The organism is Streptomyces sp. TRM70350, from assembly GCF_019219825.1.
GTDB lineage: Bacteria > Actinomycetota > Actinomycetes > Streptomycetales > Streptomycetaceae > Streptomyces.
This window is the reverse complement of the sequence record NZ_JAHUXH010000029.1, coordinates 55,188-97,247: the sequence shown is the minus strand read 5'-3', so window position 1 is coordinate 97,247 and position 42,060 is coordinate 55,188. Positions and strand designations below refer to the sequence as shown.

The following is a 42,060-nucleotide window of genomic DNA, read 5'->3' as shown; positions in this document are numbered from 1 at the left end:
GGCGAACGGAGTGGTCGGCGCGTCCCGCAGAGGCCGGACGGGGGCGGCGCCTGCCTGCCGGGTACCGAGCAGGGATGCGCCTCCCACGGTCGCCGCTCCGACCGCGCTCAGCCTCAGGAAGGTACGTCGTTGCACCGGCATGGGGACTCCTTGATGTAGGGGGTGTGGGGGGTGGCGTGGTGAGGCGGGCCGGCCGGCCCGTCCCACCGGGGTTCAGCGGACGTAGATGTCGGGTTGCAGCGGGTGCTCATGCTGTTGCCGAGGAAGAGCCCGCCGTGGCTGCGGAAATCTGGGAAATCCACTCATCGTTGTTCTTACGGCTGGCGGGTCCAGACCTGGTTGGAGCCACCGTGGCAGGTCCACACGATGACGGCGGCTTGGTTGGCGGTGCTGCCGCCGTTCACATACAGGCACAGACCGGATTGGGCATGCGTGATCGTGCCGTTGGCGTTGAACGTCCACTTCTGGCCGTTGCCACCGGTACACGAGGTGATCACTGCCCGGCTCCCTGCGCTGGTACCCGCCTCCATGCACTTGGAGTTGTCGTAGATCCGCAACTCGTTGGCCGCCGTCTGGGTCCAACGCTGATTGGAGGCGCCGTTGCAGGTGTAGGTGATCAGCCCGGTGCCGTTGGTCCGGGAGGCGCCCGGCACGTCGACGCACTTGCCGGAGTCGGCACCAACCAGGCTGAACGTCGAACCGGTCGGTCCGCCCGGCGGGTTGAGCGGGCAGCTGCTGCGGTACGCCGTGATACCGGTCCAGTCCAGCAACGGGCACAGAAACTGGTGATAGCGGGTGTCGTGGTCGACGAAGATCTTCAGCCAGGGGATGACCTTCCGCGTCATCACGGAGTTCGCCGAGGTCGGGAAGCCGTGACCGGCGCCGGTGAGTTCGAGATACGCCTTTTCCGTCGTAGCCGGAATGCCGTTGTAGAGGTTGAGGATGCTCGTCGGGGTGGTCGTCGTGTCGTTCTGCCCGGCCACCAGCAGGGTGGGGACCCGCATATTCGTCAGGTTCTGCGACGGGCTGAACGGAGCCAGCCCGATTGCGGCCTTCAACGACGGCCGCTGCAGAGCCGCATGCATCGCCCCGCCACCGCCCATCGAATGGCCCATCACCGCCAGACGGTTGGCGTCCACCCGGTTCCGCACCGAGCTGCGCTGAGTCAGGTAGTCGAGCGCAGCCAGCAGCTGGGTGCCCCGGGCGGTGTCCCAGTCGTTGCGGTTGATCGTGTCGATCCCGATCACGACGAACCCGAACGACGCCAGCCAGTGCCCCATCCACGCGCCTTCAGCCGCCCACGTAGCGGTGTAACCGGGCACGATCGCGACTCCGCCGAACGTGCCTTGGCTGGTGTCCGTCGGGTAGTAGATCACGCCGCCGCCGAAGCCGTTGCCCGCCGGCACGCTCACCTCCGCTGTCGCAAAGGTGCCGCGCGAGGCGGCGACACTTTCCCGGGTCGGATCCGGGCCCCGCTGATACGGACTCTCCGCGGCCGGCGCCGAGCCGGGCGCGACCACGGCCAGGATCACGAGACCGATCGCGGCCGCGAACCCGATCCGCTTCACCATCTGACGTAACCGGCCGGGCTGGGCCCGGCCGGCCTGCGCTTGGCTCCGGCGCACGTTCTACCTCCCGATACTCGACTTCTGCCGTCGACGCGTCATCGCGCCGGATTGATGAACTCGTGTGTGAGGTGCGGCTGGTTCGTGCTCGGCGGTCCCCGGCTTGTCCGCGGACCTGACCGTGGCCGGCGGACCGGCTCACGTTGCCGGCCCCGCCCTGTCGGGGTTCAGCGGACGTGGACGTCGGGTTGCGGCAGTGTGCTCATGCCGTCGCCGAGGAGCAAGCCCGGGTTCGGCGGTTGGCTGAAGGCGGTGTTCTGCCGGGCGGTCACGACTCGGCACCGCGGGTCGTGCACCAGCGTGTACAGCCGCCTGGTGGTCTGGATCGGTGTGCTGTGGAATGCGCAGCGCGAAGTTGTCATCGCGCGGCCGGATGACCTCCTCGCACCAGTCGCCGAACAGGTCGCCCGACAGTGAGGGCGTGGCCTTGGTGCCGTTGACGGAGCGGGCACCGGTCGCGGTGAGCAGGCGGGTGCCGCCGCCGGTTGGCGCCTGCGCGACCACGAAGTGGACCGTGGCGGTAGCCGGCGTGGCAGGCGCCCACCGGGCGCGGCTCCGCCGGTCAGGTGAACGGCGAGGCCGACCGAAAGGCGATCCGCGTGGTCGTGACCGAGGTCGTCGGCGCACCGGATGGCAACCAGCGGAGCTGCTGCCACCGGAGAGGCAGCGTGTTGTGCAGGCTGTCACGCCCGGCGCGGCGGAGCGGAGTGTCGTTCTTCCGGGCGAGGGCACAAGGGTTTGCTTTCGCATGGGTCATTACCTTCCGTCACTCGTTACGCGGCGCTCGACCGGCCGAGTGGATCCCGGAACCAGGTCGGCATCCCAAGCGCCCGGAGCGAGGGAGGCCCAGGGGGTCAGCGCACTATGCGGTCGTTGTGCGGGAGATCACATATGACAGATAGGCTGCCGCACGGACGTGTACCTGTCAATCGATGGTTTCGGTCGCGTCAACTCGCCTGTCGGCGGCGGGCAACGCCGCACGTCGGCACGTGTGGCCCCACCTATTGATCCGAAACTCAATCGGTTCTAGTCGAGGATGTAGCGGGCGTGTGGTCCGCCGAAGTGGCCGCGGACGATGTGTGGCCGGCGTTGGCGGTGGTGGAAGAACCTGCGGGTCTCGGCGGCGACTTGGGCCTGGTCGCGGGTGATGGGGTGATGAGGATCAGCCGACCGTCGGTGGCCACGCGCCATTCGGAGTCAGGGCGGCCCGTGACCGGGTCGAGGACGCGACCGCCCGGGGCGTGCCACGCGGAGGGGATCTCGTCGGAGGCGGGGTGCCGGGATCAGTACCTGACGGACCGTCACGGACGATCACCACCGCATTGCTGCGGTGCTCTGACAGCCGCTCCACTGCATCCCGGTATGCCGACCGCTCGGCAGCGTGCAGTGCCTTGCGCCGGGCCGCGACACCCACCGCCCAGCGGCTCCGTCATCAGTGCGCAGACCAGCAGGTGGCTCTCACCGTCACCGCGGACACGCCCGCCACCGCTTACTGCGACGCCGACCGAATGACCCAGATCCTGGTGAACCTCCTCGGCAACGCGCTGACCGCGTCTCGTCGGGGACTTGGTGGTCGGTGAAGTGGCCGACGATGCCGCTGGCCACCCGGCGCACCAGCCCGGGCGGCTGCCCGTCGGCCCCGGTGACCGCGCCGACCCGGAAGGGCGCCGCAGCGGCGAACCGGTAGATCGGGCTGCGCCCCTGCAGCAGCGGGGAGCCGTCGGCTCCGAGCAGGCGTACCGCGTCGTCGAGGTACCGGGCGAGGTCGGCGGCCCACAGGTCGCGCAGAGCGCGTGGACACAGGGTGCCGGTGACGTCGAACAGGTGGGTCCACAGCAGCGGGTACAGGTGCAGTGCCCAGCCGGTGGAGTGGTCGTAGGCCCGCTCCTGCCCGTCGCTGAGCCAGCCGCCGGGCCGGCGCAGCGAGGCGTGGACGGCGAGGTCCTCCTCGATGTCCCCGGCCGACCACGGTCCGCCGACCTCACGCAGGAACGACTCGACGACGATCCTGAACCAGACCGAGTTGATCGGCGGATAGGGCTGCCCCACGACCGTCCCGAGCGAGGCGTGATCCGCTCACGTACCGAGTCGTCGAGCCGGTCCCACAGTCAGGGCCTTGTCAGTTGGAGCGCCAGGGCCACACTGGTGGCCTGGACCTTGGCCTGATCGAGTGCGTCCGGGCGGGGCCATGCCTCCGGCGAGTGCGGGTCGGTGCCCGCGGTCAGGCCCTCGGCGTAGCGCTCCAGCAAGCCCGCGGGATCCGCGCCGCGCCGGCCGCGACGCGGAAGCCGGCGAGCAGGAAGCTGCGGGCGAAGCCCTCCAGGCCGTCGGAGGCCGGACCGTAGCGGCCGGCCGGACCGGGCAGGTCGACCCGGGCTCCGGCGGGGGGAGCGGTACGGGTCGACGGTCTTGAGCATCCGGTCGGCGAGATCGGTCCAGTCCCGCCTGGTCCATCCGGTGTACGGGGACAGGTCCCGGTCCGCGCTGGGGCGCATCGTCTCCTCCGTGACATGGTGGAATCGCCACCCCAGCCGTGACTCAGATCGCAGTCAACGACTCAGATCCCACTTGATCGCAAACGAACTCCAATCGATCGCATTCGAACGGCTGAAGTGCGGCTCCGGTCGCCGGTCGGTGCATCGACGCGGGCCACCACATGCCGTGGTCCGTAAGGCGTCAACCGTCTGCCGCTGTGCGGCCACGCCCTGCGGCGAAGCGCTGCGGTGCAAAGGGGTGAGCCGTGTGGGCCGTGTCGGCCTGCTGGCGGCCTCCGACGACCTCCGCGGAGATGATCTCCGCCGTCACGGGCGCCAGGGTCACCCCGAGCATGCTGTGTCCGCTCGCGACGAGCACGTTGTCCTTGCCCGGCAGCGGTCCGATGACCGGCAGTCCGTCGGGCGTCATCGGACGCAGCCCGGTCCAGCCCTGGGGTCGTGACTCCAGTGGGAAGTCCGGCAGGTACGTGTGGGCGGACCGGGCGATGCCCCGCAGCCGATGCCGGTCGATGGTCGCGTCGGCGCTGCCGAACTCCATCGTTCCGGCGAACCGGACCCGGTTCGCGAGTGGTGTGACGGCCACCTTCGCCTCGCCCAGGTACACCGAGTGCCGCAGTGTCACCGCACCGCTGGTGTCGTCGAAGCCGTAGCCCTTGCCGGGCCGGATGGGCAGGGCGTGTCCGGCCAGCCGCGAGAGCGGGCCGGTGTGCACTCCGGCCGCGAGGACGAACAGGTCGCCGGGGACCTCGTCGCCTCCGGCGAGCAGCGAGGTCACGGTGCGGCCCCGGGTCCGGATGCCGGTGACCGGGCTGTCGTGCAGGAACCGGACGCCGAGTTCGCGGCAGCGGTCTTCCAGGCCCTTGACCAGACTCGCGGGGTCGACGTGCCGTTCCTGCGGGCAGTGCAGGCCGGTCAGCACCTGCTTGCCGAGGGCTGGTTCGAGGTCGCGGAGTTCGTCGCCGGTCAGGGGGACGGCGGTGTGGCCGATGCGCTCCATGGGTGCCGTCGCCGCCCGGTACTCGTCCATGGTGTGCCGGGTGGTGAAGACCAGGAGCTGGCCCGTGCGGTGGTGCTCGAAACGTATGCCGTCCTTCTCGTACTCGTCGAAGAGCTGGAGCGTGCGTTCGTTGAGGGAGGTGAGCGCCTCGACGCCGTGTGCGAAGGCCTCGGGATTGCAGTGGCGCAGCATGTTGATCATGAAGCGCACGTGCTCGGGACGCGGGGAGGGGCGGACGTACAGGGGGCTGTCCCTGCGGGCCATCCACCGCAGGGCCTTGCCGAGCATCCCGGGCGCGGGCACGGGAGTCGACATGATCGGAACGATCCATCCGGCGTTGTGCACGGAGGCTCCGGCGGCCCCGGCGCGCGCCGCGTCCACCACGGTGACGGCCAGGCCGTCCTGGGCGAGCCGGTGGGCGGTGGCCAGCCCGATCACGCCCGCGCCGACGATCACTGCGCTGTCTGTCATGGTTGTCCTTCCCGCGGATCGCGGACCGGCCCTGCCGGATCAGGCGAGGAACTTGTCGGCCAGGAGGCGGGCGAGGGCCCAGTCCTGTACGGCGACACCGACGGACTTGAACACGGTTCGCTTGCCGTACTCGGCGGTGGGGGCGGCCAGCGCGGTACCGAGTTCGGTGAGGGCGTCCCGGGTGATGGCCCCGGCTTCGAGGGCGTGGATGATCTCGCCGGACTCCTCCAGGATCGCATCCAGTTCGTCGACGACGACGGTGGCGGCGGCGAGCAGTTCGTCGGGCAGTTCCCGCATGGTGGGGCGGTACGCGCCGATGGCGTTGACGTGCACCTGCTCGGGGAGCGCCGACTCCGGGAAGAGCGGGCTGGTCGCGTTGGTCGCGCAGCAGACGATCTCGGCCTCCCGGACCGCCGACACCGCGTCGGTCGCCGTGAGGAGTTCCACCCCCGGCAGTTCGGGTGCCAGTTTCTCGACGAGGGCCTGTGCGCGGCCCAGGTCGGCGTCGACCACGGTCAGCCGACGCAGGGGCCGGACCGTATGGACGGCGCGGACCTGGTCCGGGGCCTGTCCGCCGGCGCCGATCAGGGTGAGGCGCCCGGCCCCGGGCGGGGCGAGGAGATCGGTGGCGACGCCGACGACCGCACCGGTGCGCAGGGCCGTCACCGCCCCGGCGTCGGCGACCAGATGGTCCAGGCGGCCGGTCTCGCTCCAGACCACGGTGCCCGTGATGGCGGGCTTGCGTTCGAAGTTCAGGCTCAGCGTCTTGAACATGGCGGAGGCGGTCGACCGGTGATGAGCCGACATCACCAGGAACTGCCCGTCCCGCAGCGCGGTGCGGGTGGGCATCTCGAACTCCCCGCCGGCGAGATCGACGAAGCCGCGCCGTACGGCCTCGATCACCTCGCTCATCGTGACGGCCTCGCGAATCTCGCGCTCGCCGACGGTGATGGTCTTCATGGCACCCCACTTCTTGTCGCGTGCGCTTTCCCGCATCGCTGCGTGCAAGGGAAAGCGTGAGTAAGGTATTACACCTTACGCCTCGCGACAAGGGCACGCGTCGTACGGCTCGGGTGTTCCGTGTTATGTATAGGGCATGACTCCTTCTCGCCCGGCGGCAGCGCCCGCGCGCGGTGCGCAGCTCCAGTCGGTCAGCCTCCGCCAGCAGGCGCGGGAGGCGCTCCGCACCCGGATCGTGCTGGGGCAGATCGAACCCGGGCAGGTCGAGAGTGTCATCAACGTGGCCTCCGAGCTGGGGGTCTCCGTCACGCCGGTCCGTGAGGCCGTCATGGACCTGGCCAACCTCGGCATGGTGGAGATCATTCGCAACCGGGGCTTCAGGGTTCCGGTGCTCACCGACCACGATCTCGAAGAGATCTTCCGGCTGCGGACCATGTTGGAGGTCCCGGCCATGGCCGAACTCGCCGGGCTTGCGGACCGGGCGCCCGTGGCAGGGTTCCGACAGCTCGCCGAGCAGCTCACCGAGGCCGCACGCGAGGGAGATCTCGTTCCCTTCCTGGACCTGGACCGGCAGTTCCACCTCGGCCTGCTGGAGCTGCTGGGCAACCACCGCCTCGTGGCGATGGTCGGCCAGCTGCGCGACCAGGCGCGGATGGAGGGCTTGCAGAAGCTGGCGGACCAGGGCGAGCTGACCCAGTCCGGCGAGGAGCACATCGCCATCGTGGAAGCCATCGTGGCGGGCGACGAGGAACTGACCGCCGAACTCATGCGCAAGCACCTCACCCACAGCCGGGGCATCTGGGCCGGCCGGACGGAAGGCGACGCCTGACACGCCCGGGAGCCGGTCGGGGAGTGCCGCTCGGCGGCGAGGCGGACGCTTTGCCTCGGTGGCCTGAGGGCCGGAAGCCGACGACGTGCACGGTGCGTCGGCCTGGACGCCGCTGTTCAGTGATGCGGACGCGCGGCCTTCTGCCGTACCGCCCCTGCGGTCGGCCTCCCGGCCGGGGAGCGTCGTGGTGTGCGTTTTCGGCGTGAAGGTGACGAACCCCGGCGGATGGAGAAGTTCGGCGCCGCTCTTGCGGAGGGCTGGCTGAGGTGTAATACATTACTGGCCACGCGTCGAGAAACACGAGCTGTGCCAACGTCGCGGGGGAGGGCGACCATAAGCGCGGCGCTGCCTGTCAGGCGCGGTAGTCCCCAAACCGGCTGAACGGAGTGAACCGGATCATGGCGCGTCAGACATCCGGCGCGAAGCGAGAGGTGTTCTCCAGTCGCTTCGCGTTCGTGGCCGCCGCCATCGGGATGGCGGTCGGTACGGGCAATATTTGGCGATTCCCCCGCGACGTCGGAGCAGGCGGTGGCGGTGTCTTCATCATCGCCCTCGTGCTCGCCAACCTGGTCTGGGCGGTCCCGCTGCTGATGGCGGAGTCGCTGCTAGGGTCCCGCAGCCGCCTCGGCACCATCGGGGCGTTCCGTGAGTTCATGGGCCGCAGGTTCGCCTGGATGGGCGGCTTCATGGCCGTGGTCACGGTCGGCATCCTCTTCTACTACACGGTGATCTGCGGCTGGGCGATCCGCTACTTCGTCTACGCGGTGAGCGGCAAGTTCTCCTCGGGCGTGGGCAGGGAGCAGACCCAGGGTCTCTGGGACGGCTTCGTCGCCAGTCCGGCGCAGACGATCCTGTTCCACGTGATCGCCGCTTTCCTCGTCGGCTTCGTGGTGATCCGCGGCCTGAAGGGCGGCCTGGAGGCCGTTCTGAAGGTCACCGTGCCCGTGCTGTTCGTCGTACTGGTACTGCTCGCGGTCCGTGCGATGACCCTGTCGGGCGCCGGCGAGGGGCTGCGCTACCTGTTCGTGCCCGACTGGAGCCGGATGCTCGACGGTGAGATGTGGCTCGGTGCGTTCGTGCAGATGGCCTTCTCCACCGGTGCGGGCTGGGGTCTGTACCTGACCTACTCGGTGTACATGCGCAAGAAGGAGGACTTCGCGCTCAACGCGGGCATCGTGGTCGCCGGCAACCACCTCGCCTCGCTGCTCGCCGGGATCGCGGTCATCTGCACGGTCTTCGCGGTGCAGTCGCCGCAGTACGCGCAGGAGGCGGTCTCCGCCGGCGACCAGGGCCTGATGTTCGTCTACCTCGCCGCGCTGTTCGGTCAGATGCCGGGCGGCACCTGGATCTTCGCGCCGCTGTTCTTCCTCGTGCTCGTGCTCGCCGGTCTGTCCAGCCTGATCGCCATGATGGAACTCGCGGTGCGCAACGTGATGGACTTCGGCGTCCAGCGCAGGACGGCCGTCCTCGCGATCGTCCTCGTCACACTCGTCGGGGGCATCCCCTCCGCCCTCGACCTGGATGTGCTGACCAACCAGGACAACGTCTGGGGTGTCGGGCTGTTGATCAGCGGCCTGTTCGCGGCCATCGCCATGATGCGCTACGGCCTGGAACGTGCGCGCCGCGCGCTCGACCTGTCGAGCGATTTCAAGGTCGGCTCGTGGTGGAAGGTGCTGATCGGACTGTTCCCGCTGATGTTCGCCGTGGTGTTCGGCTGGTTCATGTACCTGTCCGTCACCGATGAATCGCAGACCTGGTACGACCCGCTCCAGACGTTCAGCATCGGCACGATGGTGCTGCAGTGGACGCTCGTCCTCGTCGTGATGCTGCTGCTCAACGACCTGTTCTCACGGAAGATACGCCGCAGCCCGCTGACCGCCGTCGACGGCGAACAGCCGCCCGCCCACAAGGAAGAGGAGGTCTGACCCGTGGATGCGGAGACCTTGATCTGGACGCTGATTCTCTTCGGCGGGACCGTGCTGGCCGTGGTCTGGCTGGGCTACGCCGCCTGGCGCAAGGACAAGGAGAAGACCGGCGCCGCCGAGCAGAACGCCGAGTGAGCCGATCCGGACCTCCAGGGGCACGAACTCGGCCCGGAGGCCCGTGAATTCGGAGATCAGCGCGGCGCTCCCCTCCTGCCTCCCCCGCAGGAGGGGAGCGCCGCGCTTGCCTTGCGGAGCGCCCTGACCGCAGCGCACAGCAGGGCCCCGAGCAGGGGCGATGCCCTGCGGTCACAGGCTCATGTCTATCCGGGCCCGGACCCTTGACAGTGCCCGATGCACCCCCGATGCTCAGTGAGGTATTACACCTCAGGCCCGAGTGGTTCGGCCTGTCCGCCAAGCCCGCACTCAGTGCCGGCCCGGCCACCGGTCACCGGATGGCCCACATCGGAGACAAGAACCTTGGCAAGCAAGAAGCGGGCCATCGAGCTCGAAAACGTCGTGAAGAGATTCGGTGAGCACACCGTCATCGACAACGTGTCGCTGTCCGTGGCCCAGGGCGAGGTCGCCGCCATCATCGGCCCGAGCGGCGCGGGCAAGAGCACGCTGCTGCGCTGCGTCAACCTGCTCGAACGGCCCGACAGCGGCACCATCGTGGTCGCCGGCACGAGCATCGACGCGGGCAGTCGGATCAAGTCCAAGGACCTGGCGAAGCTGCGCAGCGTCGTGGGCATGGTCTTCCAGTCGTTCAACCTCTTCCCGCACCTGACCGTGCTGCGCAACATCACACTCCCTCAGGAGCAGGTGCTCGGCCGCAGCGCGGCGCAGGCCCGTGAGCGCGGCCTCGCGCTGCTGGAGCGGGTGGGCCTCGCGGACAAGGCCGACCAGTACCCGAACCGCTGCTCAGGGGGTCAGCAGCAGCGCATCGCCATCGCGCGCGCCCTGGCCCTCGACCCCGAGGTGATGCTCTTCGACGAGCCCACCTCCGCCCTCGACCCCGAGCTGGGCCTCGAGGTACTGAGCGTGATGCGGGAACTCGCCGACGACGGCATGACCATGGTGGTGGTCACCCATGAGATGGAGTTCGCCCGGGACGTCTCCGACCACCTCGTCGTCATGGCCGACGGAGCCGTCATCGAAGAGGGCAGGCCCACCGACGTCTTCTCGGCACCGACGCACGCGCGGACCCGGCAGTTCCTCAGGGCGGTGGACCGCGATGGGGTCTGACCTGGTTCTCACGGTGCTCAAGGGCGTGCCGACGACCCTGCTGCTGACGGGCGCGAGTCTCGGGATCGGGATCGTGGGCGGTCTTCCGTTCGTCGCGGCACGTGTTTCGAACCGGCGGCTGCTCCGCTTCCTGTCCCGCTCCCTGATCGAGGTCTTCCGGGGCATCCCGCCGCTGGTGTGGCTGTTCATCATCTACTTCGGCCTGGGCACCTCGCTGCCCGGCATCGAACCGCTTCAGGCGTCGATCATCGGCATGGGGCTGATCTCCTGCGCCTACATGGCCGAGATCTACCGTGGCGGGCTCGCCGCGGTGCACCACGGCCAGTGGGAGGCCGCCAGGGCCCTGGGCATGAGCGGCCTGGCGATCGTCCGCAAGATCATCGCCCCGCAGGTGTTCCGGATCTCCGTACCCGCGACGGCCACCTACGGCATCGGCCTGTTCAAGGACTCGTCGGTGGCCTTCACCCTCGGGGTCGGCGAGATCCTCTTCTTCGCCAACCAGCAGTCCCGTACGACCGGTGACGCCATCAAGCCGTTCCTGGTGGCGGCCGTCCTCTACATCGTCCTGTCGGCGGCGTGCGCGGCGCTGTCCCGCTCCCTCGACCGGCGCCTGCAGCGAAGGGTGGCCCGATGAGCTTCCTCACCGACTGGACGGACGCCTTCCCCCAGCTCTGGGACGGCCTCAAGGTCAGCGCCCAGCTGGTCGCCGGGAGTCTCGCCCTCGGCATGCCGCTGGGCCTGCTGCTGGCACTGGGGTCGGCATCACGCCTCGTGCCGGTCCGCTACACGGTCATCGCGCTCGTGGAGATCGGACGGGGCACCCCGGCCCTGGTGATGCTGCAGATCGTCTACTTCGGCCTGCCCGAACAGGGGCTTTCCCTGAGCTCCTTCCTCTCCGCGACCCTCGCCCTGGCCCTGACCACCGGCGCCTACGCGAGCGAGATCATCCGCGGCGGCCTGCAGTCCGTTCCGCGGGGCCAGCTGGAAGCGGCGGACGCCCTCGGCATGAGCCGGTTCTCCGTCCTGCGCTTCATCGTGGTGCCCCAAGGGCTGCGCGTCGCCATCCCCGCCCTGATGGGCCTGTCCATCCTGATCTTCCAGGCCACCTCGCTCGCCTACTCGATCGCCGTGCCCGAACTGCTGGGTGCCGCGTACTCGTACGGCTCCTCCACCTTCAAGTACCTGAGCGTCCTCTCCCTCGCGGGCCTGATGTACCTCTCCATCACCGTCCCCGCCAGCTGGCTGTCCGAGCGCGTCGAGCGCCGTCTGGCCCGGCATGTCTGAGCGCCCGGAAGCAGCGGTGGGCGTGGACCCGGCCAGTGCCACGGCAGACGGCTGCCGTTGGCGAGTGGGGCATCCGCGATTACCCGCGGCACGGCGCCTTCGAGCGCGCTGAACGCGAACGCCGGGCAGGCCACCGGCGGATACGGCGCACAGGACGCCGGAACGTCACCAGGCTCCACGCACTGATCACCAAGAGCGGCGCCTCATCGACCCCGGGACAGGGACGCGAGCCCGTACGCCCGGACACAGAACACCAAGGAGAACCATGAACAGCAAGTTCCCCGCAGCCATGGCCGCCGTCACGCTCCTGGCCGTGGCCGCCCTCTCGGGCTGCGGAGGCGAGTCGTCCACGACCACTGTCAGCGACGGCTGCACGCCCAAGCACCAGTTCAAGACCATGACAGAAGGCACCCTCTCCGTGGTGAGCTTCGACATCCCGCCCTTCAGCAAGGTCGAGGGCAACGACCTCACCGGCGTCGACGGGGACATCCTCAAGGCGATCGCGAAGATGGAATGCCTCACCCTGTCCGTCAAGGCCGCGGGCGCCGCCGCCGTCATCCCGACCGCGCAGGCCGGGCGGGCCGATCTGGCGGCCGGAGACTGGTACCGCACCGCGGAGCGGGCGAAGATCCTTGACCTGTCCGACCCGATCTACCTGGACGACATGGCGCTCGTGTCGGAGCAGGGCGTGACCACCATCCCGGACCTGAAGTCCAAGGGACTCACCGTCGGGACCGTGGAGGGCTACCTGTGGGTCGCGGACCTGAAGGACTACCTCGGCAGCAAGCTGAAGACCTACGCCTCGGGCGTCAACTGCTACCAGGATCTCCAGGCCGGCCGCCTCGACGTGTGCGTCGACAGCTATGGCTCCGCCGTGTACACGACCAAGGGAAAGAAGCTGAAGGTCGAGAAGGCCGAGCCCTTCGACAAGGTCGCCGCCTCCGTCGAGGCCGCCCAGTCCACCTTCCCGATGCCCAAGGGGCACGAGGACCTGCTGAAGGCCGTCAACGAGGACATCGCGGCCCTGCGGAGCAGCGGCGAACTCGCGAAGATCCTCACCAGGCACGGTCTGGAAGCCAGTGCCGCCGAGGTCGGAGAGCCGCGCCTGATCGGCTGACCAGGACGCGCGGGCAAAGCTCGGTCCGACAGCCGGAGAGACGACGTACTCTCCGGCTGTCGCCGACAGGCGAAGAGAGAGGATGACGGTATGAAGGTGGTCGGCGTCGACTGCTTCGGCTACAACCTGCGCTACGCCCATGGCGAGTACGTCATGTCGGGCGGCCGCGCGGCAACCTCCGAGATCGGCACGCTGGTACGCCTGCGCACCGACGAGGGTCCGGAAGGCTGGGGTGAGATCACCCCCCTCGGCAACCGGTATCTGCCCACCCACTGGGCCGAGGTACGCGCGGCCCTGCACACGATGGCCCCGTCGCTCCTGGGCCAGGACCCGACCAACCTGTCCGCGATCCGCCGCACCCTGGACGGCGTCCTCCTCGGCGGCGGTTACGCCAAGGCCGCCGTCGACGTCGCGTGCTGGGACCTGCTCGGCAAGGCCTGCGGAAAGCCGGTCGCCGCACTGCTCGGCGGTGTGCTGCGGGAGGACTTCCCGCTCTACGAGGCGGTTCCCCTTACCTCCGCGGAGGAGATGGCCGCCTTCGTGGTCCGCCGCGAGGAGGCCGGTATCCAGCGCTTCCAGCTCAAGGTCGGCAACGATCCCCGGGAGGACGCCGACCGCACGCGCGCCGTCGTCGCCGCGGCCGCGCCCGACACCCTGGTGGTGGCCGACGCGAACGGCGGCTGGAACCTGCGAGCGGCCCAGATCGCCGTGTCGGCCATGGCCGACCTTCCGGTGCTCGTCGAGCAGCCGTGCCGCGAGACCGACGACTGCGTCTTCGCGATGCGTCACTCCAGCCTTCCGCTGGTGCTCGACGAGTCCATCCTCACCGTGACCGACGTCTTCCGCGCGAAGTCCGAGGCGGGCGCGGTGTCCATCAACATCAAGATCAGCCGGGTGGGTGGGCTGACCCAGGCGGCACGCATGCGTGACCTCATGCAGGACCTCGACCTGATGGTCTCGGTCGAGGACACCTGGGGCGGCGACGTCGTCAGCGCGGCGGTGAGCCACCTGGCGGCGAGCACCAGGCCGGAGAACTTCCAGAACGCCTCGTTCATGAACGACTGGACCGACGGACACGTCGCCGGACACCAGCCGCGCTCCCGGCACGGGCGCGGTGCGGCGCCGACCGGCCCGGGTCTGGGCATCACCGTGCAGACCGACGGACTTGAGTCCGTGTTCCACGTTGGCTGACCCGTCCGGTGCGGGGCGAGCCGGTGGGGGGCGGACGGCGTGATCTGGACGGCGGGCGAGGAGGTGCGGTGTCCGGGGCCAAGGAGGCGGGTGCGACGCCGCGGTTGCGGGCGGACGCGGCCCGCCCGACGCGAGTTCCATGCCTCGGTACTGGCCCGCGCCTCGGTCGCCGCCATCCGCAGCGCCCTGATCGCCGCACGAGACACCGTTCCGGGGCCGGTGCTGATCTCCTTGCACGCTCCCGTTTCGGGCGTGGCGTTGCCGTGGCGGTCGACCGCTGCGTCTGGGTGCAGCGGAGCGTCATCGCAGACCCACCACCGGTGAACTGGCCGCTCACCTGGATGGTGGCCCTACGCGCCGTGGTACCGCCGTTGGCGTAGGTGATGTCCACCAGTTTCGTGCCCGCGGCGGAGGCGGTGACGTTGCTGAACGTCGGGGTGGTGGCGGTGGTGTTCTCGTACGTCGAGCCGGACGCCTCGGCGCCGGAGACGGTCAGCAGGATCGCGTCGTTCGCCCGGACGGAGGTGGTGCAGCCGGTGGCGAACGATCCGGCGTCGGCGCGGGTCCAGGCGTTGCGTACGGCGGCGGAGGCGGTCGTCAGACCGAGGTCGGCCCAGCGGACGGTGATGTTCGCGGCGGAGCCGGTGCGGTTGAACAGCATCACCGCGCGCTTGCCGGTGCCGGAGAGCACCTTGCCGTACACCTGAAGCCCCCGGGTGTCCTCGGCGACCTTGACGCCCTGCAGACCGCGCGGGTCCTGGTTGATGGCGAGGACCTCCGGGTTGGTGAGGATGTCACGGGTCTCGGTGGTCATCGTGGCCACGTTGTTGCCCGCGAGCAGCGGGGTACCGGCGATCGACCACAGGCTCATGTGCAGCCGGTTGCGCGCGGCGGAAGTTGCGGTACATCCTCGTCAGGCCCGGCGTCTCCTTGTAGAACAGCACGTCGTGGCTGGTGCGCCACAGGTCGCCGTAACCGGTGGCCCAGTTCCACGGCAGCCCGGTGCCCCACTCGCAGAACGACAGCACCAGCTTGCGGCCGGTGACCGCCGACGCCGCCTTGTTCGCGGCGGCCATCTGCTGGTACGTCGTCTCCTGGTCCAGACCCTCGGCCCGCCCGCCGCACCAGTCGAGCCGCCGGGCCACAGGTTCTCGTCCACGACGATGTTGCCGTTCGCTCGCGCCGCCCCTGCCACCAGCCGTCGTCGAGGTTGACGTACATGTAGCCCGCGTCGGCCGTCCCGGAGGACACCAGACGTCGGCCTGCCGCTTGATGACGTTGCGGTCGATGCTGCTGACGAAGCTGTTCCAGGACGCCCAGTCCATCGGCGGCGGTACGACGCCGATGGACTGGTGCTCACGGCGGCCGGTTCGGCGGCCAGGGGCGAGGGCGGCTCCTGCCGGTCGAGGCCCGCCAGACCCGCGACGACGAGTCCGACGGCGAGGACCCGGGCGGTGATGCCTCTGGCCCAACTTCTGGCAACGATGTGCGATATGCGGCATCTCCGATGCAGGGGGTGAGAAAGCTGACCCTCCGTGGCGCGTCAGTGGACGACGGAGAAGGAGGCGTCGGCCCGGTCCGTGGCGGTGGAGATCGGGTCGATCCGCAGGGCGTAGTCGCTGTGCCTGATGTAGCGGGCCGGGAAGTTGTGGGACCGGAAGGACGTCCAGGTGGCGTCGGCCAGGCCCGCCGTCCTGTGGAAGGTGGCGTCCTCGGCGAACGTGCTGGTGCCGTCGTTGCCGTCCAGCCTGAGTACGTAGGCGGAGTGCCGCAGGTAGCGGTCGGGGTAGTTGACCGACTGGAAGGAAACCCCGGAGCTGTCGGCGAGCCCCGGCACGAGCTTCCACTGCGCATCCGCGAACGGGTCGAACGGGTACGGGGCGATCCGGGCGGTGAAGTCGGCGTGCCGCACGTAGCGGTTGGGGAAGTTGTAGGACTTCAGCCGGTTCCAGGCGGGCTTGCCCCAGCGGGCGACGAGGTTGTCGTACTCGGCCGAGGTGATCGTCTCGATGGTGTTGTGCTTGGAGTTGAGCGGCTGCGTGTAGTCGCGCTGGTTGAGTTCGGTCCAGGTACCGGCGGCGAGGTCGGTGGTCTGCCAGGCGTAGAAGATGCCGTTGGGGGTGTACGTGTCGCCCCACATGTACCAGGTGTTCGAGGCCAGGGACTTCACGATCGTCGGGGCTTCGGTGCCGCCGTGGGAGACCGGTGTGCCGAAGACGGTGAAGCTTCCGGGATTGAGCGAGGTGGACCTCGTACCGACCAGCTGCTGGCGTCCGTTGTTCTTGAAGTACATGTAGTTGACGCCGCCCACGCCGACGACCATGTGCGCGTCGATGACGTCGTAGCCGGGGTCGAAGAAGACCTGAGGTGCGGACGCGGTGCGGAAGTCGGTGGTGTAGTTCACCATGATCACGTTGTGGCCGCTGGAGTTCACCGACGAGTAGAGGATCGCGTACTTCCCGCGGCCCGCGTCCCAGTACGCTTCCGGCGCCCAGCTGTGGGTGACCATGTCATGGAGCTTCAGCCGCCGGTAACCGGTGAAGGAGCGCAGGTCGGCGGAGTCCCAGACGTGGATGTACTGGCTGTTGTAGCTCCAGTCGGTGCCCTTGAGGTCGGTGGCGAGCACGACGAAGGTGCCGTCCTGCTTGCGCATGATGAACGGGTCACGCAGTCCCCCGGCCCCCTCGGTAGGGGTGACCACGGGGTTGTTCTGGTTCAGCGGCATCCACTGCAGGCCGTCCGTGCTGACGGCCAGGTGCAGGCCGTAGTCGGTGCCGAGCCCGCCCGGGGACTCGGTGAAGTAGCCCATCACGTATGCGGAGTCCGCCGCGTGGGCGGTGCCGGACCCGATGGTCAGGTGGGCGGTCATGGCCGCCAGCGGAACTCCGGCGGCCATGCCGAGGAAACGTCGACGCGACGGCTGGGAGTCGTGCCGGGGATTTGTGGTCATCGGCTCTCCAAAGGAGACATGCGGCAGGGAAACGGGCGATCGGTGAGAGAGGGCCCGGCGGGGACAGGCCATGGACGGCCAGTACCTGTGTCCGAGATGTCGGACAGAGTTCGGTGAGTCGGTCAGAAGGTAGAGCTGTGGCAATCGCAGGTCAATGGTTCTGTCGTTTCGCGTTGGATCCTATGCCGCTCACCGGTTGCGGCGCCCGCGCGCCGAGGTGGCGGACCGGCGATCAGGGCTGCCGGTGTCGGGTCGCGGGCTGCCGACGTCGGCCGCCGGAGGCGTCGCGGAACTGCGGGGAACTCGACGCGAACTCAAGGTGTTCAAGGAGCGGCCGCCACCGGGCAGCGCAAGTTCCTCGACCGATGGTTCGGCGCGAGGATGCATCGACCCGTGGCTGGTCGGTCGCTGTACCAGCTCCATGGCGAATCGTCGCCCACGCAACTCGGCCTGGTTCCCTGCCTCTTTGATTTCCTCCCCCTCACCGAACGCATGCGTGATGCGAGGCTGGGTGTTCTTGGCCCCGCGCCGGCGAGGAAGTGGATCTCCGAGCGGCTGTCGGCTCGGCCACCGGGTCAGGGTCAGGGAGCCATGGCCCCAGACGGTAGTCGTGAGCCTGCCCAGAAAAGGGGGTTGAGTTTATGCCCCCCATAAACACGACCTTCTCCATACACGACCGAGGCGGTTGCGTAAGACCCGCAGCTCGATCACGTCCGTACTGCACGACTTCCCGCTTGAGCTGCCGCAGTGCCCTGTGCGCGGCTGATCCGTCCGTGATGTGAAGGCGTACGTATGTCCACTGGAACTCGCAGAGTCCTCCGTTCCTCCCCCCACCGGAGTCGACGAGCCCTCCTCGGCGGCCACCCGGCGCACCTTCATCGCCGCCACGACCGCGGTCGGTGGTGCCGTCGTCGCGGGCGGTGTGATCGGAGGCACTCTGCTCGTCGACGACGAGGTGGCCGCCGCCGAGGCCCCGCCTGAGAGCCGCGTCTCCCTGACGGTCAACGGCACCCGGCGGACGGTGACGGTGGACAACCGCACCTCGCTGCTGGATCTGCTGCGCTAGCACTTGGGCCTGACGGCTCGAAGAAGGCGTGCAACGCCGGTGACTGCGGGGCATGCACGGTGCTGGTCGACGGGCGTCGGGTCAACTCCTGCTTGACGCTGGCGGTGCGTCTGGAGGGCGCCGAGGTCACCACGATCGAGGGCCTGGCCGAGGGCGACGAACTGCACCCGCTGCAGCAGGCGTTCATCGACGAGGACGCGTTCCAGTGCGGCTACTGCACGCCCGGACAGATCATGTCCGGGGTCGGCTGCATCCAGGAGGGCCACACCGGCTCGGCGGAGGAGATCCGGAGTGGATGAGCAGCGACCTCTGCCGCTGCGGCTGTTACGTGAAGATCGTGCGTGCGGTCGAGCAGACCGCCGGCCGGAAGTGAGGACCGATGCATCCCTTCTCCTTCACCAAGGCCACGAGCACCCGTGAGGCCCTCAACGCCGGTCGCCGTGGCGGCCGTTACATCGCCGGTGGCACCACCCTCGTCGACCCGATGCGCGCGACCGTTGAGCGCCCCGAGACCCTGGTCGACATCAGCGACCTGCCGCTGCGCGAGGTCACCGTCACCGAGCGCGGGGGCCTGCGCATCGGCGCGCTGGTGTCCATGTCCCAGACCGCCGCCCACCCCAAGGTGCGCTCCTTGTTCCCGGTCATCTCCGAGGCGCTGGAGCTGAGCGCCTCGGCCCAGTTGCGGAACATGGCGACCATCGGCGGCAACATCATGCAGCGCACCCGGTGCAGTACTTCCGTGACGTGACCGCCGACTGCAACAAGCGCGAGCCCGGCTCGGGCTGTGCCGCGCTGCACGGCTTCAACCGTATGCACGCCATCCTCGGCACCTCCGACTCCTGCGTGGCCACCCACGCCTCCGACGTGGCCGTGGCCTTCGCCGCACTGGAGGCGACCGTGCATCTGCTGGGCCCGGACGGGGAACGTCGTGTCCCGTTCGCCGACTTCCTGCTGCGGCCCGGGAGCACTCCCCACCGTGAACAGGCGATCCGCCGGGGCGAGTTGATCACGGCGGTGGAGATCCCCGCTCTTCCGCGTCCGCTGAAGTCCGGCTATCTGAAGGTGCGCGACCGCCAGTCGTACGAGTTCGCGCTGACCTCGGCGGCCGTCGCGCTGCATGTACGCGGCGGGGTGATCCGCGAGGCCAAGGTCGCCGCCGGGGGAGTGGGCACCGTGCCGTGGAAGCTGCCCGCCGTCGAGCGAGCCCCCGTCGGTGAACGCCCCTCGGACGCCCTGTGGACGGCCGCCGCCGAGCAGGCGGCGCAGGGGGCCCGCCCGCTGGAGGGCAACCGGTTCAAGGTCGAGGTGCTCAAGCGGACCGTCGAACGTCAGCTGCGCGTCGTAGGAGGTACCAAGTGAGTCCGCAGCCGCAGGCAGCCGTGGGTGCGCCGCTGTCCCGGGTGGACGGGCGGCTGAAGGTCACGGGCGAGGCGCAGTACGCCGCCGAGTTCGACGTCGACGGGGTGCTGCACGCCGTGATCGTCGACGCGAGCATCGGCCGGGGCCGTATCACCGGCGTCGACACCCGTGAGGCCGCGCAGCACGGCGTGAGCCTGGTCGAGGTCCGCCACGACGCACAGCAGCCCTCGACCGACCTGGCCGACGCCAAGGACGCCAAGGCGGATGAGCCGACCACGTGCGCGCGCGGTGACGCCGAAGCCGGTCTGCGCGACTCGGCGGTGCGGATGGACCTGACGTACCGCATGGCGCGCAACCACCACAACCCGATGGAGACGCACGCCACGATCGCCCGCTGGGACGGCGACAAGCTGACCGTGTGGGACAAGACGCAGTGGGTGGTGGGCACCCAGACCGAACTCTCCACGGTGTTCGACCTGCCCATGGAGTCCGTGCGGGTCATCAACCCCTTCGTCGGGGCGGTTTCGGCAGCGGGCTGCGCTGCTGGCCGCACACGGTCGTCGCCGCGCTGGCCGCCCGTGAGACGAAACGTCCCGTCAAGGTGGCCCTGAGCCGTAAGCAGATGTACTTCGGTACCGGGTTCCGGCCCTCGTACGAGTACCGGCTGCGGCTGGGCAGCGACCGGCGGGGCCGCCTGAGGGCCACGGTCCACGAGATCGACGCGGAGACCTCGTCGTACGAGACGTTCGACGAGGCCATCATGCTCGCCGGCCAGATGTTCTCCAGCACGCCCAACGTCAGCCAGGCGTACCGGAAGGTGCCCCTGGACGTGAACACCCCGATCTGGATGCGCGGTCCGGGCTTCGCGAACGCGTCCTTCGCCATCGAGTCGGCCATGGACGAACTCGCGCACCGGCTCCGTATCGACCCGATCGAGCTGCGCCTGCGCAACGAGCCGGCCGAGGACGAGTCGAACGGGCTGCCCTGGTCCACCCGTCGGCTGCGCGAGTGCTACGCCGTGGGCGCCCGCGAGTTCGGCTGGAACCGGCTGCAACCAGCAGCCCCGCTCGACGCGCGACGGCGACTGGCTGATCGGTCTGGGCATGGCGGCGGCCGTGTACGACCCCGGGCGCATGCCGGCGCAGGCCCGGGTCCGCCTGGACGCCGACGGCACCGCGGTGGTCGAGGCCGCCTCCAGCGACCTGGGTCCGGGCGCCTACACCTCCCAGACCCAGGTCGCCGCCGACGCGCTCGGGCTCGTCACGCGCGAGGTCGACTTCCGGCTCGGCGACTCCCGCTACCCGCAGACCCCGCCGCACGGCGGCTCGATGACCCTGGCGAGCGTGGGCACCGCCACCCTCGACGCCTGCGACAAGGTCCGTCGGCAGGCGATGGAACTGGCCGTCGAGGACGAGGAGTCACCGCTGTACGGCGTCAAGGCCGAGGACGTCGTCGTGCGCAGCGGGCGGCTGCACGTGCAGGGCAACCCCGCCTGTGGCGAGACCTATCAGCGGCTGCTGGCCCGCAACAACCTCACCCACCTCCAGGCGGACGGCTCGTACGCAGGGCCGCCGGACCCCGAGCGACACTCGTATTACTCCTACTTACTCCTACGGCGCGGTCTTCACCGAGGTCGGGGTGGATACGACGCTGGGTCTGGTGCGGGTGCGGCGGATGCTTGGTCTCTACGACTGTGGCCGCATCGTCAGCCCCAAGCTCGCCGACAGCCAGGCGCTGGGCGGCATGGTCGGCGGCATCGGTCAGGCGCTGCTGGAGCACACGGTCACCGACCACCGTGACGGCCGGATCGTCAACGCCGACCTCGCCGGCTACCTGGTCCCGGTCAACGCCGACATCCCCGAACTCGAGGCGATCTACCTGGAGGGCGAGGACATGCAGGCCGACCCGCTCGGCGTCAAGGGGGTAGGAGAGATCGTCCAGGTCGGGGTGGCGTCCGCCATCGCCAACGTGGTCTTCAACGCCACCGGCCGCCGCATCCGCGAACTGCCCATCACCGCCGAGACGTTGCTCTGAACCGGGGCGCCCGGGCCACCAGGAGCGGCCCGGCCGCCCGGGGTGCTCCATGCTCGTCCGGCAGTCGGTCCCCCCGTCCGGCTGCCGGACCGCCGTCTGCGTCCTCACCCACGACGCCAAGTTCGACATCCCGCTGCTACGCCTGGCGCTCGACCTCCCGGTCGGCTACGTCGGCGCGATGGGCTCCCGGCGCACCCACGACGAACGCCTGCGCCTCCTGCGCGAGGCCGGTGTGCCCGAGGAACAGCTCGCCCGGCTGCGCTCACCGATCGGTCTCGACCTCGGTGCCCGCACCCCCGAGGAGACCGCTGCCTCCATCACCGCGGAGGTCGTCGCCGACACCAACCACGCAACCGGTCTGCCTCTGTCCCAGGGCACGGGGCCGATTCATCGACCGCTGGTCCGGAGCCGGGACGGCGGTCGGACCACCCTCGACGAGGTGGCCGCACGCGCGGGCGTGGGCCGGTGGGGTCAGCCGGTCGGCCTGCGCACAGGGGGGACCGGCCGGCCAAGCCCGACCTGCTCACGGACGACGAGGACGAGATGGTCCGCCTGATCCACATCGCAGTGACGTCGCTGGGCATCACGGAGGTCCGCTTCACCGGCGGTGAGCCCCTGCTGCGCCCCGGCCTGGTCGGCATCGCCGAGCGGGTCGCGGCCCTTCAGCGGCGCCCTCAGATGTCGCCGACGACGAACGTCATCGGCCTCAAGCGCACGGCACCCGCCCTGAAGGTGGCGGGCCTGGACCGGGTGAAGGACGAGGCCCAGGAGCTGCTGGCCTGGGCGGTGGAGCACTCCGATCGCCTCTGCACCCCGTCCTAGCAGGTCGCAGCCTCATCGCCCCCACACAAGCGCAAGCCATAAAGGTCGCTGGCTGTACCAGCCGTTTGCGGTGGACAGGGTCTGGTTGTGCCGGACGGTTGGGGCTGACGCCGGTCTGGCCGGTTGTCCGGACTGCGGGGTGGTCGCGGTTGGCTACGGCCGACACGTCTGGCTCCTGAACGGCGCCCCGTCCTTCGGCACGCCGACGCGGCACGGTGGCGGGTCCAGCGCTGGGCCGAACCCTGATCGGCCATCAACAAGCGCGCGTCGGGGTCGGTGTCCGTGTGGGCGCTCGATACCGAAGGGGTCCCTGGGGCGCCGAAACCGCCCCTTGCAGCTTTCGCCGCTGCCAGGCGGGACTTCCAACACCATGTGAGCGAAGGGGAGAAGCAGGGCCATCAGGGTGGTCGCAGGCCGTGTCAGGTGGTTGGGCGCGGGCCCGGTTGGTCATGCTGGGCCAGGAGCGGCGGCACCCTTTCAGCGACGAGGAGCACGGTATGCCGGCAGATTCGGTCGGGCGATTCCTGGCGGCTCTGGACCCGGATCAGCGCAAGGTCGTCAGTGCCAAGCCACGCGACGAACAGGAGCGTCTGGCTGCGGCTTGGGAGCGGGAGCTGGAGTCGGATGCCGAGCTCGACACGCTCGACGAATTGTCCCCTCCGGCTGCGGAGGCGGAGGCCGCCCGCCGCGTCATGGACCGTGGCACCGACTGAGGACCCCTGAAGCAAGTCGCGGCCACCGTCCCCCGTCGCCCCGTCGCCCCGTCGGTGCCGATGGTCCCGGCCACGGCCCTGGCTCGTGCGCGGGTCTGGGGTGTCAGGGCCGTTGTGAGCGCGGCGGACAGGAAGCCGAAGGTCGGCGTCGGGCCGCCGCGAGCCGAGCCGATGCCCAGCCTGCCTGCTGGTTGACCTCGCCGCCGACGAAGCAGTCGTCGGCGTCGTCGATCGGGGCCAGGTCGGCCGAGCCGCGGGCGAGGAGTACGCGACGGCCGTGCGCGCGGCTCGCTCCAGTGGCTACCTGGGCGATGTCCTTCGGTGGGTGTGTGGCCATGCTGCCGAAGCCCACGTACACAGGCGGTTCGCCGGTGTCCATGAGTGCCTCCAGCCCTTGTGATGGCGGAGCCGCGGACGTCGTCCACCGACGGCCGACCGATCGCCGCCCGATGGCTGTTGAGCGCTTCGCCGTGGATCCCAGCCCGTCTTTGCGCGGAACGCCTCCGCCGCCGCGTCCGGCACCTCCGCGGCCGAGAAGGCTTCGACATCGCCGTCGACGAGGACGACATCCCGCGTGTCCCCGAACGCCAGCCGGGTGCGGCGGACCGCAAGCAGATTGCGGCCGGTGGGGTTGGCCGGGCGCGTAACCGGCCACACGCACTCGCCGTCCCGCACGAACCGCGGCGGGACCAGACACGGCACCCGGTCGGCGTCCGCCGAGGCCACCCATATGTCCCTCTCCCGTTCCAGCCGGGCCGGTACATCCTGCTGACGGCGGGCGGGACCGCGCGGGGGCTCGGTGATCGTCATGCCCGGGACGCCAGCCGCTCGACCGCCGGAGCACCTCCGGCCCGAGGCGCAGGACTCCGGTCCCGATGACGACTGGCGCCCGTCAGGTTTTACGTATAACCTCTCCCGTCAATCAGCCCTCCCGGAAGGTCCCGATGAGACGCATCGCCCTGGTCACCCTCGTCGTCGACGACTACGACGAGGCGATCCGCTTCTACACCGGGGCCCTCGGCTTCCGGCTCGCCGAGGACACGCCCCGCGAGGACGGCTCCCGCTGGGTCGTGGTGGAGCCCGGGACGGAGGGCGCCGGGACCTCGCTGCTGCTCGCCCGTGCCAAGGGTGAGGGCCAGCGTGCCCGGGTGGGTGACCAGACCGGCGGTCGTGTCGGCTTCTTCCTGCACACCGACGACTTCGCTCGCGACCACGCCCGGATGCTCGCCGCGGGCGTGACCTTCCTGGAGGAGCCGCGACACGAGCCGTACGGCACGGTCGCCGTCTTCCAGGACCTGCACGGCAACCGCTGGGACCTGCTCCAGCCCGCCTGACCCGCACCCCCGCTCCATATCAACGCCCCGCCCGAGGAAAGACGCACCATGACCGCTACGCGCGTAGACATCGCCTCCCTTCGCCGCCTCCCCAAGGCCGTCCTGCACGACCACCTCGACGGCGGCCTGCGCCCCGCCACCGTCGTCGAGCTCGCGGAGACGGTCGGCCACACCCTGCCCACCACCGACCCCGACGCGCTCGCCGCCTGGTACTACGACGCCGCGAACTCCGGCGACCTGGTCCGCTACATCGCCACCTTCGAGCACACCCTCGCCGTGATGCAGACCCGCGAGGGCCTGCTGCGCACGGCCGAGGAGTACGTCCTCGATCTCGCGGCGGACGGTGTCGTGTACGGCGAGGTGCGCTATGCGCCGGAGCTGATGGTCAAGGGCGGGCTGACGCTGCCCGAGGTCGTCGAGACCGTGCAGGAGGGGCTCGCGGCGGGCATGGCCAAGGCTGCCGCCGCCGGCACGCCGGTCCGGGTCGGGACGCTGCTGTGCGGGATGCGGATGTTCGACCGCAGCCGGGAGATCGCCGACCTCGCCGTCGCGTTCCGGGATGCCGGTGTCGTCGGCTTCGACATCGCCGGCGCCGAGGACGGCTTCCCGCCCGCCGACCACCTGGCCGCCTTCGAGCACCTGCGCCACGAGAACGTGCCGTTCACCATCCACGCCGGTGAGGCGCACGGCCTGCCCAGCATCCACCAGGCGCTCCAGGCGTGCGGCGCCCAGCGCATCGGGCACGGCGTGCGGATCATGGACGACATCGTGGACGGCAAGCTCGGGCGTCTCGCCGGGTGGGTGCGCGACCGCCGGATCGCGCTGGAGATGTGCCCGACCTCCAACCTCCAGACCGGCGCCGCCACCTCCATCGCCGAGCACCCCATCACGGCGCTCAAGGACCTCGGCTTCCGCGTCACGCTCAACACCGACAACCGCCTGGTCTCCGGCACCACGATGACCCGCGAGATGTCCCTGCTGGTCGAGGAGGCCGGCTGGACGGTCGAGGATCTGCGCACGGTGACCGTGAACGCCGTCAAGAGCGCGTTCATCCCGTTCGACGAGCGGAACGCGCTCATCCGGGACGTGATCCTGCCGGGCTACGAGGCCTGAAGCAGACCGCGTACGTAGGCGGCCTGTCCGACGTGCTGAAGGTCGTCGGACAGCACGCTCACCAGCCGCACGCCCAGGCTGACCGGCGGATCCCAGCGGTCGTCGACGATCTCCTCGAGATCCTTGGCGGTCAGCCCGCGTACGAAGTCGAGCGTCTGCTCGTGCACGGCGTCGTAGTAGCCGGTGAGCAGGTCGGGGGAGTCGACCCGCACCTTGGCGACCTTCGCCGAGCTGTGTCCGTACCCGGTGTCGTGGCGTGGCAGCCCGAGCCCGAAGCGCTTCTCCCAGTCCTGCGTCAGCCAGACCTGGTCGAGCCCGGAGGCGTCGGCGACGTGGTCGTCCTGGACGCGCGTCAGGTGCCATATCAGCCAGGCGATGGAGTTGGCGGCGGGGCCGGGGCGGGCGTTGAGGTCGTCGGCCGTGAGGCCTTCGACGGCGGCGTGGACTTCTTCCTGGATGCGGCTGTAGCCGTCGGTGAGGATGTCCTTGGCATGCATACGTCCCACGATGGCGCATCGCCCGGAATCCCACATGACGGCGCATCGCCAGGACGCACACACGACGGCGCCTCGCCGGGACCCACACGACGGCGCGGCGCCGGGCTTCAGGAGTCGAGGAGCGCCATCAGGGCCCGCGCCGCCGGGCTCGTCGCCTCCCGGGGCGGCAGCAGGGCGACCGTCTCGTACTCCGCCTCGCCGGTGCCCTTGAGGGGCAGGGCGGTGAGGGAGGGGCGCTTGTGGCGGAAGTGGTGCGGTACGACGGCGATGCCCAGGTTCTCGTCCAGCAGGTCGAGCAGACTGTGCACGTCGTTCACCTCAAGGGCCACCGTGCGCCGTACGCCCGCCCTGGCGAACGCGGCGTCGGTGGCGCGGCGCGGCCCCCAGTCGGGGTGGAAGTCGACGAACACCTCGCCGCCCAGCTCCTGAGGCGTCACGGCCGCGCCGGCGGCGGCGAGGCGGTGCGTCGGATGGCACAGCACCGTCATCGGCTCGCTGGTCAGCGGTACGGAGCGCAGCTGGTCGGTGTCCTCCTGCGTGCGCACCGCGAAAGCCAGGTCCAGCCGTCCGGCGGCGACCTCCTCCGCCAGCGCGCCGGAGCCCGCCTGCCGCAGACAGATCTCCACATCCGGGTGCCGGTGCCGGAACGCCGCGAGCAGCCGCGCCACGTTCACCCCCGCGATGCACTGCTCCGTGCCGAGCGCGAGCATGCCGCGCAGCACGCCCTGCACCGCGGCCACCGCCTCATGCGCCGCCCGCACCTGCGCCAGAATCCGCTCGGCCTCGCCCAGCAGCGCCCGTCCGGCCGGGGTGAGCGTCACCCGGCGGGTGGTCCGGACGAACAGCGGCGTCTGCAACTCCCGCTCCAGCGCCCGGATCGAGGCCGACAGGCCCGACTGGGACACCATCAGCCGTTCGGCCGCCCGGGTGAAGTGCTGGTCCTCGGCGACCGCGACGAAGTGCTGGAGATGGCGCAGTTCCATGACTGAGAAGCGTAATCGCTGAATTCCATCGGATTCTTCTGTTGGACCACTGCCCGCAGGTCACGAAAGAGTGAGGGCACACTGTTCCCTCCGTGCCAACCCCTCTGGAGTCGCGTTGTACACGGCACACCCCGACCGCTACGCGGACATGCCCTACCGGCGCACCGGACGCAGCGGCCTCAAGCTCCCCGCGCTGTCGCTCGGCCTGTGGCACAACTTCGGCCCCGATCGGCCGGTCGAGACCCAGCGGGCCATCCTGCGCCGCGCCTTCGACCTCGGCGTCACGCACTTCGACCTGGCCAACAACTACGGCCCGCCGCCCGGCGCCGCCGAGTCCGCGTTCGGCGAGGCGCTCAAGGCCGACTTCGCGCCGTACCGTGACGAGCTGGTGATCTCCACCAAGGCCGGTTATCTGATGTGGCCCGGCCCGTACGGCGAGTGGGGCTCGCGCAAGTACCTGCTGTCCTCACTGGACCAGAGCCTGAAGCGGATGGGCCTGGACTACGTCGACATCTTCTACTCGCACCGCCCGGACCCCCAGACTCCGCTGGAGGAGACGATGGGCGCGTTGCACTCGGCGGTCCAGCAGGGCAAGGCGCTGTACGTCGGTGTCTCGAACTACTCCCCGGAGCAGACCCGCGAGGCCGCCCGCATCCTGGGCGAGCTGGGCACCCCGCTCCTGATCCACCAGCCGCGCTACTCCATGCTCGACCGGCGCCCCGAGGAGGGCCTGCTGGACGCGTTGGACGAGCTGGAGGTCGGCTCCATCGCCTACTCGCCGCTGGAGCAGGGCCTGCTCACCGGCCGCTATCTCGATGGCATCCCGGAGGACTCGCGGGCCGCGAGCGACAGCCCGTTCCTGAACTCCGAGGCGCTCACCGAGGAGTTGGTCGGGCGGCTGCGCGCCCTCGACGACATCGCCAAGTCCCGTGGCCAGTCACTGGCCCAGATGGCCCTCGCCTGGGTCCTGCGCGGCGGCCGCGTGACCTCCGCCCTGGTCGGCGCGAGCAGCCCGCGGCAGCTGGAGGACAGCGTGTCCGCGATCGGCAACCTCGACTTCGACGCGGAGGAACTGTCCCGCATCGACGCCATCGCCCTGCCCTGACCCACACGCACGGTGGCGCATGGCGCTCCTTGCAGTCGGCGTAGTCGGGCTTGTCGACCTTCGGTGGCCGGACCACCGTCGGAACCGCGCTTCTTGCGGTTGGTGCACGGTCCGGCCGGGGCATCCGGATACGGCCAGGTCGTGCGGCATGGCAGGGGGCAGCGACCGTGCACCAGGAACACGCGGCCCGGTGCTTGGTCAGCTGCTCGACGCATGCGCTCGTGGGACTGACCCTGGCACAGCGTCTCGGCGGCGTGAGGGCTGCCGCGGGAACGACCGGGCCACGTCCGGGCAACGCCCTGCCTCTCGCGCGGCCCCGCGTTACGGCAGGGCGCGGAGCGGCCCGTAAGGGGGACGGGCCGGGGTCAGCCGTCGGCCGGAACGGCGAAGGGGCGGAAGAGCGGGCCGACCAGAGTGCGCCAGAGTGGGCAGGCGGCGGGTGGCTCGTGTCCGTCGGCGACGGTGTTGACGAGGCGCCGGAACTCGGCGGAGTAAGGCAGGTTCGGGTGGATGACCGGGACCGGGCAGGCGTTGGTGGCCGACGGGATGCGGGGGCCGTGCGGCATCAGGGGCAGGTCGAAGACGCTCGGGACGGCCAGGGCGCGCAGGCCGGGCGGCAGTGGGTGGGACAGGGTGCGTTCGATCGCTGTGGGGTCCGCCAGCCACTCCCGGCCGAGGGGCGAGTCGGGGCGGAACACCGAGGTGCCGCCGGGGCGGGGCAGGCCGGTCAGGAGACGCGCGACGTCCGCGGCCAAGCGGGACCGGCCCGGTTCGCCCTGCGGGGGGTAGGGCACCGGGTTCTCCGGGAAGGGCCCGGCCAGCACGAGCGTCTCCACCCGGGGCAGGCGCCCCTGCGTGGCGGCTTCCCAGACCACCCACACCCCCTGGGAGTGGGTGGAGAGCAGGACCGGCGGCGGCAGGCCGCCGAGCTGGGCATCCAGGAAGGAGATCAGCTCGGCGGTGGGGCGCAGGGTGTCCTCCGGCCGGTAGGGCGCTCCGGTGGTGATGGGGCAGAGAGCCTGGCGGCGTGGCTGTCCGGGGCCGGGGCCGGCGTACGAGTAGTAGAAGGTGTGCGCGCAGCGGTAGCCGAGGGTGTGCGGGTCGATTTCGAGCATGGCGCCGGTGCCGGAGGCCGAGTCGACGCCCGACATGAGCATCAAGGAGCCGCGGCGCGGCTCCTGCGGTGGCGCCGCCCGTGGTGGTCCGGCGGGGCCGGTCGCGACGACGAGCGCCAGCGCGGCCAGCCCCGCGGCCGGTACGAGGGCCACGGCACGCCGCGTCCACCGGAAACCGGGGTCCTCGCGCAACGCCTGGGCTGCCGCCAGCGTGAGCAGGACGGAGAGGGGGACGAGCAGCACGGGACCCACGGGCCGCGTGGCGTCGGCCACCGCGCCGATGACGGCCAGCGCGGTCAGGTAGGCGCCGACGGTGCCGAGCCGCAGTCCGCGCCGTAGCGTGACCGCGAGGCCGTGCGCCAGCCGGGGTGGCGCCGCCCATGGCACGGCGGCCCCCAGGGCGAAGACCAGCAGGGCGAGGGCGGTACCGATCCAGAACAGCGCGTAGAACAGCACGGCTCCGGCACCCAGCAGCAGCGCCGAGGCCAGGAGCGCCCCCGGCAGTACGAGGACGTAGTAGCGGGCGGCGTACCGCAGTGTCTGTCCGCGAGGGCCGCCCAGCAGGAAGGCCAGCACGGTGACGCGCACGGCGAGGCAGGCGGCGAGACCGGCGAGGAACTGCGGGTACCCGGAGGTGAAGCGCATGAGCAGCCGCAGGTCGGCGATCAGGTCCAAGGGCGGCAGCGCCACGAGGTGCACCAGGCCGGGCCACCGCGGCAGCACACCCACCGCGGCGAGCACCGTGACGGCGCCGGCGAGCACGAGGAGCGCCGCGGGCCGTACGACTGTGTCACGTACGGGTCTTCGCGGACGGTGCCGTCCGGGTAAGGTCGGCCCCCGCATGCTCAGTCGGTCCCCGACAGGTGCTCCCAGCGCACCCGGTAGCGGTCCCCGTGGTCGGCGAGGAAGGAGTCCAGCCGGGACAGCGTGAGGGGCGCGGGCAGTGGACAGCGGGTGGGGATGCTGCGCAGGGCCCGCTGGTAGCGGGCGTAGTGGGCGAAGTCGAGCGGGAACCTGTCGGGCCGCGCACCGAGCCAGCCGCCTCCCGTACGGGTGCGGGCGAAAAGGGTCTCCCACTGCTCGGCCGGGACGAGGCCGACCGACTCGACGCCGTGGTTGAACAGGGTGAGCCGGATGTCGTCGAAGGGATCCGCCCGGTCCAGGTACGCGCTCACCGCCTCGAACGCAGACTCGGTGTTGAACTCCATCCAGAAGGGAACCGACCCGGTGCGCAGCGCCCACCACGGCTCCATGACGATGAAGGACTCGACGAGCAGCCGGTTCGCGGCAATGCCGCGGTGCTCGTACCACCACCGGTACAGGTCGGCCACCAGCGGACTCAGGGCCTGCGGCTCGGGAAAGCTGATCCGTACGATCCGGTGGCCGCACTCCCGGGCGACCCGCCGGATGTCGTCGAGCAGAGCCGGTTCGAAACCCCACTCCGCCTCGGGGCTGCGACCGTCGGGCTCCGGTGCCTCCCACCGTTCACGCGGGGAGCCGTATCGCCGGAGGTAGTCGGCGACGCGCGGGCCGCCGTGGCGGTACTCCTCCTCCGTGGCCCCGCCGACCGCGCCGTGCTGGAACAGGTGGCGATCGGCGATCTTGCGCGTGGGCCAGGTCTGCTGACAGTCGATCACGAAGACGGTACCGCCGGGGGGCAGTCGTTCCCTCAGGAACCGCTCGTACGCCGCGCCGAGCCGCAGCCGTTTGACGCGGAAGTACGTCATCGTCCGGATCATCAGCCGGTCCTGGACCGCGTCGTGCATGTGGTGCAGCTGGATGTCCGGGTTGCGGTCGAGCACGGTGCGGGCCGGTCCCAGGCCGGCGCGCAGGGCTTCGGCGGGGTCGTCCGGGTCGACGCGCCGGCGGACCGGCACCAGGAACGTCTGCGGGAGCCAGGGGATGCCCAGCGCCGTGTACAAGTGAACCGCGGCGCCGTTGGAGGAGCCGATGGCGACCGCCGGGAAGCGCCTCGCGGGATACTGCGCGGCCGCCCACGCGGACAGTTCCCCGGCGTCGAACCGGCCGAGACGGCGCGGCGGTACGGTCTCCGCCCAGCCGCTCATGATGTACACCAGCTCGCGGGCCCTGCGCGGCAGTGCGTTCACCAGCACGGCGGGGGGCTGCAGGAGGCGGTTGAGGCCGAGGGCGGGGAAGTCGCGGCCCGACAGATACCGGGCGGTGGCGCGCACCATCGCCGCCGTGGAGTCGAAGCTCGCGAGGAAGGCGGATGCGGGCATCGGTCAGCTCCTCCGTCCGGTGTCGCCGGTGCAGCCGGTGCCTTCGTTGCCGAGGTGTCCCGTCAGGAACGGCAGCACTGCCTCCGCGACAGCATCCGGAGACTCGTGGACCATCGCGTGGAGCCCGCCGTCCAGCTCCACCAGCCGACCCCCGGCGAGGTCGGCCACCCGCGCCGCCCACTGCGGGGAGACGAAGGGATCGGCCGTCCCCCGCACGACCAGCGTGGGCACCGTGACGCGGGGCAAACGGTCCTCGATGGAGTCGGCGAGCGCGTGCCGGAACAACCGCATGGAGCGCCGCGGCCCGGCCCGCAGGAAGTCCCGGGCCAGGATGCGGCGCAGCGGCCAGGACTGGGTCCTCGCCTCACTCAGCCACGGACGCAGCAGACCCGCCGCCGACCGCATCGCGGGGTCCACCGTCGGCGACGTCAGCACCAGGGCGCGGACAGCTCCGGGATACCGTGCCGCCAGATCGGCGGCGACCTGACAGCCGAAGGAGTTGGCGAGCAGGCCGCCGCCCTCCGCACCGGCCGCCCGCAGCCACGCCCGCAGGCAGTCGGCCAGTTCGGTGACGGGAAGCGCCCGCCTCGGCAGTCGGCTGCGGCCGAAACCGGGGAGGTCGGGCACGTACACCCGGAAGGTGTCCGCCAGCCGCACGGCCGTCGGTACGGCGTACGCACCGGACACCACGAAACCGGGAACCAGCACGACAGGCGGCGCCGTACGCGAACGGCACCACACGCGCGCGGCGATGGCCCACCCTGACCCCGTGAGCCTCAGGTCTCGGGGCGAGGTACCCGTGGCTCCTGACATATAGCCGACATTAAGGGCGATCGGGGTGCGGTGCGGAGAGCGGCCCGTGGGAATCCGGCGAGGTTCCGCCATCAGAGGCGCCGGTCCGGATGACTGTTCCATCGAGGTCCGGGTCGTTCCTGGGTGGGCCGTCCGGGGCGGCGTCATCGGGGACGTCGACGAGCTCCGTCAGCCGATCGGCGACTGTGCCGCCGTTCGGCCAGCCATGACGCAACGAAGTAGACGGGCAGCGCGATGCCCACGAGTGTCGCGCTGCCGGTGGACGCGCTGGCCAGGAACCCGCCGCCCAGGCCTGCCACGCCGTGGTAGTAGCCGACCACGACGGCCATGAGCAGCGCGTATCCGCCGATCGCGGTGGAGATCACCTGGCGGACAAGGCCGGGCCAGCCACGTCTCGTGCGTCGGCCGCGGGTTCCGGTGATGTGTGCGGATTTCGTCGGGTGTCGGCGCAGGGTGCGCAGGCCGATGGCCAGGTATCCCATGACCAGGAGATAGCCCGACAGCATGACCCCGACGTTCAGGTGGGTGGGGAGCACGGTTCGAACCCTGCGATCCATCGACCGGCCATCAAGGGGAATCCCGCAGCAAGAAGTGCCAGCCGCGGACGAAGGCGTGCCACCCGAACCACAGCCACAGAGCGAACAGCGCCCACCGGCCCATGGGGTACCGCATGACGGCGCGCAGGGTGTCACTCAGGGTGGGGAAGGCATCACCGGCCCGGATGAGGGCGATGCCCTCCCAGGCGAACAGGGCGCCGAAGAGAACCGCCCAGACGAGATATCCGATCACCGGATGCTCCGACACCGCGACCTCCACTCACGCGTGCTGCCTCGCCGCACCAGGGCAGTGAGCCCTATTGGGGCCGACCGGACAGACGATCGTCCGCATCGGCAGCGGCAGTCACCAGCTTCCCCGTCAACTCCTCGACCGGCACACCGACCGCCGCGGCGACCACCTTGGCCCGCCGATCGACACAGGCGCGCCCGCGCCGACCGGGAGCCGTCCCGCCTGCGCCGGGCTGAGGGCCTGTGCCGGGGTCCGTGTCGGCCGGGGGTGGTTGCCCGTGCCGGGCGGAGTCGCCTGCGCCGGGGCCCGCGCCGACCGGGGGGTGGCTGCCCGTGCTGGGCTGAGGGTCCGCGCTGGCGCCCGTGTCGGCCGGGGGTGGTTGCCCGCGCGGGGCGGAGTCGCCTGTGCCGGGGCCCGCGCCGACCGGGGGGTGGCTGCCCGTGCTGGGCTGAGGGTCCGCGCTGGCGCCCGTGTCGGCCGGGGGTGGTTGCCCGCGCGGGGCGGAGTCGCCTGTGCCGGGGTCCGCGCCGACCGGGGGGTGGCTGCCCGTGCTGGGCTGAGGGTCCGCGCTGGCGCCCGTGTCGCCCGGGGGTGGTTGCCCGCGCGGGGCGGAGCCGCCTGCGCCGGGGCCCGCGCCGACCGGGAGGCGTCCCGCCTGCGCCGGGCTGAGGGCCCTCACCGGCGCCCGTGTCGGCCGGGGGGTGGCTGCCCGTGCCGGGCAGAGCGCCCGCACCGGCGCCGCGCTGATCGCCGCGGTCGCCTTGCGCTCCACCGGCTTCAGCATCAACGCCCTGCTCCGCCTCGCCCACGCCCGCCGCCAAGCCCGCCAGGCCGACGCCGTCCTCGCCGCCCACACCGGCGCCCTCACCGCAGCCGGGCCCTACCAGAGCGTCACCGTCCTGCTGCCCGCCCGCACCAACCCCCACCTGAAACGCTTTGCCGCCCGCACGGGTGCCACCACCGTTGTCACCTCCGCGCCGATCCACCCACCCGGCGAGCACGTCACCCCCGCCACGAATCCACGCCACAGCCCCCCGCACACCGGATAGCCGATGCGCAGCACTCCGGCGACCGGGCGTCCCCCGGCGGGCCACGCCAGGGGTGCATCCGCTCTCTCCGGTTGAACCAGCCGGTGGAACGCGGGACCGGGTCGTCATGGCCTTGCAAGCCCAGGGGACCCTGCGGCTGTTGTGCTGTTGGCCTGATCCGGGCGTCACGACCTGACGGAGCCGAGCTGCCAGGCGGTGTGTTCACCGAGCCCGACGATCACGGGCTCGGACGTTCCCGGGGCACCGGATACGGCCGGACAGGGTCCGTTCCGACAAGGCGTACGGCTCCCGCGCGAACCGCACCTGCCTGCGCAAGCGCGGTATCCGCTGCGCGATCCCGGAGAAACGAGACCAGAACTTTCGAAAGGCACCAGGGAAATGCTTGGCTCATCGGACCCCGTAAGCGGGAAGAAACTCATCGCGGAGGCTCTCGCTCCGGTCGAGGGCGAAGATCCGTACCCTCCGGCCTGCACTCCTCACCCATGGCATTCCGGCCAATACGCGCGGTGAATATGCCAGGAGACTGGCTGGAAAGACATGGTGACAGTGGTTCAAGAGTGAAGATACTCGAACGTCAAGGACTGTTTTGCCGCACAGGAGCCGCACCAAAAGCGAGGCATCACCGCAAGCGGGCAACGCGACGGGGGAGGCGTACGTGCACGACGAATTCCTGTGCCATGTCACGGCGTACGGCATCTGCGGCGGCCGGCGCATCGGCGTACCGCTCGGCACCTACCGGGCACCCACTCTGGCCCTCGCGCTGTGGTGGCTGCGCGACCGCGCCACCTGGATCGCGGAGCGCCTCGACCCGCAGCCCGGTGACGCGCCGTTCCCGCCGAACGCGCTGATCCCGGTCGGTGACGGGGTGACCGATGTGTCGTCGGTGCTGCGCGCCTGGTGTGCGGACATGGACCAGCAGGAGCTGATCGCCGACCAGTTGGCGGCCGGCCGGCTGGTCAGGATCGCCACCAGCGACGACACCACCGAGTACGAGCTGCTCGCCGAGTCCGTCGACGCCCTGCGGATGCAGCGCACCATCCCCGCGCTCGTCGTTCCCGTCGCCTGACACGCGCCATCGGGAGCCGCCGGGACGTCATCGGTCAGCGCACATGTGGAGCGAATCGGTAGAATTCTGGCCATGACGGAGCGGCCGGTCGCATCGACGGCGCCCGAACTCGTCGTGGAGACCGAGACGGGCTCCACCGTGATGAGGCCCGTCCGCGACTACCACGTGGGACGCGACCCGCTCAGCGACATCGTCATTGACGACCCCCGGGTCTCCTGGCACCACGCGGTGCTGCGTCCCGTGGACGGCCACTGGATGCTGGAGGACGAGCACAGCGCCAACGGCACCTACGCCGACGGCCAACGGGTCCAGGAGCGGGACGTCGGCCCCGGCTGCGTCATCCGCTTCGGCAATCCCACCGACGGCCCTCGCGCCGTCCTGGTGAGCCTTGCCGCCCCCACCCCGGAGCGCCCCTCGGCGGTCTCCCGGCCCGCCCTCACCCACACCTTCCGGCACCCCGCCTCGGTACGGCCGCTGCCCACCCGTACGGTCCGCATCGGCCGCGCCCCGGACAACGACCTGGTCGTCGACGACCTGATCGTCTCCCGCCGCCACGCCGAGCTGCGCACGCACGTCGACGGGACGTACGAGATCGTCGACCTCGGCAGCGACACCGGCACCTACCTCAACGGGCAGCTCGTCACGAGCGCCCTGATCGGCCCCGGTGACATCGTAGGCATCGGCCACTCGGCGTTCTGCCTGGTCGGCGACCAGCTGCAGGAGTACGTCGACACCGGCGAGGTCTCCCTCGACGTGCAGGACCTCACCGTGGCCGTCGACCGCGACCGCAGGACGCTGCTGGACGGCGTGTCGTTCCCGGTGGGGGAGAAGTGCCTGCTCGCGGTCGTCGGGCCGAGCGGCGCCGGAAAGTCCACGCTGCTCAACGCCCTGACCGGACTGCGCCCCGCGGACCACGGCACCGTCCTGTACGACGGCCGCGACCTCTACCACGACTACGCCGAGCTGCGGCACCGCATCGGCCTGGTCCCGCAGGACGACATCCTGCACACCCAGCTCACCGTCCGCGCCGCCCTGTCCTACGCCGCCGAACTGCGCTTTCCGCACGACACCGCCCAGGCGGAGCGGCGCGCCCGGGTCGAGGAGGTGATCCGCGAACTCGGTCTGGAACAGCGCGCCGACCAGCCCGTGCACAGCCTTTCGGGTGGCCAGCGCAAGCGGGTCAGCGTGGCCCTGGAGCTGCTGACCAAGCCGTCGCTGCTGTTCCTCGACGAGCCCACCTCCGGCCTCGACCCCGGCATGGACCGCTCGGTGATGCACATGCTGCGCGGCCTGGCCGACGACGGCCGGACCGTCATCGTCGTCACGCACAGCGTCCTCAGTCTCGACGTCTGCGACCGGCTCCTCGTCCTCGCCCCGGGCGGCAGGGTCGCCTACTACGGCCCGCCCGGCGACGCCCTCGCCTTCTTCGGCTTCACCCAGTGGCCGGAGGCCTTCGAGGCCTTCGAACGCGACCAGCACCGGGACTGGGCGGGGGAGTACCGTGACTCGCCCTTCCACCGGCAGTACATCGCCGACGCCACCGCCCAGCCCGAGCAGCCCGACGAGGGCCCGGTCGCCGTGGGCCCGCCGCCCCGGCCGCGCGGCTGGGCCGCCCAGCTCGGCACGCTGGTCCGCCGCTACACGGCCGTGCTCGGCGCCGACCGCACCTTCCTGGTCGTCATGATCGCGCTGCCCTTCGTCATGGGCGGCATGGCCCGTGCCCTCGCGGGCGGCGAGCTGGACCGCAGATCGGCCTTGAACACGCTGCTCATCCTCTGCGTGGGCGGCGTGCTCACCGGCGCCGCCAACGCGGTGCGCGAACTCGTCAAGGAACGTGTGATCTACCAGCGGGAACGGGCCGTGGGCCTGTCCAGATCGGCGTACCTCGCGTCCAAGGTCGTCGTGCTGGGCACGGTCACCATGCTGCAGGCCGTCGTGCTGACCCTGGTTGCCCTGTTCGGCGTCGACCTCAACGCGCCCGGCGGGCAGGGGGTGCTGATGCCGCCGCTGATCGAGATCGCGGTGGCCGTCGCCCTGCTCGCGCTCACCTCGATGATGCTCGGCCTGCTGATCTCCGCGCTGGTGCGCAAGGAAGAGGTGACGATGCCGCTGCTGGTGCTGCTCGCCCTCGTCCAGGTCGTCTTCTGCGGCGCCCTGTTGCAACTGGACGGCGTGCCCGGGCTCGAACAGCTGGCCTGGCTGGTGCCCGCGCGGTGGGCGTTCGCCGCGATGGCCGCCACCGTCGACCTGGGCCGGCTGTCGCCCGGCGAGCTGAGCGGCGACCCGCTGTTCGACCACACGGCCGGGGTGTGGCTGCTCGACATCGGCATGCTCGGCGCCCTCTCGGTGGCGTTCGGCTACGTCGTCCACCACCTGCTGCGCCGCCGCGAGCCCGCCGTGATGCGGAAGTAGGCACCCGACCCGGCGACCCCGGCTTCCGGCCCACCCACCCTGCCCCTCGTCCCGCCGCTGCCGGTCCGGCCCGTGGAGCGGCACGGCGACTCGGGCCACGTCTGGTACGCCAATGGCTGGCCGCCTGGCTCGACGGCCACCGCTGACCGCCGTACCGCAGGACCCGCCCACCGAGGACGAGCGGCTCACCGCGACCACCCCCGCCGCTGCTCGCCTGGCCCACGAGCATGCCCTGGCCCGCCAGCGGGCCGCCGTCGACGCGCCGATGCCGGGCGCGGCCTCGACAGCGAGTCCTTCCGGACCGCACGCGCGGTCAGCGGATCGGCGTGGTGGACGGGGAGCCCGTCTGGCTGGACGACGCCGAGACCGATCGCTGGGCGTACCCGCGACGGAACGCGGCTGAGCACCTGCGCGGCGGACGAGGCACCGCACGCCACGCCGCCACCCGGCCACGCCCGCATGCGCTGCCACCTGAGAGGAACTCGGCCACGGCGCCATGACGTCGTCCACCACGCCCGCGACCTGCGCCGGACTGGACCAATGACACACCTCCCGCATGACAACCCCGTCCGGGATGGTGACCGTGCGCGCGGCGCCAGGCAGCGGGCCTGGTTCGAGAACTTCGTCGACCATCTGATCCGCACCGACGCCGACTTCGCGTACTGGCCGCTCGTCGGCTGGCACGAGGACCGCGAGGGCACCGGCACCACCGGGCCGGTGCGCCCGCCCGGCCGCACCGGCCCGGTGGTGCCGGTGACGGCCTGGTCCATGCTCAGCCCCGACCACGGCGACTTCGCCCGTCGCGGCGGATGCGCGCCCTGCCCGACTGGGACCCGGCGCCCGCAAGTCCGTCTGCCCCGACGGCCGCGGCTGCTCGGCCTCAGCCACACCGGCAACCGGGGGGCCTGTGCTCGGACGTGTCCGCCCGTGGGCCCCGACCGCCGCACACGAGGCGGTCGTCGACGAGCGGCACGTCACGGCGGGCAACGACTGGGCCACCGGTTACACCGAACTCCAGTGCGCCACCGGCCACTGTCTGACCGGCTACAGCGTCCGCGGCTCCGCCGTCTCCGCCGCCCTGTGCACGGCCGCCCCGCAGGGCGAGCTCGGCACCAGTGGCCGTACCGTCTGGTTCGGCCGCGGCGACAACCGGGGAGCGGCGCCCAAGGGCGGTGACTTCGCGGTCGGTCACTACAAGGGGCAGTGCGCGCACGACGAGTACGCGGCCGGGACCGCGTACACGGGACGGGTGGGCTCGGCGCGGACGCCGGACGCGTCGTACTGCCGGAAACCGGGTCAGGGCGCCGGGCCTCGACGCCGTACCCGCTTGGCCAGCAGCCCGCCGAGAAAGCCGGTCACCAGCCCCCACAGCACGGCGAGCCCCAGCGCGACCCAGATGCGCGGCCGCAGGAACAACTCACCGGCGAGGTCGCCGCCCAGGTCGCCGATGCCGAGGACGGACAGGCCGTAGGACGCGGAGGTGCGGCCGACCAGGCAGATCATGAGCACGGTGAGCGCCAGCGCGACGGCCATGTGCACGGCGTGCCGCCAGAGCCGCACCCGCGCCGGTGAACGTACCGCCATCACGAACGCGGCCCCGAGCACCAGCACCACCGCCACGACCACCAGCCACCACCACCGGCCGTCGTGCTCGGAGAGCGTACCGACGTTGAGGGCCTGGACCTCCGAGGAACGCAGCACCTGGTCCAGCACGTGCGGCATCGGCAGCTCGAACGGGCCCTCCACCCGGCCGTCCCAGGTGGCGCCCAGGCCGAGGGTGAGCCCGAGCCACGCCAGGTTCGGCAGCCCGAGCAGCAGCACGGCGAAGGTCTCAGCCGCATGCCCATGGGTCGCGGCGACGACCAGGCCGATGACGCACCCCAGTACCACGTGGGCGAGCAGCAGGGCGACCATCGCGTACGCGGCCGGACGCACCGACTGCTGAAAACCCAGGAGCCGTCCCGTCAGCGGGGTGCCGCGCGAGACCAGCAGGGCCAGCGCCAGCACACCCGCCAGCCACAGCAGACCGAACAACAGGGACAGCGGCACGTCCGTGGTGAAGCCGATCTCCGGCGTGAGACCGAACAGGTCGCCGATGTCACTGATCACGCCCTCGCCGAGCGAGATCCGGAAGGTCTGCCGGGCCACGAGGGCCAGCCCCAGCAGCCCCAGCAGCCACAGGACGACCACCTTGCCGGCCCACGCGCCCAGCTCCCCGGCAGCCGCCACCGCCCGGTGCCGCAGCGGACGCAGGAAACCCGCGGCGATCGCCAGCGCGCCGACCAGCGTCACGGACAGCGGGGTCACGGTCAGCCCCGCCGCTGGCTCGGCGAGGCCTCCGACATCTCCCGACAGCTCGACGACACCGCCCACCGAGGTGACGACCGTCGCCGCGACCACCCGAGGAAACGCCCCGTCCGGCAGATCCGCCGCCCCGGCCGCCCACAGGCCCAGCGCGGCGGTGCCCCCCATGGCGACCAGCCCGGCCAGCACCACGACCACGGCCTGCACCCAGCCGGGGCGGGACAGTGCCTGGTCGGAGGAGGCCCGCGCACTCACGCTGCCACGCTAAGCAGAACCGGCACCGCTCGCGCGCCGGGAGGTCCGTCCGCGTCCGCTTGCGGGCCCTACGGGCCGAGCCCGGGCGGATTCGCGCCGCCACGGACCCGAAACCGTTCGTTCTCCGCGTACACCGCCCCCGGATCGTCCGCAAACACCCCGGCAATGTGACGACTCCGGCACTATGGACTGCGGCGCGCGGCTCGGGGTACGAGCACTGGTGCAGCAGCGTCCGGCATGGCCGGCTTCGGAGAGAGACACGCATGATCGAGCACGGGGACGGGGCCGTCGTACCGACTGGTTTCGACGTGCCCGTGGAGCCACTGCGGCGGGCGGCGCACTACACGGGCGAGCCGGGATGCATCGCCGAGGCGCGCTCCCTCGCCGCCTTGTTCCTCGAACAGCTCAGGACCGAGTGGTGCGCCGAGATCGACGCCCGCGCCGAGGGAGCGGTGCTCCTCGTGGTGAGCGAGCTGGTCACCAACGCGGACCGGCACAGCAACGGGCCGTACATCCTGGAGCTGGAGGGAACGGACAGCGCCGTGGCGGTGTCCGTCTACGACAGCAGCGCCGCCCTGCCCAGACGGTTCCCGCGCGACCCGGCCCGCATCGGCCGGCACGGTCTGGAGATCGTGCACGCGCTGGCGACCGAGGTGACCGTCGAGCGGGTTCCGGTGGGCAAGCGGGTGCGTGCGGTGGTGCGGCTGGACGGGGAGTGAGCCCCGGCGCGTGGCCGGGGACTCACCGTCAGGTTCGTCCTCGGTGGGGTACGAGGCTGGAGTACGAGGGTGGGGTACGCCGTCAGGCGCAGCCCAGTTCGCCGAGCATGCCCCGGCGGAGCCGTCCGATGATCCGCTTGAGCAGTCGGGACACATGCATCTGCGAGCAGCCGAGCCGTTCGCCGATCTCGGCCTGGGTGGCCTCCTCCACGAACCTCAGATGCAGAATCTGCCGGTCGCGTTCGTCGAGTTCGGCCATGAGCGGGGCGAGCGACTGGAAGTCCTCGACGAGCCGCAGTCCTTGTTCCTCGACGCCGATGAAGTCGGCGAGGACCGCCTCGCCGTTCTCCGGGCCGTCGCCGGTGAGGGCGGCGTCCAGGGAGGCGGAGTTGTAGCCGTTGGCGGCTATCTGGGCCTCGATCACCTCGTCCTCGGAGATGTTCATCAGCGTGGCGAGTTCCGTGACCGTGGGCTCGCGGTCCAGGCGGCTGGCCAGTTCCTCGCGGGCCTTGGCCAGTTCGACGCGGAGTTCCTGGAGGCGGCGGGGGACGTGCACGGCCCACGTGGTGTCGCGGAAGAAGCGCTTGATCTCACCGACGATGTAGGGCAGCGCGAACGACGTGAACTCGACCTCGCGGGAGAGTTCGAACCGGTCGATGGCCTTGATGAGGCCGATCATCCCGGTCTGGACGATGTCCTCCATGTCGTCCCCGCGGTTGCGGAACCGGCCCGCGGCGAACCGCACCAACGACATGTTCATCTCGATGAGGGTGTTGCGTGCGTACTGGTACTCGTGCGTGCCTTCCTCGAGTTCGGCCAGACGCGCGAAGAACTGGCGGGACAACGCGCGAGCGTCGCGCGGAGCCACGCCCCGGGGGTCCACGACGTCCGGCGCCGGCCCCTCACCCGTCCTGGCCACAGGGCTGTCCTTGACCTCCGACCCGGTCACGGCGGTGTCCATTACCTCTCCCACGAAAGTCATGGTGCGACGTCTGCCTCTTCGGCTTCTGTTGTCCTCGGTCCTGTCGGCGTCACGCCCCGATGAGTAACCGGAACCCGACGACGTACACGTGCGTGTACCCGGCCTATCCCCTCACATGCCCGCCGATCGTGGGGTGGCCCGAATTGGGTGGTGTCGGGCTACGAGTTGGCCAGTCCCCCTCTCTCCAGGGCGTTTTGTCCGATTCCC

General features: G+C 70.8%; 35 protein-coding genes and 7 pseudogenes. 22 read left to right on the top strand and 20 right to left on the bottom strand.

Annotated features, from left to right (window positions below):
• Positions 1-314: 314 nt before the first annotated feature.
• From KWI83_RS30820 to KWI83_RS30800, 7 genes and pseudogenes are all read right to left on the bottom strand, one after another.
• On the bottom strand, positions 315-1,571 hold the full coding sequence (locus KWI83_RS30820) for a ricin-type beta-trefoil lectin domain protein (protein ID WP_218517662.1): 1,257 nt from the start codon (positions 1,569-1,571) through the stop codon (positions 315-317).
• Positions 1,572-1,792: 221 nt separating this feature from the next.
• Entirely contained in the window at positions 1,793-1,987 is a 195-nt protein-coding gene (locus tag KWI83_RS40460; RefSeq protein ID WP_374106410.1) for a hypothetical protein, read from the bottom strand.
• Positions 1,988-1,991: 4 nt separating this feature from the next.
• Positions 1,992-2,375, bottom strand: a pseudogene (locus KWI83_RS40455) (hypothetical protein); the annotation flags it as partial.
• Positions 2,376-3,089: 714 nt separating this feature from the next.
• Positions 3,090-3,674, bottom strand: a complete 585-nt coding sequence (locus tag KWI83_RS39205; RefSeq protein WP_308122269.1) for a DUF2264 domain-containing protein — start codon at positions 3,672-3,674, stop codon at positions 3,090-3,092.
• Positions 3,675-3,733: 59 nt separating this feature from the next.
• Positions 3,734-4,042, bottom strand: coding sequence for a DUF2264 domain-containing protein (locus KWI83_RS39200; RefSeq protein ID WP_256363038.1), 309 nt, complete (start codon positions 4,040-4,042; stop codon positions 3,734-3,736).
• Positions 4,043-4,301: 259 nt separating this feature from the next.
• Entirely contained in the window at positions 4,302-5,588 is a 1,287-nt protein-coding gene (locus tag KWI83_RS30805; RefSeq protein WP_218517660.1) for an FAD-binding oxidoreductase, read from the bottom strand.
• Positions 5,589-5,627: 39 nt separating this feature from the next.
• Positions 5,628-6,548: an ornithine cyclodeaminase family protein gene (locus KWI83_RS30800; RefSeq protein ID WP_218517659.1), complete on the bottom strand. Its 921-nt coding sequence runs from the start codon at positions 6,546-6,548 to the stop codon at positions 5,628-5,630.
• A 136-nt stretch (positions 6,549-6,684) separates the two neighbouring features.
• Between KWI83_RS30800 and KWI83_RS30795 the strand changes: the two genes are divergently transcribed.
• The 8 genes from KWI83_RS30795 (at position 6,685) to KWI83_RS30765 (ending at position 14,136) form a co-directional block, all read left to right on the top strand.
• Positions 6,685-7,377: a GntR family transcriptional regulator gene (locus KWI83_RS30795; RefSeq protein WP_218517658.1), complete on the top strand. Its 693-nt coding sequence runs from the start codon at positions 6,685-6,687 to the stop codon at positions 7,375-7,377.
• Positions 7,378-7,775: 398 nt separating this feature from the next.
• Positions 7,776-9,302 (top strand): sodium-dependent transporter, encoded by a 1,527-nt coding sequence (locus KWI83_RS30790; protein ID WP_218517657.1) that lies wholly within the window; start codon positions 7,776-7,778, stop codon positions 9,300-9,302.
• A 3-nt stretch (positions 9,303-9,305) separates the two neighbouring features.
• Positions 9,306-9,437: a hypothetical protein gene (locus tag KWI83_RS39195; RefSeq protein WP_256363026.1), complete on the top strand. Its 132-nt coding sequence runs from the start codon at positions 9,306-9,308 to the stop codon at positions 9,435-9,437.
• Positions 9,438-9,779: 342 nt separating this feature from the next.
• Entirely contained in the window at positions 9,780-10,544 is a 765-nt protein-coding gene (locus tag KWI83_RS30785) for an amino acid ABC transporter ATP-binding protein (protein ID WP_256363025.1), read from the top strand.
• Complete coding sequence (locus KWI83_RS30780) at positions 10,534-11,178, top strand: amino acid ABC transporter permease (RefSeq protein WP_218517655.1); 645 nt, start codon at positions 10,534-10,536, stop codon at positions 11,176-11,178. Before KWI83_RS30785 ends, KWI83_RS30780 begins: the two co-directional genes overlap by 11 nt.
• The gene (locus KWI83_RS30775; protein ID WP_218517654.1) at positions 11,175-11,828 is read left to right on the top strand and encodes an amino acid ABC transporter permease; all 654 of its coding nucleotides are present in this window, start codon (positions 11,175-11,177) and stop codon (positions 11,826-11,828) included. Before KWI83_RS30780 ends, KWI83_RS30775 begins: the two co-directional genes overlap by 4 nt.
• Positions 11,829-12,093: 265 nt before the next feature.
• Entirely contained in the window at positions 12,094-12,945 is an 852-nt protein-coding gene (locus tag KWI83_RS30770; protein WP_218517653.1) for an ABC transporter substrate-binding protein, read from the top strand.
• Positions 12,946-13,035: 90 nt separating this feature from the next.
• The gene (locus KWI83_RS30765) at positions 13,036-14,136 is read left to right on the top strand and encodes a mandelate racemase/muconate lactonizing enzyme family protein (RefSeq protein ID WP_218517652.1); all 1,101 of its coding nucleotides are present in this window, start codon (positions 13,036-13,038) and stop codon (positions 14,134-14,136) included.
• On the opposite strand, the gene KWI83_RS39190 is transcribed toward KWI83_RS30765, so the two are convergent.
• The 3 genes from KWI83_RS39190 to KWI83_RS30755 all read right to left on the bottom strand — a co-directional run bounded on the left by KWI83_RS39190 (position 14,090) and on the right by KWI83_RS30755 (position 17,086).
• A complete protein-coding gene (locus tag KWI83_RS39190) occupies positions 14,090-15,007 on the bottom strand; it encodes a hypothetical protein (RefSeq protein ID WP_256363024.1) in 918 nt (305 codons plus the stop codon). The two genes, KWI83_RS30765 and KWI83_RS39190, sit on opposite strands and share 47 nt — an antisense overlap.
• Positions 14,931-15,281 carry a hypothetical protein gene (locus KWI83_RS39185; protein WP_256363023.1) on the bottom strand — a complete coding sequence of 117 codons (351 nt, stop codon included), beginning with the start codon at positions 15,279-15,281 and terminating at the stop codon, positions 14,931-14,933. Before KWI83_RS39185 ends, KWI83_RS39190 begins: the two co-directional genes overlap by 77 nt.
• A gap of 398 nt (positions 15,282-15,679) precedes the next feature.
• A complete protein-coding gene (locus KWI83_RS30755; RefSeq protein WP_218517651.1) occupies positions 15,680-17,086 on the bottom strand; it encodes a glycoside hydrolase family 43 protein in 1,407 nt (468 codons plus the stop codon).
• 799 nt (positions 17,087-17,885) lie between these two features.
• Here KWI83_RS30755 and KWI83_RS30750 point away from each other — a divergent pair.
• From KWI83_RS30750 to KWI83_RS30725, 6 genes and pseudogenes are all read left to right on the top strand, one after another.
• Positions 17,886-18,525 (top strand): annotated as a pseudogene (locus KWI83_RS30750) ((2Fe-2S)-binding protein).
• A 6-nt stretch (positions 18,526-18,531) separates the two neighbouring features.
• Positions 18,532-19,511 (top strand): annotated as a pseudogene (locus KWI83_RS30745) (xanthine dehydrogenase family protein subunit M).
• Positions 19,508-21,545 (top strand): annotated as a pseudogene (locus tag KWI83_RS30740) (xanthine dehydrogenase family protein molybdopterin-binding subunit). The pseudogenes KWI83_RS30745 and KWI83_RS30740 overlap by 4 nt, the downstream one beginning before the upstream one ends.
• Before the next feature lie 49 nt (positions 21,546-21,594).
• Positions 21,595-21,939 (top strand): annotated as a pseudogene (locus tag KWI83_RS30735) (XdhC family protein); the annotation flags it as partial.
• A 113-nt stretch (positions 21,940-22,052) separates the two neighbouring features.
• A pseudogene (locus KWI83_RS30730) lies at positions 22,053-22,298 on the top strand (radical SAM protein); the annotation flags it as partial.
• 566 nt (positions 22,299-22,864) lie between these two features.
• Positions 22,865-23,080 carry a hypothetical protein gene (locus tag KWI83_RS30725; protein WP_218517650.1) on the top strand — a complete coding sequence of 72 codons (216 nt, stop codon included), beginning with the start codon at positions 22,865-22,867 and terminating at the stop codon, positions 23,078-23,080.
• Between the two features lie 103 nt (positions 23,081-23,183).
• On the opposite strand, the gene KWI83_RS40450 is transcribed toward KWI83_RS30725, so the two are convergent.
• The gene (locus KWI83_RS40450; RefSeq protein ID WP_218517649.1) at positions 23,184-23,459 is read right to left on the bottom strand and encodes a hypothetical protein; all 276 of its coding nucleotides are present in this window, start codon (positions 23,457-23,459) and stop codon (positions 23,184-23,186) included.
• A 565-nt stretch (positions 23,460-24,024) separates the two neighbouring features.
• On the opposite strand from KWI83_RS40450, the gene KWI83_RS30715 reads away from it, so the two are divergent.
• Both KWI83_RS30715 and KWI83_RS30710 read left to right on the top strand, forming a co-directional pair.
• A complete protein-coding gene (locus KWI83_RS30715) occupies positions 24,025-24,414 on the top strand; it encodes a VOC family protein (RefSeq protein ID WP_218517648.1) in 390 nt (129 codons plus the stop codon).
• A gap of 48 nt (positions 24,415-24,462) precedes the next feature.
• Positions 24,463-25,527: an adenosine deaminase gene (locus KWI83_RS30710; RefSeq protein WP_218517647.1), complete on the top strand. Its 1,065-nt coding sequence runs from the start codon at positions 24,463-24,465 to the stop codon at positions 25,525-25,527.
• On the opposite strand, the gene KWI83_RS30705 is transcribed toward KWI83_RS30710, so the two are convergent.
• Entirely contained in the window at positions 25,515-26,024 is a 510-nt protein-coding gene (locus KWI83_RS30705) for a DinB family protein (RefSeq protein ID WP_218517646.1), read from the bottom strand. The two genes, KWI83_RS30710 and KWI83_RS30705, sit on opposite strands and share 13 nt — an antisense overlap.
• 107 nt (positions 26,025-26,131) lie before the next feature.
• Positions 26,132-27,007 (bottom strand): LysR substrate-binding domain-containing protein, encoded by an 876-nt coding sequence (locus KWI83_RS30700; RefSeq protein ID WP_218517645.1) that lies wholly within the window; start codon positions 27,005-27,007, stop codon positions 26,132-26,134.
• Positions 27,008-27,122: 115 nt separating this feature from the next.
• Here KWI83_RS30700 and mgrA point away from each other — a divergent pair, with 115 nt between their 5' ends.
• Positions 27,123-28,112: an L-glyceraldehyde 3-phosphate reductase gene (gene mgrA, locus KWI83_RS30695; RefSeq protein ID WP_218517644.1), complete on the top strand. Its 990-nt coding sequence runs from the start codon at positions 27,123-27,125 to the stop codon at positions 28,110-28,112.
• Positions 28,113-28,477: 365 nt separating this feature from the next.
• Here the strand turns inward: mgrA and KWI83_RS30690 are convergent, their stop codons facing one another.
• The 5 genes from KWI83_RS30690 to KWI83_RS40115 form a co-directional block, all read right to left on the bottom strand.
• Complete coding sequence (locus KWI83_RS30690; RefSeq protein ID WP_218517643.1) at positions 28,478-29,989, bottom strand: hypothetical protein; 1,512 nt, start codon at positions 29,987-29,989, stop codon at positions 28,478-28,480.
• Between the two features lie 83 nt (positions 29,990-30,072).
• Positions 30,073-31,467 carry a hypothetical protein gene (locus KWI83_RS30685; RefSeq protein WP_218517642.1) on the bottom strand — a complete coding sequence of 465 codons (1,395 nt, stop codon included), beginning with the start codon at positions 31,465-31,467 and terminating at the stop codon, positions 30,073-30,075.
• A 3-nt stretch (positions 31,468-31,470) separates the two neighbouring features.
• Positions 31,471-32,175, bottom strand: a complete 705-nt coding sequence (locus KWI83_RS30680) for an alpha/beta fold hydrolase (protein ID WP_218517641.1) — start codon at positions 32,173-32,175, stop codon at positions 31,471-31,473.
• 248 nt (positions 32,176-32,423) lie between these two features.
• Entirely contained in the window at positions 32,424-32,816 is a 393-nt protein-coding gene (locus KWI83_RS30675) for a DUF6256 family protein (protein WP_218517640.1), read from the bottom strand.
• A gap of 31 nt (positions 32,817-32,847) precedes the next feature.
• Complete coding sequence (locus KWI83_RS40115; protein ID WP_218517639.1) at positions 32,848-33,084, bottom strand: DUF6186 family protein; 237 nt, start codon at positions 33,082-33,084, stop codon at positions 32,848-32,850.
• A gap of 683 nt (positions 33,085-33,767) precedes the next feature.
• On the opposite strand from KWI83_RS40115, the gene KWI83_RS30665 reads away from it, so the two are divergent.
• The 4 genes and pseudogenes from KWI83_RS30665 to KWI83_RS39160 all read left to right on the top strand — a co-directional run.
• The gene (locus tag KWI83_RS30665) at positions 33,768-34,115 is read left to right on the top strand and encodes a hypothetical protein (protein ID WP_218517638.1); all 348 of its coding nucleotides are present in this window, start codon (positions 33,768-33,770) and stop codon (positions 34,113-34,115) included.
• A 655-nt stretch (positions 34,116-34,770) separates the two neighbouring features.
• Positions 34,771-35,181, top strand: a complete 411-nt coding sequence (locus tag KWI83_RS30660) for a hypothetical protein (RefSeq protein ID WP_218517637.1) — start codon at positions 34,771-34,773, stop codon at positions 35,179-35,181.
• Positions 35,182-35,253: 72 nt separating this feature from the next.
• Positions 35,254-37,593 (top strand): FHA domain-containing protein, encoded by a 2,340-nt coding sequence (locus KWI83_RS30655; RefSeq protein WP_218517636.1) that lies wholly within the window; start codon positions 35,254-35,256, stop codon positions 37,591-37,593.
• Between the two features lie 576 nt (positions 37,594-38,169).
• Positions 38,170-38,881, top strand: a pseudogene (locus KWI83_RS39160) (glycoside hydrolase); the annotation flags it as partial.
• A gap of 8 nt (positions 38,882-38,889) precedes the next feature.
• Here the strand turns inward: KWI83_RS39160 and KWI83_RS30650 are convergent.
• Positions 38,890-40,152 carry a streptophobe family protein gene (locus KWI83_RS30650; protein ID WP_218517635.1) on the bottom strand — a complete coding sequence of 421 codons (1,263 nt, stop codon included), beginning with the start codon at positions 40,150-40,152 and terminating at the stop codon, positions 38,890-38,892.
• A 263-nt stretch (positions 40,153-40,415) separates the two neighbouring features.
• Between KWI83_RS30650 and KWI83_RS30645 the strand changes: the two genes are divergently transcribed.
• Positions 40,416-40,871 carry an ATP-binding protein gene (locus KWI83_RS30645; RefSeq protein ID WP_218517634.1) on the top strand — a complete coding sequence of 152 codons (456 nt, stop codon included), beginning with the start codon at positions 40,416-40,418 and terminating at the stop codon, positions 40,869-40,871.
• Between the two features lie 82 nt (positions 40,872-40,953).
• On the opposite strand, the gene KWI83_RS30640 is transcribed toward KWI83_RS30645, so the two are convergent.
• A complete protein-coding gene (locus KWI83_RS30640; protein ID WP_218517669.1) occupies positions 40,954-41,832 on the bottom strand; it encodes an RNA polymerase sigma factor SigF in 879 nt (292 codons plus the stop codon).
• Positions 41,833-42,060: the final 228 nt, after the last annotated feature.

Bases quoted from the DNA above. Each gene is read 5' to 3' on its own strand.
- KWI83_RS30770 (WP_218517653.1), top strand. From the start codon at position 12,094: ATGAACAGCAAGTTCCCCGCAGCCATGGCCGCCGTCACGCTCCTGGCC.
- KWI83_RS30645 (WP_218517634.1), top strand. From the start codon at position 40,416: ATGATCGAGCACGGGGACGGGGCCGTCGTACCGACTGGTTTCGACGTG.
- KWI83_RS30795 (WP_218517658.1), top strand. From the start codon at position 6,685: ATGACTCCTTCTCGCCCGGCGGCAGCGCCCGCGCGCGGTGCGCAGCTC.
- KWI83_RS30685 (WP_218517642.1), bottom strand. From the start codon at position 31,467: ATGCCCGCATCCGCCTTCCTCGCGAGCTTCGACTCCACGGCGGCGATG.
- KWI83_RS30700 (WP_218517645.1), bottom strand. From the start codon at position 27,007: ATGGAACTGCGCCATCTCCAGCACTTCGTCGCGGTCGCCGAGGACCAG.
- KWI83_RS30755 (WP_218517651.1), bottom strand. From the start codon at position 17,086: ATGACCACAAATCCCCGGCACGACTCCCAGCCGTCGCGTCGACGTTTC.
- KWI83_RS30780 (WP_218517655.1), top strand. From the start codon at position 10,534: ATGGGGTCTGACCTGGTTCTCACGGTGCTCAAGGGCGTGCCGACGACC.
- KWI83_RS40460 (WP_374106410.1), bottom strand. From the start codon at position 1,987: ATGACAACTTCGCGCTGCGCATTCCACAGCACACCGATCCAGACCACC.
- KWI83_RS30765 (WP_218517652.1), top strand. From the start codon at position 13,036: ATGAAGGTGGTCGGCGTCGACTGCTTCGGCTACAACCTGCGCTACGCC.
- KWI83_RS30705 (WP_218517646.1), bottom strand. From the start codon at position 26,024: ATGCATGCCAAGGACATCCTCACCGACGGCTACAGCCGCATCCAGGAA.
- KWI83_RS39200 (WP_256363038.1), bottom strand. From the start codon at position 4,042: ATGCTCAAGACCGTCGACCCGTACCGCTCCCCCCGCCGGAGCCCGGGT.
- KWI83_RS30640 (WP_218517669.1), bottom strand. From the start codon at position 41,832: ATGGACACCGCCGTGACCGGGTCGGAGGTCAAGGACAGCCCTGTGGCC.
- KWI83_RS30655 (WP_218517636.1), top strand. From the start codon at position 35,254: ATGACGGAGCGGCCGGTCGCATCGACGGCGCCCGAACTCGTCGTGGAG.
- KWI83_RS30800 (WP_218517659.1), bottom strand. From the start codon at position 6,548: ATGAAGACCATCACCGTCGGCGAGCGCGAGATTCGCGAGGCCGTCACG.
- KWI83_RS30820 (WP_218517662.1), bottom strand. From the start codon at position 1,571: ATGGTGAAGCGGATCGGGTTCGCGGCCGCGATCGGTCTCGTGATCCTG.
- KWI83_RS30715 (WP_218517648.1), top strand. From the start codon at position 24,025: ATGAGACGCATCGCCCTGGTCACCCTCGTCGTCGACGACTACGACGAG.
- KWI83_RS30775 (WP_218517654.1), top strand. From the start codon at position 11,175: ATGAGCTTCCTCACCGACTGGACGGACGCCTTCCCCCAGCTCTGGGAC.
- KWI83_RS30790 (WP_218517657.1), top strand. From the start codon at position 7,776: ATGGCGCGTCAGACATCCGGCGCGAAGCGAGAGGTGTTCTCCAGTCGC.
- KWI83_RS39190 (WP_256363024.1), bottom strand. From the start codon at position 15,007: ATGAGCCTGTGGTCGATCGCCGGTACCCCGCTGCTCGCGGGCAACAAC.
- KWI83_RS40450 (WP_218517649.1), bottom strand. From the start codon at position 23,459: ATGGACACCGGCGAACCGCCTGTGTACGTGGGCTTCGGCAGCATGGCC.
- KWI83_RS30805 (WP_218517660.1), bottom strand. From the start codon at position 5,588: ATGACAGACAGCGCAGTGATCGTCGGCGCGGGCGTGATCGGGCTGGCC.
- KWI83_RS30725 (WP_218517650.1), top strand. From the start codon at position 22,865: ATGCCGGCAGATTCGGTCGGGCGATTCCTGGCGGCTCTGGACCCGGAT.
- KWI83_RS30710 (WP_218517647.1), top strand. From the start codon at position 24,463: ATGACCGCTACGCGCGTAGACATCGCCTCCCTTCGCCGCCTCCCCAAG.